The organism is Mycobacterium sp. pV006 (genome assembly GCF_041287115.1).
Taxonomy (GTDB): domain Bacteria; phylum Actinomycetota; class Actinomycetes; order Mycobacteriales; family Mycobacteriaceae; genus Mycobacterium.
Window position 1 is genome coordinate 57672 of record NZ_JBGGKT010000009.1, and the last position, 55537, is coordinate 113208.

Here is a 55537-nt window from a genome sequence, read left to right on the forward strand (position 1 = left end):
ACGGCCCACTACATGTCGTTGCGCGATTGCCGGGTGACGATTGCCGGCCCCGCCAACGGCCGGGCGAGCACGCCAGCTCGTGCCTCGACGACCTCTGGTATCGCGTTGACCGCAGCCAGCGCCGTCACCGCCACGCCTGGATTCACCCGATCTGTCGGTGACTGTTCGAAATACAGCTCCAGGCACATACTGGGTCGTCCATCGACGCGAATGACCATGCCGCCTTGGTTTTCTCGTGACGGCCGGGGCCACCGGTCCGGCCAGGGCGTGGCACTGACCGTCGCGAAGTACTGGACCGCGACCCTCGGCTGGCCATCGATGACGCCGGCCAGCTGCCAGCGGTGCGCACAGATCGTGCCTTCGGCAATGACACCGATATCGGTCTGCAGATCCGCGGGTGCGAGCAGCGTCTCCCAATCGAGATCGATGCTGTCGAGTTCCAGGCCCAGGATGTCGGCGATGTATCGCACCACGGTCTCCCAGTCATGGTTGACCTTGCCCGAGGCGATCCGGGCGGGTACGTGGCCGTCGGGCTTTCCGAAGCCCATGGATTCGTGCAGGACGTCCCAGATCGGATATGACTTGTCCAGGTCGAGCGCGTATTCATCCATGCGGTAGCGGTCGACCGTACCGGCCCCCGTGAGCAGGGCGGTCGGGATGTTGAGGCTGACGAATCCCGGTTCAGCGCCGGTGGCGTAGAAGGTGGAATTGCCCTTCGCCGCCGCGGCTTCGATGGCAGCACGCCATTCCGGCGGCGCGGCAGGTGGGTAGACCATCGGGATCATCGCGAACGTGACGACGTTGATTCCCGCCTCGAGAAACCTGGCGATGTCGGCGACCGCGTCGTTCTCGCGCCGAACCGCTGTGGCGCAATACGCGACACAGTCGGGCGCGAGCGCCAGGACTGCATCGTGATCGTCGGTCGCGAGCACACCGACGTCCGAAGCATCGCACAGGCTTCCGGCGTCCACACCGACCTTCTCCGCCGTCGACACTTTGACTCCGACGAGTTCGAGCGCCGGGTCATCGATGATCGCCCGCAGCGCCTGCTTCCCGGTCAACCCGGTTCCTACGTGAACGACCCGATACTTCCGAGATCGGTCATTGGTCATCGATCACTCCTTCTGTGGACTTCTCGCGCGACATCAACCGCATGTGGATCACGGCGCCGACGCATGTACGGGTACACGTCCCCAGCCGAAGACATTGGGCATCTTGACCCGTTCGAGTCCCGCGACGTCGACGTCGTACTCCGGGATCAGATCGAGCAGGATGTCGATGGCGATCCGACCTTCCATGCGTGCCAGCGCCGCCCCGAGGCAGCTGTGTATGCCGTAGCCGAATCCGAGGTTGTGCCCGGAGTGTCGCCGGTGGATGTCGAAGCGATCAGCATCGGGAAACGCGCGCTCGTCTCTGGTGGCTGACCCGTTGATGAGCATGACGGGCTTGTGCTTGGGTATCACCGTGCCGTGAAGCTCGACGTCGATGTTGCTCCAGCGGATGTCGTACTGCGACGGCCCCTCATAGCGCAGCAGCTCCTCGAATGCGGCAGGGATGAGGTCTCTGTTGTTTCTCAGCGTTCGCCATTGGTCCTTGTGGCGCGCGAAGATGACCGCGGCGCTGGCGACCAGTTTGGTTACGGTTTCGGCACCCGCTCCGCCGAGCATCGACGCGAAAGCCGAGATCTCCATGTCGTCGAGACGGGTGGTGGTGCCGTCGTCGCGTTCGACTTCCGCCTCGATCAGTCGCGATATCATGTCGTCTTGCGGCTGAGATCGCTTCTGCACCACCAGGTCGTAGTAGTACCTCCACATCGATACCGCAGCCTCGCGGCCGGCCGGCGTGGTGCTGATGTTGCCCGGTTCCCGTTCCAGCAGTGCGTCCAGCCAATGACGTATCTGCTGTCGCCCTTCTGGTGGTACCCCCAGCATCGTGGTGATGATCTCCACCGGAAACAGTGCGGAAAAGTCTTCGACCATGTCGAACGATGTCACATCGATGTTCTGTGCGGCTGTTTCGATCACGTCGCGGATCATCGGCTCGAGCTTGGCGATCGACCGTGGGGTGAAGACCTTGTTCACCAGTGACCGCATACGTGTGTGCTGTGGGGGGTCCATCATGATGATCACCCCTTGGGGGACCATTGCGTCGGGGTCGATGAAGTGATCGAGCGTGACGCCCTTGGTCGAGGAATAGGTCTGGTGATCGCGCATCGCGGGGGCGACATCTGCGTAGCGCGACAGGGCCCAAAAGTCGTACTGCTCGCTGTGGTAGACCGGAGCGCGGTCGCGCAATTGGCGGTAGATCTCGAACGGGTCGTTGAAGAACTCCTCTGAGAAGGGGTCGAAATGAACGGATGTCGAGGAATTTTCGGCCCGACTGTTCACACAGCGCCCTCACGCAAGAAGTTGACGGTGTATTCCTGGCTCGTCAAACCTCTGGGGTCCAGCCCGATGAGGGAGAGCAACTGTTCCCACTTGCCTTGGTCGACGAACCAGTCCCAGCGGGTGATGTGTCCGTCTTGATTCGTCCAGATGTAATCCCACTCCCGGATCTCGAACACCGTGCCGTCGGAAAGTGTCCCCGCGTAGGTGTCGCAGGACGAGAAACCCCACTGCCCGGCCACGCATTCGAACGGACTGACGAGGTGGTAGTCCGGCAGGTACTTCCACCACATGCGCCATTCCGGGGTGAGCATGTCGCCGTCCGGCGCGTACTTGGCCATGGCCGCCGCGACTTCTTCGGAGAACATCTCCCTTGCGGTCTGCGGGGCACCGTCATTGAAGTGCGGGCTCATCATGACGTAATCGGGTGCGAAGATGAACTTTTCGCCGAAGTTCACGTGCCGGCCCCGCTCGATCGGCTTTGCATAACCCTCCCACTTCTCGAAGGCGATCGTTTCGTGCAGCGCCACTCGATCCTCGGTCATCTCGCATTCCCTTTCACTGGTGCAGCTTGGCGAATCGCTTCAGGTACGGCCAGGCGATGTCGGGCGGTATGCCGCCACACAGCGGAGCGATGTTGAATACCTCACTCGCGCCGATGCGCTGTCGCGCCTCCTCGACCGACAGGATCACGTGCGATGTCGACGTCCCGCGCAACTCGTCGACCGATGTGGCGGTGGTGATGTTGGCCGACACCGTGTTGTCGGGATTCCATTCCGAGTAGGCCATCGCGTCGTGCAGCAGGTACTTGCCGATCTCGTCCCAGGCGGCGTCGACATCGTCGGCGACGAAACAGTTCGTCGCGGCGTTCCGGTCCGGGATCAGCACGAAGCCGGGCTCGAACCCGTTGTCGCGGCATGCTGTCTCATAGGCTTCCCGCATTCCTGGAACTCCGCCGTTGGCCAGCAGCCCCAACCCGTTTCGGCCGGCACGGCGGGCGGCAGCCAGACTCGCCCCGCCCCAGCTCATCATGGGTCCCTGCGCCGACCGTGGTCGCGGAGTGACCCTCATGCGCCTACCCCCGTGGTCGACTTCCTCTCCGGCCAACAGTCGGCGCAGCACGTCGAGCTTCTCATCGGCGAGCCGACCTCGTTGCGCCATGGACAGACCGAAGTGGGCATACTCCTCGGGTCGATAGCCGATGCCGAATACGTAGGTGGCCCGCCCCGCGCTGATGTGGTCGAGCACGGCCATGTCCTCGGCCAGTCGCGCCGGATCGTAGAAGGGCAGCAGGATCGTCAGGTTGAGCATCAGCCGGTTGGTCCGAGCTGCGATCGCCGCACCGAGCAGCAGCGGCGACGGTAGGTAACCGTCGTCGGCGCAGTGGTGCTCGCACAGCACGACTGCCAGACAACCGTGATCCTCGGCCCATACCGACATATCGCAGGCGGCCGCGTACAAGTCGGTGGCCGGCGCTCCCCACGAGGGCGCTCGCATGTCGAAGCGAAGAGTGAACACCGCTGCTATCCGTTCTGCCGTACGTCGGAACCGATCACTTTCTGACTTCAGCGATCCGGACCGAGGTGAAAGTCCGATGCGCGATGCGCCATCCCTGCGATGTGCGCACGACGTGATCGTCGTAATACCCGATGGGATTCGCGCCGCCGCCGGGGAACAGGATCACTGCGTCCACGTACGTGCGGACGGTCGCGGTGTCCCCGGCGATATCGACGGCCTGGTTGGTCATCCGGTGCAGCGTGTGCTCCGCGCCGACGTGAGCTGCCTCCATGAACTCGGCGATCTCCGCAGCCGATTGCCAGTGGCCGATCACGCCGTAGTCGATATCGGCGTCCTCGGCGAACACCGTTGCGAGAAGGCTGTATTGGCGGGTGTCGATCGCCGTGGCATAGCGGATGCTCAGGTCGATGATCTCATCACGGTCAGACATCAGAGGTCCCCGTTCGGATGGATCACGATCCGGGGCGGACCCTCTGACCGTCGAGCCTGGTCCAGCGCCTCGGGTACCTCGTCGAGGCCGATGATCCTGCCGACGCTGGGCAACGGGTCGAGTGTCCCCGCGACGACGGAATCGAGAACGCCGTACCAGTCCTGAGGCATCGGACCTCCGCCGAACTGCATTGTCAGCCCGTTGCGGGTCGCCTCGGTGATACTCAAGGTATCGCCGGTGTACCACCCGCCTGCGCAGTAGATCCGCGAACAGAACTCTGCCTCCGCGACGATCTTGTCGATCAGACCCGAGGCGCCCACGCATTCGAAGACCACCGCGCAACCAGCCAGGTGCCGTTCGGCGCGCACCTGGCGGAAGACGTCGAACACCGACTGCTGCGCAGGGTCGACGAGGATGTGCGCGCCGAAGCCGGATCGGGCCAGTTCGCGGCGTTCTGCGTGGAAGTCGGACACGATGATCGGATCGATCCCGCGCGCGGTCAGTGCGGCAACCGCCGACAGCCCGACGGCGCCGGCACCGATGATGATCGGGATCTCGCCCGGTTGCATGTTCGACGACCGCACATAGAACTCGCCCACCGCGAAGGCGTCGACAACGGCGATCGCGTCGTCGGACACCGCACCGTCGACGGCCTTCGCGGTCGCCTCGGGCACGACGAGCAGTTCGCCGAAACTGCCCTGGGCTTCGGGGTGCTGACCGATGATGCGCAGGCCGCCCGCGCCGCCGTCGACCAGTCGGATCGGCATCGATGTCACCCGGGTTCCGACGGGGAACGCGTCGCTGCATCCCGGTCCATGGCCGATGACCTCACCCACGAACTCGTGTCCCATGACGATGTCGCGGTCGGGGTCATACAACGACCGACCGGTCGGATCGTTGATCGCGAGATCGGGATGGTCCATGTAGTGCACGTCCGAGGCACAGATGGCGGTGCTGAGCGTCTTCAGGAGGAGATCACCCTGCCCGGGAACCGGATCGGTGGTCTCGCGAACCGTCACCTTGCCGTTCCGCAATACGACTGCCCGCATTTGCCGCCCCTCAGCGAATTGACAACTTCTCTACTATTAGAGAACTATTCTCCAATTACTGTGAAAACCGTAGGATGCGCATTCCAGGGAGTCAAGATGCGAGGAGCACGTTCCGCGCCCGCAGACCGGGTCCTCGACATCGTCGAGCTCCTCGGTGAATCGGGCAGCGCCGGATTGCGCTTCTCCGACATCGCGCGCGAACTCGGCCTGTCACAAGCCACAGCCCATTCGATCCTCAAGACATTGAACGACCGCCGTTGGGTGACAAGGGATCCGGTTTCCAAGAGATTCGCCCTCGGACTCGCCCTGGCCCACATCGCGGAACGGTTCGAGGCCACGCGTCCGTTCGCCTCGCTCGCCCGAGAAGCCATCGCTCGCCTGTCGGGCAGCACCCGCATGCCGTCTTCGGTGGTCGAACGCTGCGGAGACGATCTCGTCATCACCGCCTTCGAACAAGCCGATGGAACCGCTGAAACCGTCTCGCCCCATGAGCGCATCCCGTATGCGCCCCCCTTCGGGATTGCCTGCGCGGCGTGGGATACACCAGAGCAACAGGAGTCATGGGTGCAGCGGGGAGCGGCTGAGGACGCACGCCTCGCCGAGCGCTTACGCGCGGTGTTGAGTCGCACCCGGGACCGCGGCTACGACGTCGACTGGATGACGCCCTCGCTGGCCCAGGCAGCCCGGGCTATCCATACGTTGTCCGGCGAGTCCGTCCCCGACAACCTGCACTCGGTCATCGAACAGCTCCGCCTCGAGTTCCTCTCCGCGAACCTGCTGTCTGACGACGATGCACGCGGCGCACAGCAAGTGGCCACGATCTCCGCCCCTGTCCTGGACGCGAACAACAAGGTATTGCTCATTCTGGGTGTACATCCGATGCGCCCGATGACGACAAACGAGATCGCGGCTGTCGCGGAACCGCTGATGCAAGAGGTGGACCACGTGGCGCGCGGCGGGAACCCCCCGAGGCGCAGCACCGGCTGGAGAGCCTGAGCGGGACCCTTGCCCTGACAGGTTCCCCATGACTGTCGGACCAACTTGGCGCCTTGCCCATATAGTGCGTGTCCTGCAGGGGGCCGCGATTGTGCGAAACATAGCCTAACCACCTGATTACGACGATTGACGCAGTCATGCCGACCCTGGTAGACAAATCGATGATCAGACATATCGTTCTCTAGTGTCCGATTGCTCTGACGCGAAGGAAGGCCTAGGTCCTACTGTGCCCGTTGCTCAGCCCGCCAACCCCACCACGTCCCATCCGCTGCATTCGCCCGATTTCTACGCCGGCGACCCCTACCCCGCATACCGGGAGCTGCGGAACACCGCTCCGGTGGTGTGGAACGACGTCACGAACTTCTGGGCGTTGCTGAAATACGAAGATGTCCGATACGTCTCCAGCCATCCCCACTTGTTCTCCTCCACCAAGGGCATAACGATCCCGGACCCGGTGCTGCCGGAGCCGGTGCAGGAAGGCAATCTGATCTTCACCGATCCGCCGCGCCACCGTCAGTTGCGCAAGCTCATCAACTCGGGGTTCACCCGCCGCCAGGTGACGTTGCTGGAGCCCAAGGTCAGGGAGATCGTCAAAGGGATACTCGACGACGTCGACCCGACCCGTGAGTACGAGTTCGCCGAGGAGATCGCCGCACCTCTACCCACCCGCATGATCGCGGAGATGCTGGGCGCCCCTCCCGAGGACTGGGAACAGTTCCGGACCTGGTCGGACGCCGCAGTCGGTGCTGATGACCCCGACATCGAACTCGAGCCTGTCGTCGCGCTGGCCGAACTCTACGAGTACTTCACGAAACTCATCGCCGCACGGCGGTCGGGGGAAGTCGCAGGACAGGACGACCTCCTCAGCATTCTTGCCGCCGCGGAGGTCGACGGCGTACGGCTGACCGATGAGGATCTTCTGAACTTCTCGTTCCTTCTTCTCGTGGCAGGCAATGAGACCACCCGCAATCTGATCGCGCTGGGCACCCTGGCGTTGATCGAGCATCCGGACCAGTTCGCCCTTCTGCGATCTGACCCATCTTTGTTGACCTGCGCGGTCGAGGAGATGTTGCGCTACACCAGCCCGGTCACCCATATGGCCCGGCAAGCCACCGCGGACGTCGAGATCCGAGGTCAGCAGATCAAGGCCGGAGACACGGTCGTGATGCTCTACGGCTCGGCCAACCGTGACGAAGAGGTCTTCGGCGCCAACAGTGAAGAGTTCGACATCACCCGAAACCCGAACCCCCACATCGCCTTCGGCGCCGGTGAGCATGCGTGTCTCGGTGCGCAGCTCGCACGGCTGGAGGCCAGAGTCCTGTTCGAGGTCCTGCTGGGCACCTACCCGACGATCGAACTCACCGGTGACGTGACACGTCTGCGCGCCACGATGGTGCCAGGAGTCAAACGCATGCCGGTCCGACTGGGAACGAGATCCTGATGGACTTCGACTACACACCCGAGCAAGAGCAGCTCCGCAAGGACTATCGCGAGCGACTCGAAGCGGTCATGACGCCGGAGCGCCGCGCAGCCGTCGCGGGCCTCATGGAAGGCGGAGCCGCGATGTCGGAATGCCGCCGGGCGCTGGGACGGGCAGGTCTGCTGGGCGTGGCATGGCCGGTCGAGTTCGGTGGCCATGGCCTGACAGCGCTGGAGCAGTACATTTTCGGCGAGGAAGCGCGCCGGGTGAACGCCCCGCTGCCCATGATCACGCTCAACACGGTCGGCCCGACGTTGATCCAGTTCGGCACGCAGGAGCAGAAAGACAAGTTCCTGCCGGCGATCCTCAAAGGCAAGGTCGACTTCGCCATCGGTTACTCCGAACCGGGCGCCGGCAGCGACCTCGCCTCACTGCGGACGACTGCCGTGCGGGACGGGGACGAGTACGTGATCAACGGCGCCAAGATGTGGACCAGCGGCGCGGAATTCGCCGACTACATCTGGCTGGCCGCTCGTACCGATCCGGAGGCCAAGAAGCACAAGGGAATCACCGTCTTCATCGTGCCCACGGACTCCCCCGGCTTCTCGTGGAAACCGCTGCACACCATGCCGGGCGTATCGACCTATTACACCTTCTACGACGACGTCCGCGTCCCCGCCAGTGCGATCGTGCTGGGCGAGAACGAGGGATGGAAGTTGGTGACCAACCAGCTCAACCTGGAGCGCGCGGCACTGGGCAACCTCGGCGCTCTCGAACCGCTGCTGGAGAAGACCGTGAAGTGGGCTCGGGAGACGCCCCTGGACGACGGCATGGTCGTCGACCAGCCGTGGGTTCAGCAAGCGCTCGCACGCGTCGAGGCGCAGGTGGCCGCCTATCGCCTGCTGAATCTCCGCGTCAACGCCAACATGGGTGCCGGCGCCATCGGCATGGCCGAGGCCTCGGCGGCCAAGGTCTTCGGCACCGAGCTCACCCAACGGGTCGCGCGCGAACTGCTCGACATCATGGGCCAGGCGGGCACCCGAAAAGGATCCGCCGCGCCGCTCGAGGGTCAGCTCGAGACCGCGTATCGGCTCGCGGTCATCAACACCTTCGGTGGCGGTGCCAACGAAATCCAGCGCGACATCATCGCTATGGCAGGTCTCGGGATGCCACGCGCGCCCCGTGACATGCGAGTGTCCTGAGAAAGGGAATCCGTGACCGACACAGCCAAAGACGAACTGCGCCAGCGCCTCGACGCACTCATCGGCACACCTACCGACGGGGTCGGCAAGCCGGTGCACGCGCCCGACCCGGTGAACACCGCAATGATCCGGCACTGGGCATACGCCCTGAGCGACATGAACCCCGCGTACCTCGATCCGGAGTTCGCGCAGAACTCTCGGCACGGCGGGATCGTGTCGCCACCGGTTATGTTGCAGACGTGGACGATGCCGCCACCGAAGCTGGAGGGTATCCACGAGCGTGGCGGGGTGCCGATCGAGATGAAAGGCGAGAACCCGCTGCAGTTCCTCGCCGACGCCGGCTACACCGGCATCATCGCGACCAACTCGGATTTCGAGATCGAGCGTTATCCCCGTGTCGGAGACGAGATCACGTCCGAGACGGTCTTCGACTCTATCTCCGACGAGAAGAAGACGGCCATGGGCAACGGCTTCTTCGTCACGTGGGTCACCACGTATCGCGACCAGAACGGCGATGTCATCGGACGCCAATGGTTCCGGACGCTGCGATTCAAGACGGGTGGATGATGGCCAGCAGACTCGCCCCGTCGATCAGCCCGGACACCGAGTTCTTCTGGTCCGGACTCAAAGAGCATGAGCTTCGGATCCAGCGCTGCACCGACTGCAACAGCCTGCGCGTTCCGCCGCGGCCCATGTGCGGGAAATGCCAATCGCTGAACTGGGACCACGTCGTGAGCTCGGGCCGCGGCACGGTGTACAGCTTCGTGATGCCGCAGTACCCGCCGCTGCCGTTCCTGGAGTACCCCTACGTCGTCGCGCTGATCGAGCTCGAGGAAGGGGTACGGATCGTATCGAACCTCTGCGGCATCGAGCCCGCCGAAATCACGGTCGGCATGCCCGTCGAGGTCTTCTTCGAGAAGTTCGAAGCCCTGCCGAGCGGCGACGAGCTGGTTCTCCACCAGTTCAGACCTGCCCTCTAGCCGAAAGTTCTCTACTCCAATGGATTTCACCTTTTCCGAGACACAGGAGACGGTCGGCAAGGTCGCGCGTCAACTGTTCGAACACCGAGCCACGCCCGAACGCCTCACCGAACTCGAAGCAGGCGAGACCCGCCACGACCCCGAACTGTGGGCGGAACTCGCCGCCTCCGACCTGCTCGGGATCGCGGTACCCGAGTCCCTGGGTGGCAGCGGCGGTGGCTTCCTCGAGCTCGGGGTCCTGCTGAGCGAAGTGGGATGGAGTGTCGCCCCGGTACCGCTCTATGCCACGCTCCTTCTCGGCGCCGACACCATCGCACGCCACGGCAATGCGGAGCTGCAGCAACGGTTTCTGCCCGGAGTTGTCGACGGCAGCACCGTCTTGACGGCCGCGCTGTCCGAACCCGGAAATTCCGATCCCGCAACGCCGCGCACCACGGCACGCCGCGATGGCGGCTCCTGGCGACTGGACGGCACCAAAGAGCTCGTACCCGCCGCGCAACTCGCCTCGGCGATCGTCGTATCGGCCACAGCGGACGACGGGCCAGGCCTGTTCGTGGTCGAGACGCAGGCCGAAGGCGTCGCTGTGCATCCGGTGAGCACCACCGACGGCCAGCCTTTTGCCGACCTGGACCTCACCGGCGTCGCCGCCGAACGCCTGACCGCCCAGGACGGTGACGCCGTCTCCGCGTTGTACACCCGTGCGCTCGTCGGCCTGTGCGCCATACAGATCGGTGTCACCGAGCGTGCGCTGACCCTCGCCGCCTCCTACACCAGCGAGCGTGAGCAGTTCGGCCGTCCCATCGGGTCTTTTCAAGCAGTGCAGCAGCGGCTTGCCGATGCGTTCATCGACGTGCAGGCGATCCGCTGGACCACCTGGCATGCGGCATGGCTGGTCAGCGAGGGCCGGGATGCCGACCGGGCGGCGAGCATCGCGAAGTTCTGGGCCGCAGAAGCCGGCGCCCGCGTCGTGGCCTCCGCCCAGCAGGTGCACGGCGGAATGGGCATCGATGTCACCTACGCCTTGCATCGATATTTCCTGTGGGCCAAGCAGATCGAGCTCTCGCTCGGATCCGCGTCACAACAGTTAGCCCGGCTGGGGGCCGGATATTCGGAAGGAATCAGCGAATGACCGCCACGATCGGCCGTACCACCACATTGGCTTGGGACTCGATCACCGTCGGCGACGACGTGACCCCGATGGAGGTGCCGGTCACAACCACGTTGATCGTCGCCGGGGCGATCGCTTCGCGCGACTACATGCCGGTTCACCATGACCGCGACTTCGCCAACTCGCAGGGATCCAAGGACATCTTCCTCAACATCCTCACCACGAACGGCCTGTGCGTGAAGTTCCTCCACGACTGGGCCGGCCCGGAGGCCATCGTCAAGAAGCTCTCCATCCGGCTCGGCGTCCCCGCCTACCCCAACGATCCACTTCGGTTCGAGGGCAAGGTCACCGACAAATCCTCCGACGCCGCCGAGGGACTGGTCGAGGTGACCTTCAAGGGCACCAACAGCCTCGGTGACCACGTCTCCGGTACCGCGGTCCTCAGCCTGCTCGACGGTGCGGGCGCATGACCCTCGGCGGTAAAGCTGCCCTGGCCGGCATCGGCCAGACCGAGTACTCGAAGGAATCCGGACGCACCGAGATGCAGCTGGCGTGCGAGGCGGTCAAGGCGGCTATCGCCGACGCCGGACTACGCCCGGCCGACATCGACGGCATGGTGACCTTCACCGTCGACGAGAACGAAGAGATCGAGGTCGCCCGCAATGTCGGCATCGAGAACCTCTCGTTCTTCACCAGGGTGCCGCACGGCGGCGGCGCGGCCGCCGGAACAGTCATGCAAGCCGCGATGGCGGTGGCGACGGGCGCGGCCGAGGCGGTCGTCTGCTACCGCGCGTTCAACGAACGCTCCGGGTTCCGGTTCGGGGGCGCCGGCCGCCAGCCGGGCGTCACACCCCTGTGGATGGCGCCCTACGCACCCTTCGGGTTCATGACCCCGGCCGCGTGGGTCGCGCTGCACGCCCAGCGGTACATGACCGAATACGGTGTCACCAACGCCGACTTCGGCAAGATCTCGGTCATCGACCGTAAGCACGCCGCGAACAACCCCGACGCCTGGTTCTACGGGAAGCCCATCACCCTCGAGCAGCATCAGCAGTCGCGCTGGATCATCGAGCCCGTCCTGCGCCTGCTCGACTGCTGCCAGGAGAGCGACGGCGGGGTGGCCATGGTGGTGACTAGTGTCGAACGTGCTCGCGATCTGCCGCACCGGCCGGCGGTCATCGTCGCGGCGGCTCAGGGTGCGGCTTACGACGGCGAGGTCATGACCAGTTACTACCGCGACGAGATCACCGGGCTACCCGAGATGGGCATCGTCGGCAACAAGTTGTGGCGGGATTCCGGGCTGAAACCCGACGACATCTCCACAGCGTTTCTCTACGACCATTTCACGCCATTCGTCTTCACCCAGCTCGAGGAGCTCGGCTTCTGTGGGCGTGGTGAAGCCAAGGACTACGTGTCGGTCGAGGAACTCTCACTGGGCGGCCGGATGCCGATCAACACCAATGGCGGGCTGTTGGGCGAGGCCTATATCCACGGGATGAACGGGATCACCGAGGGTGTACGCCAGGTACGGGGCACCTCTTACAACCAGGTCGACGACGTGGAACACGTCCTGGTGACCTCGGGGACTGGTGTCCCCACCAGTGGCCTGATCCTCGCCCCAGACCGGTGAGCCCCGCCGGCTCCGCAGTGACGCATTAGTGTCTGCTGCAGACACCATCCGCCGCTGCGCCGGTTGAGCAAGAGAGGACCGCCGGAACATGACGCAGGCCGCCGCAACGGACACCCGCGAGGCGATCATCTACGCGGCGTTTGCGTGCTTCCGGACGCGCGGTCTGCGCAGAACCACCGTCGTCGACATCGCACGAGCCGCCGACGTCTCCCGAAGCACGTTCTACGAGTACTTTCGCGACAAGCCGACCATCGTCCGGGCCTGTGCTGAAACGGCGTCCCAGCGGTTCTACCGCAACATGGCCAAAGCGATCGACCGGGACGGTGGCAGCACGCTGGAGGACAAGCTGGTCAGAGCGGCGGTCTTCGTCACCCAGGCACGCCGGGTGGTCGAACCGGAGGTGTACTTCGACGAAGAGGAAGTCAACCTCATGATGACCAGGAACTCGGAGACACTGCTGCAGGAGTGCACCGAGTTCCTGGCCCCCTACGTGGCTTCGGCGCGGATCACCGGTGAGGTACGCGGTGATCTTGACGTCGAGGCGGCCGCCGAGTGGTTCTCCCGAATGTTGTTCTCGCTGTTCACCACACCGTCGCCGCGAATCGACATGCGGGACGACACGGCCGTTGCAGATTTCGTCCGCCCCTTCGTCGTGCAGGGTTTCGCCGGCGCCTCTCGCCGCAGTTGAGCTCCGCATCGTGCGGATATGCCCATTCTCATTTTCGTAATGCACGATTATCATCGAACGATGACACCTGCAGCGCACGGCGATATCGGAGCTCCCCGCAGCCGGGGTCCGAGTCGCGGCACACCGTACAGGCTTGTCGTCCTGGGCACCGATGCCGCTGAGGTGGTCTCGGTCGCCGCGGGCGTCATCTACGACTCGACGAGCACGGGATGGCAGGTCGACGTCCACCTCGAACACGACGGACACCCCCGGGCGTTGAGCATCTTGGGAACGCGCAGCCGACCGCTTCCGGAAGTTCTCGAACTCGAGACCGATTGTCCCGATGTGGTTCTCCTGGGTGCGTCGCTGATCGAGCGACATCAGCCGATCCACCGGCTCGCCACCAGTCTGACGAGGCACCGCCGCAGCGATGTGGCGGTGTGGGGCACTGCCGCGTTACCCCCGCAGCTCGACATGTCGATGTGCTTCGACTACCGGTTGAGCACCGCAGCCATGGCATTCAAACGTCAGGCGCTGGCGGCTGCAGGGCTGGCAGACGGGACGACCGACATCGAGACGTTTCGACGTGGCCGGCGCTCGATGACTGCGGTGCCGCCGTTCGAATCCTCGGCTTGATCGCCGAATTCAGCCGATCCGACGCACCGGAACGCTCGAATAGCCCGCCACGTTGGTCGTTGCCACCCTCTTCAAAGCGCCGCGATCGACCTCGAAATACGGCAGCAGATCCAGCAGTGCCCCGAGCGCGATCCGCGCCTCCATCCGGGCAAGCGCGGCCCCCAGGCAACTGTGAATGCCGTATCCCAACGCCAGATTGAAGCCCATCTTGCGTTCGCGATCGATGTCCAACCGGTCGGGGTCGTCGAAAACTCGCTCGTCGCGAGTCGCCGATCCGGTCACCAGGAGCACTGCCGCACCCTCGGGAATGGTCTGCCCGTAGTAGCTGACATCGCGTGTCGCCGTTCGGACCTGATACTGCGACGGAGCTTCGTACCGCAGCAGCTCCTCCACAGCTGCCGGGATCTTCGACCGATCCGCCTTCAGCTTCTGCCACTGATCCGGGAAGTCGGCAAACGCCACCATCGCATTACCGATCAGCTTGGTGACCGTCTCCGCTCCGGCGCCGCCGAGCATCGTCGCGAATCCCGTGATGTCCACATCGGTCAACTTCTCCACCTGGCCGTCGCGTTCGACCTCGGTTTCGATGAGGCGGCTGATCATGTCGTCGCGCGGTTCGGCGCGACGCTGACGCACCAGGTCGTAGTAGTACAACCCGGTCTTGACCGATGCGTCGTATCCAGCCTTGGTCGTTGCGATTTCACCGGGGCGTCGTTCGATCAGCAGGTCCACCCAGTGCCGAATCTGATCGCGGTCCTCCTTGGGAACTCCCAACATGGTGGTGATGATCTCGTTGGGAAACAGCGCAGAGAAGTCGGCGACCACATCGAATGCGCGGGTGTCCAGCGCATCCAACCGCTCGTAGATCTTTTCGCGCACCATGTCTTCGAGACCGGCGATCGCCCTCGGGGTGAAAACCGCGCTGACCAGCTTGCGCATCTTCTGATGCTCGGGTGGGTCCATCGAGATGATGACCTTCGGCACCGGGATCGCGTCGTCATGAGCTTTGACCATGTCCAAGGTGGCACCCTTGGCCGAGGAGAACAGCTCGTGATCTTTCGTCCCCGGCGCGACATCGGCGTAACGCGACAATGCCCAGAAGTCCCACTTCTCGCTGTAGAAGATCGGCGCTTCGTTGCGCAGTCGGCGGTAGGTGTCGTATGCGCCGTTGAAGAAGTCCTCCGAGAAGGGATCGAAATCGACTGCAGCACTCGACAGCTCGGCCGGCGACGTGTTCACAGGATGGCTCCGGATTCCTTGTACTTCTCGATCTGTTCCCACGCCATACCGGCGTCCATGAGGATCTCCTCGGTGTGCTGGCCGTGTTCAGGGGCACCGGGCGGCACCACGGCCTGCTCGTCGAACTGGACGGGGTTGGTCGGAAGGGCGTAGGGCACTCCGTTCATCGTGGCGGTCTGGGCGATGTAGCCGTTCGCCGTCACCGCCGGGTCGGAACACAGCTCACCCGGGGTCTGAACCACACCCCAGGCACCGGAGATCCCCGCCAACGCATCGCGCCACTCCTGCAGCGTGCGCTGCGCGAAGACCTGGTCGAGCAGGGCGATGAGCTCCACCCGGTTCTGATAGCGCGGCCCGGGTTCGGCGAAGCGCGGGTCATCGACCAATTCCGGTACGCCGATAGCACGCATGGTTTCGGCGTAGAACTTGTCGAGCTGCAACATCATCAGCTGCACCCAACGCCCGTCCTTGGTCCGGTAGGTGCCGACCAGGGGGTTCGGAGCGTCGGCATGTCCGAACTTGGGAATCGCGCTGCCGCCGTGGATCTGGCTGACTGCGACGTCCGGACTGAGGTTCCAGGCGGCCAAACCGAGCAGCGAGACGTCGACCACCGAGCCCTCTCCCGTCGTCGCCTTCTTGTAGAGGGCGGCCGCGATCCCGCCAGCGATCGTCATCCCACCCAGGAGATCGCCGAACGCGGGACGGGACCGGACGAGTTCCTCGGCTTCCTCGCTGAGCACGGTGGCGATTCCGCCACGCGCCCAGTAGGACACGCCGTCATACCCGGGCTTGTCGGCATCGGGTCCCTGCGGGCCGTGACCGGAACCGCGGACGTAGACGATGTTGGGGTTCACCGCCCTGATGTCCTCGACGTCGATACCCATCTTCTTGCGGCGGCTGGGTAGATAGCTGGTCAGGAACACGTCGCAGTTCTTGGCCAGTTCGCGCACGACTTCCTGACCGCCGGGTGTGCTCAGATCGACGCCGATCGACTTCTTGCCGCGATTGGGGATCTCGATCATGTAGTTGACCGACCCCCCGCCCTCGTCGACGATTCCCATCGTGATCAATCCGCGCTGCGGATCACCGCCTTCGCGGGGTTCGACCTTGATGACCTCGGCGCCCCACTCTGCGAGAACAGCCCCCGCCGACGGGACGAACGTCCATGCCGCGACCTCGAGTACTCGAACTCCTTTGAGCACCTTATCGGTGGAAATGGTGTCCTCCTACTGCCGTGAACAGGTGGTGAATCGAACCATACGCATGGCGGCAGCCTGCGATAATGGTGATTTTCATATGCGAGAATGTCATCTGCAGCCGCGTTTGTAAACCAGCCGCGCGCTCACCGCGAAGACGACAGCAGACCGGGAAGGTCCGGATCACCGTCGGTCCGGAACGCATTCCCGGAGTCCATTTGTTGCGGCACCGTCACACGCAACTCAACGTCCGGCAGCCACTGCGGTCGAGGCGCCGAAGGACGCGGTCGTACCAACGTTTCAGGGCCTCGCGGCCTACGCCCTGGTAACGAAAGTTGCCATCATCGAGAACAGCAATTCTCGAATTCGGTAGGGTCCTTTCCATGCCGTTTCCGTCCCTCACCGCCACGGTTCCCACCCTGGTGCGTTCATCTGCCGCACGGTTCGCCGATCGGCCGTATCTCATTGCGGACGGCCGGGTTCTCTCCTACACCGACCTCGATCGCCGGTCGGCACGGTTGGCGCGCAATTTCCTGGCACGCGGCCTGGGCAAGGGCGACCTTGTCGGAATCCTGTTGCCCAACAGCGTGGACTGGGCGGTCACCTGGTTCGCCCTGACCCGAATCGGAGCCGTGGCGGTTCCGCTGAACACGTTCTACAAGGCCACCGAGTTGGCCTGGACGGCACGGCACGCCGATCTGCGCGCGATCGTGGCGTGGCCGGCGTTCCGCAGTCAGGACTTCGCGCAACTTCTCGAGGACGCGTTTCCTGATCTGGTCGCGTGCGCGGAACCGGGTCGGATCACGATCCAGAGCGCACCGCATCTGCGCACGATCGCATTCTGGGGCGGCACCGACCGACCCTGGGCCACCACCATCTCCGACGACGACATTCCGCCACAGGCCATCGACGACGACTTCCTGGTAGCTGTCGAATCAGCGGTGACACCCGCCGACAACGCGATGATCATCTACACCTCCGGCAGCACCGGCGATCCGAAGGGCCCTGTGCACACTCACGGCGTGCTCGTCCGCCACACCTACAGCTTGACCTACTCCTACGACGTGACCGGCGATGACGTGATGTTCACGTCGATGCCGTTCTTCTGGGTCGGTGGCCTCATCACCGGGCTGCACGCCGTCATCCACCACGGTGCGACGTTGGTGACCCAACCGGCGTTCGATGCAGGCCAGGCCCTCGAACTCATCGAGCGCCACCGGGCGACCATCACGTTGGGCTGGCCTCAGCAGGGAAAGTCGCTCGCCGAGCATCCGGACTTCGCCACCCGAGACACCAGTTCCGTGCGCCGGACGAGCATGCCCGCGATGGTGCCCCCCGACCGTCGACCGCAGGGTCCCAATGCGCTGGGCATGACCGAATTATGCGGCAACCACATCGGTGTCGATCCCTATCCCCCGCAGCCTCCCGACCGCGCGGAAACGGGCGGAGTGACTCTCGACGGCTTGGAGCATGTCATCGTCGACCCCGAAACCGGGACGCCGGTTCCCAACGGCACCTCGGGCGAGATCTGGGTACGAGGCCACTCGTTGATGCAGCGCCTCTACAAGAAAGAGCGCGAAGAGGTCTTCACGCCTGACGGCTACTACCGCACCGGCGACTGCGGTGTCAGGTACGACGACGGATGGATCACCTTCACCGGCCGCCTCGGAGATCTCATCAAGACCGGCGGCGGGACCAACGTCACGCCCTCGGAAGTGGAACTGGCGCTGTGCGCTTGTGAAGGCGTGCTCGAAGCCTATGTGGTCGGGGCCGACGACCCTGACCACGGAGTCGTGGTCGCCGCGGCCGTGGTGCCGAAAGGAGGTGCCCAATTGAACGAGGGGCAAGTCCGCGCCGAGCTGCGCGATCGCATCGCGGCATACAAAGTGCCCAAACATATTTGGATCACCGACAAACAACAACTGCCCTTCACGGCGACTGGCAAGGTCAAGAAACAGGACCTGGCCCGTCAACTGAGCAACCGCATGTCGAGTTCGGGTGGCTGAACATCGCGGCGAGGAGGCGCAGCCGTGAATCGATCACAACCACGCTACGTGCCGCCGGCCGACAACCGTAGAAGGAACAGAGAAGAATGACCGACCGCCATTCCAACATCGCAGGCGTCCGCATGCTCGTCATCGGGGCTTCGTCCGGCATCGGTCGAGCCTTGGCCGCCGTGGCACACTCACGCGGCGCCAAGGTCGCACTCGCAGCGCGTCGAATCGAGATTCTGTCCTCGGTCGCAGCTGATCTCGGCGGGACCGCACACGAACTCGATGTCGCCGATCCGAAAGCCGTCGAAAAGGTCATCGGTGAGGTCGCCGCCGAGTTCGGTGAGATCGACGCCGTGGTCTTCACCAGTGCGGCAGTCCCTTTCGCTCATATCGAGGACACCGACGTCACAACCTGGCTGCATGCCTACGCGGTCAACGCCGTCGGCGCGTCCCACGTGTTGCGCGCGGCGCTCGCCCACCTCGCCCAGGACGCGGTCGTGCTGGTCGCATCCAGCCACGACGTCGGGCGACCCCGAGCCGGTGTCGCGGCCTACCACGCGAGCAAGGCAGCCCTCGACGAGATTTTGCGGTCGTGGCGGGCCGAGCATCCGGAGCTGGCAGTCATCCGGGTGAGCATCGGGCCCACCGAGGACACCGAGATCCTGCGCGGCGCCGACCGTGACCTGCTCGCCGACCTGTACCGATCGTGGGCACAACAGGGCCAGATTCCGGCCCGGATGTCAGCGGTCGACGATGTCGCCAACGCGATGCTCTCCCTCGTGGCGATGTCCCGCGCCAATCCGTCGGTGGTCAGCGAGATCGTGCACCTGGCACCGCGTATGAGCAAGTCGTCGTGAACTGACGTCGAGAGGAAGGCACAACAGATGGACCTCGAGTTTCGCGGCGCCACGGCAGTGGTCACCGGCGGCAGTAAGGGCATGGGATTGGCCATCGCCGAATGTCTCGGGGCCGAGGGTGCCTCGGTCGCGATCATGGCAAGGGGACCGGAGGCACTCGATGCTGCAGCCGAGACCGTTCGACGCGCCGGCGCGCCGGAGGTCCTGCCCATTGCCGTCGACATGGCCGACGCCGCCTCGATCGCGGCCGGTTGTCAGAAGGTGCAGGAGCGTTGGGGTCGGCTGAACGTGCTCGTGCACACGGTGGGACCCGACGCCGGAGCGTTCGAAGACCTCGACGACGATGCCTGGCATGCCGCCTTCGACCTCGGCACGATGTCGGCGGTCCGGTCGGTCCGGGCAGCGTTGCCGATGCTGCGCAGCGCCGAATGGGCCCGCATCGTCACTCTTTCCGCGCACTCCATTCAGCGGCAGAGCCCCCGCCTGGTGGCCTACACGGCCGTCAAAGCGGCGCTGTCGAGCTTCACCAAGAACCTCTCGAAGAGCTTGGGGCCCGAGGGCATCCTGGTGAACTGCGTGTGTCCCGGCACCATCGTGACCGCCAGCTTCACCGAGATCCTGCGTGACGTGCTCGCTGCCGACGGCCTGGATTCGTCGGACCCCGACGACGTGATGACCTGGGTCGAACGCACCTACGGGCACCCCTGCGACCTGGGACGTGCCGGACTACCCGAGGAAATCGCCTCGGCTGTGGCGTATCTGGCATCACGGCGCAATGGCTACGTCACCGGAGCGACGCTCAACGTCGACGGCGGCTCGGACTTCATCTGAGCCCAGCGGTCATTTCTTCGTCGCCATCTGGTCGGCCGCGGTGTCGGCCCACTGCGCCTGGTGCCGACCCATCGTCATCGCCCCGTTCCACCCGCCGTCGGTCCACAACACGGTGCCACCGACATAACTGAACCTCGGGCTACCGAGACACACCAGCGGCCACGCCTGCTCCTCGGCTCTCGAGTAGCGGCCGACGGGCCCGATCGCGTCGTCGACCGTCTGCTTGCCCATCAGGTCTTGGAACGCCGGCATCATCGCGGTCTCGGTCGGTCCCGGATTGATGCAGTTGACACGGATTCCTCTGCGCGCGAGTTCGGGATACCACCAGCCCACCCAGGCGTCGATGATGTACTTCGAATACGCATAACCGCTCCACGACCACTTCTTCTCGTTGGCCGTCAACCACTCCACCGCGGCATCGAAGCCCTCGGTCTCGAGCAGACCGGTGATCACCTTGATGTGGTCCTGCCAGCCGATGGCAGCCGACGAGGAGATCACGCTGATCGCAGAACCCTCGGACATCTTGGGAACGAGTTGCTCCGCGAGGTGCCGTGCACCGACGAAGTTCACCAGGATGGTGTCCCACTCGCTGAACGGCGGGCCGGGCAGCCCCGCGCAGCTGAACAAACCGTCGATCGGGCCCTCGATGGACGCGGCCACCTTCTCGATGTTCGCCCGGTCGCGCAGATCGATCGTCAGTGCGCGGGCAACGTCGACCGTCGTCGGCTTGATGTCCAGCGCGGTGACCTCTGCACCCAGATCGGTAAGAATGCGAGCGGTCGCCTCTCCCATACCCGAGGCGGCTCCCGTCACGACGACGGACTTCCCCTCATAGCCGAGTGCGTCGTCCATGACCCAGACCCTCCGTAAGCTTGCGGAAACCGATGTGTCGATTATCGAGAATTGACATTATCACTCGATCTGGTGGGTACAAGGCCGGCCGACCCACCTCCGTCACCGATCTGCCCAGTGCGGGGTGAACGCCGAGATGGTCGACAGGTCGTGCAGACCAGGATCAGCCGAGATGACCGCTGGAATGGCGTTGACGGCATGCATCGCCGTAGCCAGACAACCCTGTTCGGCATGGTCTTCTTCGTGCCCACCGATCACCATGTGGACACGCAGGTTCGGTCGCCCCTCGAACGTCACCTCGTAGCCGATCTCCGTCGGCCATTCCGGAGCGAGGTCATCCGCCATTCGGGTGAGATGTTCGACCGACAACGTGGTGTCGCCGCAGTCGACCACCACGCCGAAGCGCATGGCGCCGACCGTACCCGCCGGGATCTCACCCGCCGCGACAGTCAGGGGGCGTGATGTCGTCGCCACCTCCCGGAATCCCTCGAAGCCCCGGATCTCCAACCCCAGCGCGTGCGTGAGGACGGTGGCACTGCCGATCCACGCACTCGCCGCGTACTCCGGGTTGGTCAACAGCGGGGTGGTGTCCTCGGGCGCATGACCGAAGCCCATCGCGTTGAAGATCAGGTCGTGGCTGGCGTATGTCGAGTAGTTGAGCACTTCTCGCACATTGATCCGACTGGCCTTCTCGGTCAGCCGCGCGAGGACCGGGGCCAGCGATTCCCCGAAGAATCCCGGGTAGAGGCCCAGCCCCAGAAACGTCGAACCCCCTGCACGACAGGCTGATTCGATGGCATCAGCCAGGCCGGCGTCCAGCGAGCGGGGATGGATGAATCGGCTGCCCGTGGCCACCACGTTCTTGCCCGTCCTGAGGAGGTCGCACACGTCCTGGAAGCATCCTGGCGTGTCCATCTCGACCTTGCCCATGTACAGCACGACGTCGGCGTCGGTGTCGAGCACGTCGTCCCGGTTCGCACTGGTGCGCACGCCGGTCTCGGCCAGACCGCACAGCGTGCCGGCATCGATGTCGGCTTTGGCCGGGTCGTAGACGCGGACGGCGGCGAGTTCCAGATCCGCCCTGCCGATCACGTGTCTCAGGGACATCATGCCGGTGACGCCGGTGGCCCATTGGATGACGCGGGTCATGGTCTTCTCTTTCAATCCCACACGACGTCGAGACGCGGGGGCGAACGGAACATCGTGCCGGCAATGTAGGGGGGTGGGGCGTCCGGGTCCAGACGCAGATTCGGGAGCTCATCGAGCAGCGCGTTGAAGATCTTCATGCTCTCCAACCGTGCCAAATGCATACCCAGGCACACGTGTGCTCCGTGCGCGAACCCGATGTGCGACTTGCGTTCGCGGAAGATGTCGAACTCCTCGGGGTCCTGCCAGCGAGTCTCGTCATGGTTGGCACTTCCGAGGCTCAGCATCATCGTGGACCCCTTCGGCACGCGCAGACCGGCGATCTCGGTGTCGCACGTGACCTCGCGCATGAAGTTCAGCAGAGGCGTCTCCCACCGGATGCCCTCCTCGATCGCCTGCGGCAACAAGCTGCGATCGTCGCGGACGGCCTCCAGTTGGTCGGTGTGGGTCAGCAGCGCGAACGCCAGGCTGGCTGTGGAGCGCGATGTCGTCTCGGCACCCGCGGGAAGGAGATTGCGCATGAAGCCGTAAATCTGCTCGTCGGACATCTTCACGCCGTTGACTTCGGCCGCGGCGAGGATCGAGACCATATCGTCTTTCGGTGCGACCCGGCGGTCGGCGAGAATGCCGACGAAATAGTCCTTCATCTCGGCGGACGCGCGCATCGCGCGGTCCATGTCCGCGCGGAAGCCGAGCAGGTCGATGGCCAGCCGGTGGAAGTGCAGCACATCGGACTGGGGCAACCCGAGTAGAGCGGCGATCACCCGCACCGGGATCGGCATGAAGACCGCATCCACGAGGTCTGCCCGCTTGGCGTCCCGAAACCTGGCGACGGTCTCGTCGACCAGCGGCCCGACAAGCTCACTGTCCCAACGCTTCATCGACGAGCGTGCGAATGCGAACTCGTGCAACTTCCGGTACACCGCGTGCTCGGGTTCCTGCATCTCCAAGATGGTCGGACCCTGCAGCGGGCGGACCACGTCCTCGTAGCAGCGGGTACTGAAGGTGACGTTGTCGGTGAAGATCGCCTTCACGGCGTCGAACGAATAGGCGGTGAACGTCTGGGGACCGTCGTCGGAGCGGGCGGCCAGGCCCATCTCCGGCCAACCGGGGTGTACGGCGGCTTGCGCGCGCAGCTCCTTCAGCAGTGGGTAGGGCGATGCGTCACCGTCGGCGCCCATCCCTTCGTTGAACCTCGCCTGAGCGTCCCGGATGTCCCGTTCGAGTTCCTCAACGGTTGTCGGCTCGACCACCTCACGGCTCCTCACTCACGACTGCGGATATCAACATACAGCGTGTCGGTTGCAAGTACCATCATGTAGGTTTGCGCCAACCAACCGCCGCGTAATCGCGAAACTGGAACCGGGAGCGTTTGATTGACTGTTCGCGTCGCACAATGGGCCACCGGCGCCGTCGGTCGCGCCGCCCTGCAGGAGATGATCGAGAACGATGATTTCCAGCTGGTGGGCGTCTTGGTCTACGACCCCGCCAAGACCGGACAGGACGCCGGCGCACTCTGCGGCCTCCCGGCCACCACCGGCGTGCGGGCCACCGCCTCGAAGGACGACATCCTGGCTCTACGCCCCGACGTGGTGGTGCACGCCGCCAGCAAGGCGCATTCAATGGAGACCAACGCCGACGACATCTGCCGGCTCCTTGCCGCGGGGATCAACGTCGTGTCAACCACCTCGTACAACCATCTGCCCACTTACGGCCCCGACACCGAAGGCGCTTTCGTCGAGGCATGCCGGGTGGGCCGGTCCCGATTCCACGCCGCCGGAGAAAACCCCGGATTCATGTTCGAGCGCCTCGTGGCCACCGTGACGGGACTGAGTAAGACCATCGACCGCATCGACCTCTACGAGGCCACCGATGTCTCCGCGGTGGACAGCAGGCCGATGCTGGTGGATCTGATGGGCATGGGCCGCCCGCCCGAAGACGTCTCTGTCGATTCACCGATCATCGGCAAACTCGACATGGCCTACCGTCAGGCTCTCAACGCCACAGCCGACGTTCTCGGTGTGACCCTCTCGCACATCGAGATCTCCGTCGACGCCACCACGCTGCCGTACGATCTCGAGGTCAAGGCCGGGACTATCGAGGCAGGAACTGTTGCTGGGCAACGCTTCTCGTGGGTCGGTCATTGGTCGGGGCGTCCACTGCTGGCCATCCACGAAGAGTGGGTGCTCACTCGTGATCTACCGCAGTGGGGCCTCGAGCCGCTTCGGGAGGGCCAACGGGCGCCGCTCATCCGGGCTGTCATCTCCGGAAACCCGAGCTTTGAGCTGCAACTCGACGTCGGCCCGGAAGACGGACGCCCGACCGGGGCGCATGCGCATCCGGGACATCTCATGATCGCCATGAGCGCACTACGGTCCATCCCCTATGTGCTCGCCCATCCGCCGGGCATCGTCACCGCTCCCGTGTTCGGCGCAATCCAGCTACGGTGACGCCGCGCCGACTGCGCGCGCGATGTTCTCGCTCGGTGCGGCATGGAAGACATGCCCCGAGCCGTCGGGCAGCACGCGCCGCGCGACCAGGTAGTCAGACCCCAACCAGCCCTGCCGGATATACCGACCGAAGCGCAGAAACGTCCCTGGAGCACCGCTGGCCGACGGGATGAGTTTGACCTGCTCGATGCCGTGTTTGACGCCTTCCCCCGTCAGCGGCCTGGCCATCGACAGTCCTCGCACGATCACCGTCGCCGCGTCGTGGGCCAGACCCGGCATGGAGTGCCCGGGGCGGCGACCGTACCGGGCCTCGAAGCGGTCCAGGAACGCCTGACCCACAGTGTTGCGCTCGTCGTAGCTGTCCAGACCGATCCAGCCCGACAGCTGACGCATCCATTCGGCGTTGATGTGCGCCATCTCGAACGCAGTGGTCGTGTACCTCGGCGGATCCCAGTCGGCGGCCAGCAGGGCGTCGGAGAAGCCCCAGAGGCCGTGCCCGAAACCGACGTGCACCAGCGCATCGGGTTCGGACTCGCGCAGCGCCTTGACGGCGACGTCCTTGTCCGCCTCCACCTGAGGGATCGCGATCCTCGCAACGACTGTCAAACCCGCTGCGGTATAGGCCTTCTCCGCTGAAGCGAGGTATTCCTTGCCGATCAAGGACGATTCGTAGGCGATCGCGATGCGTGAGCGACCGTCGCCGATCATGACAGCAGCGAGCATCACCGGCTCCTCGGCCATCGAACCGTTGTTCAACGCAAAGCACCACTCGCCGAGTGCACCTTCGGAACCGGACAAGGTGACGATGGGAGCCTGGGCGGTGGCGTCGACGTGTGTGCGCAGGGGAACGACGTTGTCGGAAACCCAGGGTCCGAAGATCGCCAGGCAACCCTCGTCGATCAGCTCGTCGAAGGCCCGCTGCACCGCCTTGTAGGTACCGTTGGGCAGTCCGATCGCGTGCCGCTGGACCAGTTCGACCGGCCGGTCGATCAGGCCCGACTCGAGCGCCTCGTCCATCACCAGCGCGAGTGCGGCGACAGTGTCGTTGTCGGTGGTGCCGCTGGTCGGATAGTCGTTGAGCAGTCCCACTTTCAGTGGGGCGACCGATCCGTACGCGCGAAGTTCCTCGTCAGCCATAACCGCAACATACAAGATGAATGTTGATATCGTGCACGCATGGCGAAGCGAGGCGGCACCGACGACGAGCGCAGAGCCCGGGGCGACCAGACCCGTCGCGACCTCATCGCCGCAGGGCGTTCGCTGTTCGTCGAGCACGGCTTCTTCCGCACGAGCATCGGCGATCTGGTGACCAGGTCCGGGGTCGGAACCCGGGGCGCGTTCTACCACCACTTCAAGGACAAGGCCGAACTCTTCCGGGCGGTCTTCGAGGAAGTCGAACGTGACCTGACGCTGCGTTCGATCGCCGCTCCCCCGCAAGGCGCCGACGCCTGGGCACGGCTCACCCGCGGTCTGCACGAGTTCCTCGACGCCGCACTCGAACGCGAGGTTCAACAGGTGATGCTGCTCGACGGTCCGGTGGTGCTCGGCTGGGAGACACTCCGTGCGATCCAACAGGACAACAGCATGGCCATGATCGACGAGGTGATCCGGGAAGCCATCGCCGACGGCGCGATCGACGACCAACCCGTCGCGGAACTGACCCACATGATGGTGGCCGCAGTGGAGGAGGCCGCGCTCCTGGTCGCACACGCGACCGACAGCGCCTCCGCCCGTGAACGGGCCGCTGCAGTCCTGGATCGGATGCTGCTGAGCTTCGTGGCCCGATCACCAAATGAACTGACAAACTAGCCCTTCTGCCCGGACCCCAGCACCGCCGGACCTTCTGGAAATGACCGTTTTCATTTTCGTATACACCGCTTCTTTGAATCTGATAAGTTCCCTCTCGACCTCTGCGCAAGGAGACACATGCAGCCCGAAGAGATGATTCCGATCCGCGCTGACGACGTCGGTTCGTCTCCACGCACGCTGGGGGTCGAGCCCGGTGTCTGAGATCAACGGCCTCCGCGTTGCCGTCGTCGGAGCCTCCGCCGGATTGGGCCGATGCATCGGCGTCGGCCTTGCCCAGCGGGGGGCCCGGGTGGCACTGCTGGCCCGCCGCCACGACCGACTGGTCAACGCCGCCGCGGAAGCCGGCAACGGCGCGATCGCGGTCACTTGCGATGTCACCGACGGACAGGTGTGCCGCGCTGCGTTCGCCGACGTGGTCGACGGACTCGGCGGTCTCGACGCGCTGGTTTACACCACGGGTATGGGCGTGCTGGCGCCGCTGCCCGACGTCACCGCCGAGCAATGGGCTCAGCTTTTCGCCACCAATGTCACCGGCGCCTCGCTGGTCACCGCGGCGGCGGCGCCGCACCTGGCTCAGGCCCGCGGATCGGCCATCTATCTGTCGTCGTTGAGCGCCTCCTACACCACTCCGTGGCCGCTGCTGGGCGCCTATGCGGTCAGCAAGGCCGCCCTCGACAAACTCGTGGAGTCGTGGCGTATCGAGCATCCCGAGATCGGCTTCACCCGACTGGCGGTCGGCGACAGCTTCGGCGGGACCGGGGATTCCCAGACCGAGTTCAACAAGAACTGGGATCCCGAGGCGCTCGACAAAGCCATCCGCTTCTGGATGGACAACGGCTACATGCAGGGCGGTCTCGTCGACGCCGAACACCTCACCGAGGTCGTCGAATCGGTCCTGCGCTGCGGCAAGAGCAGCTTCATCCCGTACCTCACTTTGGCCCCGCGCGCCTCCGACTCGGTGAAAGAACTCCGCAAATGGTGAATCACGAATCCCGCATGCTCATCGACGGCAAGCTCGTCGAATCCGAGACCGGCCGCCAGTTCGACGTCCTGAACCCGGCCACCGAAGAAGTACTGGGCCGATGCGCCGACGGCAATGCGGCCGACATGGAGCGCGCGGTGGCGGCGGCCCGGCAGGCCTTCGACCGCGGTGACTGGGCTCGCGACGGTGCAGCGCGGGCCACCGCGCTGCGCCAGTTGCAGGCCGCGCTGGAGTCGGAACGAGAGGAGCTCCGCAGCGAACTCGTCGCCGAGGTGGGCTGTCCGGTGTTGAGCACCTACGGCCCTCAACTCGACGTTCCCCTCAACGAATCACTGACCTGGTCGGCCGACATGATCTCCGAATTCCCCTGGCGGCGTTCGCTTCCCGACAAGGATGCATTCGGCATGGGAACGCCCGCCGCCAGGGAGGTATGGAAGGAGCCGGCCGGTGTCGTCGGCGTGATCGCGCCGTGGAACTTCCCCCTCGAGATCATCTTGAACAAGATCGGTCCGATTCTGGCGATGGGCAACACCTGTGTGCTCAAGCCGGCGCCCGACACCCCGTTCAATGCCACCCGGCTGGGCCGGCTGATCGCCGAGCACACCGACATCCCGCCCGGGGTGGTCAACATCGTCACCTCATCGGACCACCTCGTCGGCGAGGTGCTGTCCTCCTCTCCCCTGGTCGACATGGTGGCCTTCACCGGATCCACGGCGACCGGCCGGCGGGTCATGAAGGCCGCCGCCGACACCGTGAAGCCGGTGTTCCTGGAACTCGGCGGCAAGTCGGTGTACCTCGTGCTCGAAGACGACGGCGACATCAAGCCGGCCGTCGCCGGCAGCGCCTTCATCTCCATGCACGCCGGGCAGGGCTGCGCGATGCCGACCCGCCTGCTGGTGCCCAATTCCCGCTACGACGAAGCGGTGGAGATCGTCAAGGTTGCGATGGAGAAGAACAAGTACGGTGACCCCACCGATCCCTCGGTGTTGCAGGGCCCCCAGGTGTCCAAGCGCCAGCAGGAGCGGGTGATGGGGTACATCGAGTCGGGCAAGCGCGAGGGAGCGCGCCTGGTCACCGGCGGAAGCATCCCCAAGCACCTGCCCAAGGGCTACTTCGTGGAACCGACCGTCTTCGCCGACGTCGACAACCGGATGACCATCGCCCAGGAGGAGATCTTCGGACCGGTGCTGTCGGTCATCGGCTTTGACGATGACGACGACGCCGTGCGGATCGCCAACGACTCGATCTACGGACTGTCCGGGGTGGTCTTCGCTGACGACCTCGAACGCGCCAAGAACGTCGCATCCCGCATCCGGACCGGAACACTGGGCATCAACGGCGGCCTGTGGTACGGCGCCGACGCGCCGTTCGGGGGCTACAAGCAGTCCGGTATCGGCCGCCAATGCGGCATCGAGGGACTGGAAATCTTCACCCAGACCAAGACGGTCGGATGGCCGGCGTCCTAGCCAATCAGAGGGAGTTCCAATGAAATCCAGGGCTGCGGTCCTCCGGGGCGTCGGGATCGACTGGGAGGTCACCGACATCGAACTCGACCCGCCCAGGGCGGGCGAAGTCCTGGTCAAGATGGCCTACTCGGGAATCTGCCACTCCGACGAGCACTTCTACACCGGCGACAGCGTGCCCAGCAAGGACATGGAGGACCTGATGCGGGCCGCCGGACTTCCGGTACCCGAGTGGTTCCCGATGCTCGGTGGCCACGAGGGCTCCGGTGTCGTCGAGGAAGTCGGTCCAGGGGTCACGAGCATGAAACCCGGTGACCACGTGGCCATCTCGTTCTTACCCGCTTGCGGAAACTGCCGGTGGTGCGCGACCGGCATGACGTATCTGTGCGATGTCGGCGCGGACATCCACAGCAAGGCCATGACCACCGACGGCACGCGCCGCCGCCACGTGCAGGGTCCCGACGGTGTCGAAGACCTGATGGCCATGATGCAGGTCGGCACATTCTCCGAGTACGTCGTCGCGTCGGAACGCTCACTGGTCAAGATCCACGACTGGATCCCCCTCGACGTCGCGGCACTGGTCTCCTGCGGTGTCACCACGGGATTCGGGTCCGGTTCGGTGGCCGCCGGCACACGACCCGGCGACACCGTCGTCGTCGTCGGTGTCGGGGGGATCGGGATGAATGCGGTCCAGGGCGCAAAGGTCGCCGGGGCCAAGCACATCGTGGCGGTCGATCCCAACGAGTTCAAACGCGACAGCGCACCGGAGTTCGGTGCCACCCACACCGTCGCCGACGCCGGTGCCGCCATCGAGTTGGTCAAGGAGATCACCTGGGGGGTGATGGCCGACCGGGTGGTGCTGACCCCGGGTGTGGTACCCGTCGACCTGGTCCTGACCGCGATGATGTTGCTGCGCAAGGGCGGAACATGCGTGTTGACCGGCATGGCCAAGGTCAGCGACCTGATGGTGCCGTTGAGCCTGCCGGACATGGTCAGCTCCTGCAAGACGCTCAAAGGTGTGCTCTACGGCGAGATGAATCCGCGTGAGGCGATGCCGAAACTGTTGAGCATGTACGAGGCGGGGCAGATCAAGCTCGACGAGTTGATCACCCGCAAGTACAAACTCGACGACATCAACGAGGCGATGAAGGACCTGCGTGCCGGCAACAACATCCGCGGTGTGATCGAACTCTGAACAACGCGGCGGCGCTCAGGTATGAGCGGCGCTGCGCGTGGGTATCGCCGAGGTCGTAGCTGCGACGACCTAGGAGGAGCCGTGCAGAACTGCTCGGGAAGCGGACGCCGCGTCGAGGACGAACCCAACGCGAGTGCGGCCACGTGTCCGATCTGCGGACGGGAGATCCAGGTGGATCCGGAGGAGACCTCCGAGGGTCTGGTCTTCGTCGTCGCACCGCATGAGCGTGCCGTTGCCGGTTGACTCAGGACGCTCGTAGCGAGAACAGCGTCCCCACCACCGCGCCCTCACCGAGCAGCGAGCCCATCCGTTCGGACTGCTGCTGCGAGGTCTTCCAGGCCTCGCTGTCGGCGTAGCGGTCTGCCATCTGTGCGTCGACGCGGTCGGCGCGGTCCTCCCAGTCCTGCGGTGCGGCGCCGAGTTCCGAGGCGACTTGCTGCGCGTGCACTTCGAGGGCGGCCTCGTCGAACAGCGTGCGCAATCCATCGGCGGTCGGAAACCGGTTGCCCTCGGGTTGTTCGTCGGGCGCGATCTCGCGGGTCGCGACGAATACCAGCAGACCGATGCCGCCACCGGGCCGGACCACCCGCCGCAGTTCGGTGAGCAATCCCAGCTGGTCGGGCATCGTGCACAGCACGCCCAGCGACCACGCTGCGTCGAAGGCGGCGTCACCGAAGGGCAAGGCTGATCCGGAACCCTGCACCACCGGGTAGCCGAACAGCCGGCGCGCGGCGCGGCAGGCGCCGGCTTCGGGTTCGACCAGCACCGGGTGCACCGCCCTGGTGTGTACGGCGTAGGCCGCGGGTCCCCCGACGCCGGCACCCGAGTCCAGCAGACGGCATCCGGGTGCGAGCGCGAGGCGGTCCATCAGCCAGTCGAGTGCCTGCGGGCTGCCGCTGCCCCGACATGCCGCCGGCAGGTAGTAGTCGGCGCCCAGACGGGTGCACGTCTGCGCGGTCCACTCGGCCACGGTGTCGAACTCGGCGGACATCGCATCGTCGGTCATGACACTCCCCGGATCCGTGCGGCCACTTCGGCTTTGATCTCGGCTCCGCGTCGAGTGCCCGACGCGGTCGCCGAACCGGACAGGTTCACCCCGGCGATCCCGTCGATGTCCAGCAGTGCGCGGGCCTCGGCCACCGCGGCCTCGATCCCCGCTTCCACCGGGTCGGGGGCCCCGAGGACGCGCTCGGCGACCTCGGCATCGAGTTCCAGGCCCGGCAGGCCCTGCAGCACGGCCGCGGACACCGAGTCGGTGAACACGGCCACGGCGGCCAACACCGGGATCGTCAACCCGTGGGCGCGCGCGGCGGCCATGAACGACGCCACCGCCGACGGTGCGGTGACGTGGTTGAGGACCGCGACCCGAGCCCCGGCCCGTTGCTTCTGCACCAGCCGCAGCGGACGACGGTCGGCCGGCGGCGCCGTCGGCGTCTCCGGCACCGCGGCCGTCAGCCCGAGTTCGGCAGCCATCGCCACCAGTCGGGGGCCGTCCAGGTCGAAGCTCTGGGTCACGTCGGGACGCACGTCGTAGCCGCGCCCGTCGCCGGTCACACACAGCACCGTGTCGACCCCCAGGTAGGCCAGCCCGCGCAGTTCCTGCTCCAGCACCACGCGGTTACGGTCGCGGCAGGACAGTGAGATCCACGGCTGGGCGCCGCCGTCGATGATCAGCCTGCTCAACAGGGTCGGCGGGAAGTCCGGCCGGTTCTGGTGCTCGCCGACCAGCACCGCGTCGCACGACGGCGCCAGGTGCGCAGCGACCGAGCGGGCGTCCTCGGCGTCGAACGGCGCGCAACTGAAATCTGCCAGCACCAGCGGCGGGCGGGGCATCGGTCCGGGGTGGTCACACTCCTGCGGCCACAGCACGATATCAGGGAAAGCACATGGGCCGGGCCGCATCTCGCATTGCCCGTCCAGGCGCACCCCGCCGCACGGACCGTAGTGCATGCGTTTCGGACAGTCGACGTTCACGTCACGACTCGGCGTCACTGCGTTCCTCTTGGAGTCTGTCCTTGGTCCGCACCAGCCGCAGCAGGGTCACCAGGCCCAGTCCCCCGACGACGTTGCCGACCACGGTGTAGCCGAACCAGCCCAGCCAGTCCAGGTAGCCGAAGGGGGTGCCACCGCCGAGCAGCGCCCCGAAGATCAGCAGCGAGTCGAGGATCGAGTGGAACATCTGCAAACCGGCCAGCAGGAAGGCTCCGGCGATCGCGGCGGCGATCTTGCCGGGGACCGAGTCGGTGCCGTGTTGCAGCCGGGTCATCAAGGTGATGACCATTCCGCCGAGGATGGCCAGCGACATCGTCTCGGCGCTCAGCGGTGCGGTCACGAAATGCGTCGCCGATTCCAGGGTCTGGGGACGCAGCTTCGGGAACGCGGTGATGATCAGCCACATGATCAGCCAGCCGCCGACCAGGTTCGCCACCAGCGTGCCGCCCCACAGCTTGAACAGCTGGTTGACGCTGGCGCGCTTGGCCGCCACCGTGGTGACCGGCACCAGGAATCCCTCGGTGAACAGCTCACTGCGCCCCAGCAGCAACGCCAGGAAGCCGACCGAGAACGCCAGACCCGCCAGCAGGTGCTCGCCGGTGGCGTGCAGCACCGCCAGGTAGGCCAGGACGCCGATCGCCACCTCGGTGCCGCCGAAGAAGCCGGTGACCATGATCTCGCGCCATCCGCGGTGCAAACGCTGGGCGCCTTCCCCGACGATGCGTTCGAACGCTTCCTCGAGTTCGTCCTCGATGGGGCTGTTCGATTCGCCCAGTGCCCGCTGGCTGGTCTCACTCATGGCGGGTGACATACCCACTACGCCGGGTTACGCGCACCCCACGGTGGTCACGGCAATGCGACGCAGTTCTTGCCGCGGCGTTTGGCGTGGTACATCAGTTTGTCGGCCTGCCGCAGCAGCGTGGCCGCGTCGGTCGCGCCCCGGGACGTGACGACCCCGGAACTCACCGACAGCCGCTCGTAGACCTCACCACCGCTGAGCTGCAGGGGGCGGCACAGTTCGGTTCGGATGCGTTCGGCGAGGATCTGGAGTTCGGCGACGTCGAACAATCCCGGACACAGCACCGCGAACTCGTCGCCGCCCAGGCGGGCAGCGGTGTCGCCCGGCCGGATCGCGATCGCGATGCGCGCGGCGACTTCGGTGAGCACCTCGTCACCCTCGGCGTGCCCCCAGGTGTCGTTGACCTCCTTGAACCCGTCGAGGTCCAGCGAGATCAGGCCGAGGCCGATGGATCGGCCGCTGTCGACCTCGGCGATGGCATGCATGATCCGGTCGGTGAGCAGGGCCCGGTTGGCCAGCCCGGTCAGGGGGTCGTGGGAGGCCATGTGCAGGAGTTCGGCCTCGACCCGTTTGCGGGTGGTGATGTCCTCGACGAGGCCGATTCCGTAGGGCTCGGATCCGGCGGGCGCGACCACCGACGCCGAGACCGCGCCCCACACCTCCTCGTCGCCCGCGCGCCGGAAGCACAGTTCCCGCTCGAAGCGCTGCCCGATGCCCAACGTCAGAAGTGGATGCAAACCTGTTTTCGCACAACTGATCTCGTTGTTCTCGAGCTCGAGCACCGTCATCGTCAACACCTCGTCGGTGGGCCGGCCGAGGAACTCGGCGAGCGCATGGTTGCAGCGGGTGATCCGGCCCGGGGGCTGCGGGGCGATGGTGAACATGAACATACCCATCGGCGCGGTGTCGAACGCGAGCCGGAACTGCTCCTCGCTGGCGGCCAACGCCCGTTCGGCGGCCTTCTGCTCGGTGATGTCGGTGGCGACCCCGATGTAGCCCTCGAACCGACCATCGCGGTCGGTCATCTGCGAGACCGCGACGCTGACGGCGACGTGGGACCCGTCGCGTCGCACATAGGTCCACTCGCGTACCTCGGCCCGGTCGGGCCCGACGTTGTGGACGAAGACTTCGCTGGGACCGACGCCCAGTTCTTCGGCGCGCGCGCATACCTCCGGGTAGTAGTGAAACTCGATCGGCCGTCGCCCCAGGACCTCGGCCTCTGTCCAGCCCAGCAGGCGTTCCGCACCGTGGTTGAACACCGCAACCCGACCCCGACGGTCAGTGCCGATGATCGCTTGTTCCGAGGCCGCCTTCAGCACGCCGGCGAACAGGTCGCGCGCCTGCTCGACTTCGGTGATCAGGCGTGCCCGCGAGTCGCGGTACAGCGAGAGTGTCAGCATGATCACGGTCAGCGACCCGACCATGATCTGCGCCAACAGCGCCCGGGTCTGGACATCGGGGACGATGAGGACCCCGCGGTTCATCACGGTGGCGTAGACCACCCAGATGCCCGCCGCGGCCAGGAACAGGGTGCTGACCGTGGTGCTGAACCGCAGAGCCAGCCACATCACCGGCACCATCGCCAGGAACGCCATCGGCAGCCCGCTGTCGATCAGCCAGAAGATCCAGACGAACACCACCACGGCGACGGTGCTCGCCAACAGCAGTTCGACCGTCGATGCCGCGGTGAGGTGTGGACGCGTCCACGTGACGTCGCGCAGGCACAGCCAGATCGCCACGCCGAGCAGGACGGTCGCGCCGTTACGGGTGATGAACAGCGCGAAGGTGCCCCACACCTGCGCATCGGCGACCACGACGAAGTACGCGGTAGCCAGTACCGCCGCACTTCCGGTGCCCGCGACCACCGCGATCACCAGGCGCCCCAGGTCCGCGGGGTCGCGCAGCACCACCTCATCACGCCCGGCCGCCAACAGCTCCGCACAGACGACACTGAGGACCAGGTTGACCACCACGAACCAGCCGCTCAGCGCCACCGAACCGTCGGTGGCCAGCGTCGTCACGAACGACGTCACCCCCAGCAGCACGACATGGACGGCGCGTTGGCCCGGGCCGCGGTCCCGGACCGAGAGCAGCCAGACGACCCCAACGGCCGCAGCCGGCCAGACCAGGGACACCTCACCGTCGCCGACCAGCCGGGTCGCGCGGCCGACGATGACCGCGAGCGCGTAGACCAAGGGGAAGACCACTATCGGCGCCGCCGAGCGCAGAGCGCGATACACAGCACCCCCACGTCTCGAGACCTTGCGTTCAGTCCAGGATGCCGACACCGACTGACATGTGGCGGTGAACCACCAAAGTCGTGAGCAGAGGGACCAGTGAGACTGCGCGGAGCGTAATTGCACGACGAGGAACAACGGCAATCCGTCCGACGTTGACGCTCCCGTGGCTGTCGAGGACCTGTTCGAACCGATGACCGTGCGCTCGCTGACGATGCCCAACCGCTTCGCGATGGCGCCGATGACGCGCCAGGCCTCCCCTGGCGGGGTGCCGGGACGCGATGTCGCCGAGTACTACCGGAGGCGCGCCGCGGGTGAGGTCGGTCTGATCATCACCGAAGGCGTTCGCCTGCCCGACCCGGCAGCCGGCTACCCGTTCAGCATCCCCACCCTGGCCGGTGACGACGTCCTCGCTGGGTGGTCACGTGTGGTGGACGCGGTGCACGGCGAAGGGGGCACCATCGCCGCCCAGCTGTGGCACCAGGGCGTCGAGCGCGACGACGCCGACGGTGTCGTCGTGGTCAGTCCGTCCGGAGTGGACGGTCACGGCAACCCCAAGGGCCGTGCCTTGCGAACCGACGAGCTTCCGGCGCTCGCCGAGCAGTTCGCGCAAGCCGCTGCGACGGCGCACGAGGTGGGGTTCGACGCGGTCGAGCTCCACGGCGCGCACGGCTACCTGTTGGATCAATTCTTCTGGCAGAAAACGAATTTGCGGACCGACTCCTACGGCGGGTCGCTGTCGGAACGGACCCGCTTCCCCGCCGAGGTCGTGGCCGCCGTGCGAACAGCTGTAGGGCCCGACTTTCCCGTGATCTTCCGCTTCTCCCAGTGGAAGGGCACCGATTACGGCGCGTCGATCGCCGCGGACCCGATCGAGTTGCAGGAGCTGCTGGCGCCGCTGATCGACGCGGGCGTCGACATGTTCCACCCGTCGACGCGTCGGCACTACGTCGCGGCGTTCCCGGAGACCGACCCTGATCTGAGCCTCGCCGGCTGGACCAAGAAAGTGACGGGCGTGCCCGTCATCGCGGTCGGTTCGGTCGGTCTGCAAACCCAGTTCCGCAGCGAACAACCGGGACAGCTCATCGCACCGGCCGACGTCGACCGCCTGGTCGAACAGTTCGACGCTGCCGAATTCGACGTCGTGGCACTCGGGCGTGCGCTGTTGGCGGACCCGTCCTGGGTGCACCGGTTGCGTACCGGGAATCTCGACGCGTTCGTCGGTTACGACCCCGCCAAGGCGCTGGCCGCGCTTGCGTAGTGGTCGGGGTTCTGCAGAAGTCAGATGATTCGTGGTGGTCCCGGCTGGGTTCGAACCAGCGACCTTCCGCGTGTGAGGCGGACGCTCTCCCACTGAGCTACGAGACCGTTTCCGACAGATCGGACGAGGCAGAAGACTAGCACGCAGGCAGGCCCGTCAAGAATCCGCCGACCGCCGGTTTCCGCGTTCGGCCCGCCTACCTGCGCTTTCTCCGATAATCTGCGCACAGGCCGGGGGGTGGCTACCGAGCGTGATTGGCGCGCCCGACACGCATGATCACGTTCGGTCAACGACCACAACGTTTTTCGACCTGGGGGTAGAAGACATGAGAACAACGCTCGCGGTGGCTGCGGCCGGGCTGGGCGGTGCGGCGATGTGGCTGGCGCCGACCGCCGGCGCCGAGTACGTCGGGTTCACCTCACCCAGCGGCAACATCGGATGCATCCTCGGCGACGATTCGGTGCGGTGCGACATCGCCGAGCGTGACTGGGCTCCCCCGCCACGCCCGGCGGATTGTCCGGACGTCGTGGACTTCGGTCAGGGCATCACGCTGGGCGCGACGGGTCCGGCCCAGTTCGTCTGCGCCGGCGACACCGCCCTGGGCGGCGGTCCGGTGCTGCCCTTCGGCCAGTTCCAGGCGGGCGGCGGGATGAGTTGCAACAGTGAGCCCTCCGGCATGCGGTGCTCGAACTCCGACGGCCACGGCTTCACGATCTCCCGGCAGGCGTACACCCTGTTCTAGGTGATTTGTGTACGCCAGTGCACGTGGACTAATGTTCTGCTTCGCGACGGGCGACGATCTCGCCCGTGGCGCGCGGATGTAGCGCAGTTGGTAGCGCATCACCTTGCCAAGGTGAGGGTCGCGGGTTCGAATCCCGTCATCCGCTCGAAGGTGCAGTGGCATCAACCCCAGCGGTGGAGTGGCCGAGTGGTGAGGCAACGGCCTGCAAAGCCGTGCACACGGGTTCGATTCCCGTCTCCACCTCCAAGTACGTCCCGGCGCGATTAGCTCAGCGGGAGAGCGCTTCCCTGACACGGAAGAGGTCACTGGTTCAATCCCAGTATCGCGCACCACAATTCGCGTACCCTCCAAACAGCGTGAAGCCCCTGCGGCTTTCGCCGGCAGGGGCTTCACGCTTGCGCTCAGGCGCGCGGCGGCGGGTTGACCGTGCCCGGGCGGGTCACGACGTGATCGTCAGCGCGACGCTTCTTCAGTCCGGCCAAGCCGACCAGACCGAGCAGGCCCAGCAGACCCCAGAGACCGGTGTTGTCGCCACCGTCATCGTCGGCTTCCTGCGCAAGCACCGTCGTCGTCGCAGGGGTCGGCGCGATCGTCTCCGAGGCATTGGCAACACCCGCGCCGCCGAAAAGCAACGCCAGGGTGGTGGCACCCGCTGCAACCGCACTGCGTGACATGTTCATTGCTGCTCCTTTACAGTTCACTGTTCGGAGCTAGTGACCCAGAGCTTCATGCTCCCCCTAGCTCGCGACGGGGGTTACCCCCGCAAATTCCGCTAAACCGTCCGACTTGGGCCGTGGCGCGCGGTCCGACCTGAAATTGCTGCTAGATCCTGTTGCGTGACCTGTATCACTGCACCATCCGGTAGCGCAGCTAACAGAAAACCACGCCGATTCCGCGACACCACGGCCGTCGCGGACACGCGTGGACCACCAGGCGTTGTCGAACATATGATCGAAGTGTGGGCATGCAGGAGATCGGTTACGGCGGCCAGCCGCTGCCCACCGTGTTCCGGCGCGTCGACCCGCCCCGGCCCGTCCTCGTCGACCTCGTCGCCCTGTTCTCGCGGCAACCGCACTGCGCGGGGCGTTACCACCCCCAGGGGCTGCAGCTGGAATCCGTAGTCGAGGGGTCGCTGAGTTGCTGGGGGCGCGCCGAGCACGGCGGTTGGTGGGGGCTGGTCACCTACCCCGTCAGGCACGGCAGCGGGCGCCACACGGTCACCCACTGGGTGCCGGCCTGGGTGCTCAAAAGCACGCCTTGAACCGCGATCTGTGACCTGAGCCGCGGACGCTTGACGGCCGTCGAGACGGCGGTCCATGCTTGCGTCGTGATCAGGTTGACCGAGCAGCAGATCATCGAAGATCTCGCCCGCCGCCTCTCCGATACGCACTCCGAGATCGAGCCCACCGAGGTCGCCCGCGTCGTCAAGGAACAGCACGCCCGCTTCGACGACCGCCCCATCCGTGACTTCGTGCCGCTGTTCGTCGAGCGCAACGCCAAGGTCGAGCTGCAGAAGCTGGGCTCGTGAGCGACACCTGATTCGTTACCGCTTTTGTAGCGAAGACCTAAGTCCCTATCAGGTCTCTCTCAGGTTCGGGTCATAACTTCGTAGTCACACAGCGATGTGATGAAGGACCCGATACCGCTCGACCCGCCACCAATCCCCCCTGGGTGGCGGGTCGAGATCGTTTCCGGGACCCGAATCCATCTACCTCGGACCCGGTAGCCGATAGTGTTTCCCACACGCACCGCGCCGACGATGAGGTTGAACATGATTCGCCAGTTGTTCGTGGCCAGCGCCCTCGGCGCTGCCGCCGTCTTCTCCGCCCCGATGGTCGCGGCCGAACCCGGGCCGATGTATCCCGACAACCCCGGTCGCTACCCCACCGACGTTCCCGGCATGCATTACGACGTCAACCTCACCGCACCCTGTACCAACATGGAGCGGTTCACCTTCGGACGGGGTCGCGGGGGTCAGGCCTTGCAGTGCCGCTGGATCCCGAATCAGTGGCCCCCGGTGTACACCGGGTTCTGGCAGGCCACCTACGAACTGCACGGTGTGCAGGAGATCGGCAGCCCGTGCCCGGACCCGCAGTCGGCCGCGCAAGCACCGGACGGACGGCCGCTGGTGTGCATGGGCGCCAAAGGATGGCAGGCCGGCATCTTCAACCGCGAAGGCTTCACACCGCTCTGACGTTCACGAACTGCGCAGTGTCCGACTCGGCTCGGTGCCGAACACCTCCTTGTAGGCGCTGCTGAAGCGCCCGGGATGACTGAACCCACACCGCCCGGCGATCGATGTCACCGTGTCACGCGCCGGATCAGCGGTCTTGAGTTCTTGGTGAGCCCGTTCCAATCGGACGCGGCGCAGATACTCCAACGGGGTCGTATCCAGGTGCTCGCGGAAGGCGTACTGAATGGCGCGGGGGGTGACGTCGCCGGCGTCCGCGATGTCGCGGATGCTGATGTCATACTGGGCGTTCTCGTGGATGAAATCCAGCGCCCGCCTCAGCATCCGCGGATACTGTGTGCTCGATCGATCCTCGGCCCTCATGGCACACGGGTTTCCAGAATTTGCGGGAATCGAAACACCGCAGTGACTAATTCCACTGACCGGCAGCATCGGTGCATGCCCGAAGGTTTCGAAGTCAATCATCCGACCGTTTCCGCAAAGGCCGAGAAATTCGCCAGACCGCGCATTTCGGCATCTGCCCTACGAAATGCGCAGCACCCACCGTCAATGTCGGGTTGACGTTATAACCTGTGTCAACTTAAAGTTGACGCATGGTTGCGCGTGCCAAGATCGCCTACCCCGTCCGCCTCGACGACCTCATCGACGTCATCACACAGGTCCACGAGGCGCCGCTGGACCAACTCACGGATGCGGTGCTCGCCGCGCAGGCACTCGACGAGGTTGCTGACCATCTCATCGGCCACTTCGTCGACCAGGCCCGGCGGTCGGGCGCGTCCTGGACCGAAATCGGCAAGTGCATGGGCGTCACCAAACAGGCCGCACAGAAGCGCTTCGTCCCCCGAGGGCCTACTGACACCTCGGCGATGGACCCCGCAGCCGGGTTCGACCGATTCACCGACCGCGCCCGCAACGCCGTCATCGAGGCGCAGAACCGGGCCCACGCGGCCGGCAACGCAGAGATCTCGCCGGCGCACCTGATCCTCGGACTGTTCGCCGACCCGACCGGATTGGCTGCACGCCTGGTCGCCGGCCAGGGAATCGACCTCGTGGCGATAGCGGAGGCCGTCACCTTGCCGGACCCGGCCGCCGAGGTCCCGGCGCTGATCCCGTTCGACGCCGGCGCCAAGAAGGTCTTGGAGTTGACGTTCCGCCACGCAGTTCGGCTGGGGCACAACTACATCGGCACCGAGCACCTCCTGCTGGCCTTGTACGACAACGAGGAGGAGCACGACGTGCTGCACACGCTGGGCATCGACATCGAACGATTCGAGCGCGAGCTGGTGGCCGCACTGCAAGCTTTCACGCAGGACTGACGGCGACTCCGCCCACCGCGGTGGACGCTGTGTGCGATCATGTCCACCACGTCGAGGAGGGATTTCCGAATGCGTCGTTGGCTCGTGGTGCTCGTCGCCGCCATCGCGGCACTCGCGGGAGTGGTGGCACCGCCGGCGTCCGCGGTCGGCATCCCGATCGGACGGCTCGGTGAGTCGTTGCGCGTCGAGTACAAAGGCCTCGTCGCCGACGTGACCGTCAACCACATCGCACCGTCACCGGTGCCGCCAGGCTTCGGCTATCCGCCCCGCGCGCCCCGCTACCAGGTGTATCGCGCCGACGTGACCATCACCCCGGTACGGCTGCCGACCCCGTATGCGATGGGCATCACCTTCGCCTTCCGTGGGGTCACCCCCACCGGCGACGCCTACGAGCCACGCAACAGCGACGCGCCCGATGCGCTGCAGTTCGGTATGCAGAGCGCGCAGGTCGGTCGTACGTTCACCGGTGGGGTGTGGTGGGACTGCTACCGCGATCTGGTCTCCAATGTCGTTCTGCTGGACAGGGTCAGCGGCATACGCCTGGCTCAGTGGAACGTCGTGTAGGCCGTTGGCCGTCTCGGTCTGTCCTGCCGATCCGTCCGCCACGGCCGACCTGGCCGCTCTGGCCGCCCGGACCTTCCCCCTGGCGTGTCCCCCGTCTTGCGGCCCGGACGACATCGCGGCGTTCATCGCCGAAAACCTCTCCCCCGAACGGTTCTCGGACTATCTGCGCGACCCCGACAGGACGGTGCTGACCGCCACCGACGGTGATCGGCTGGTCGGCTACGCGATGACCGTGTCCGGGGTGTCCGACGACGCCGACGTGGCCGCGGTGATCACGGCGCGTCCCGCCGTCGAACTGTCCAAGATGTACGTCGCCCCCGAAGCCCACGGCAGCGGGGCGGCCACCGCCCTGATGGCCGCGGTGCTGCAGCATGCCGCCGCGTCCGGCGCTGCCTGCGTATGGCTGGGGGTGAACCAGAAAAACCAACGGGCCCAACGCTTCTACCGCAAGCACGACTTCGACGTGGTGGGCACCAGAACCTTTCGGCTGGGCGACCACATCGAACACGACTACGTGATGCTGCGCCCGCTCTGACCGGCGGCCGTCAGCGCCAGCAGCCGCGACGTCGCCCGCAGGTACTTCTTGCGGAATCCGCCAGCGAGCATCTCCTCGCTGAAGATCGTGTCGAGTTTGGCGCCCGAAGCCACCACCGGGATGCCGGCGTCGTAGAGGCGATCGGTCAGCGACACCAGCCGCAGCGCCACGTTCTGGTCGTCGATCGGATGCACCCCGGTGAGGAAGACCTCCGACACGCCTTCGATCAGCGTCAGGTAGCGCGACGGGTGCATGGTCGCGAGATGCGCGCACAGCTGGTCGAAGTCGTCGAGCGTGGCGCCGGGCACCCTCGCGGCGCGTTCGGCCACCTCGCCGTCGCTCAGCGGCTCCGGCGCCGGCGGCAGCCCACGGTGCCGGTAGTCGGGTCCCTCGATGCGCACCGTGGTGAACATCGCCGAGAGGGTGTTGATCTCGCGGAGGAAATCCTGCGCGGCGAAACGCCCCTCCCCCAGTTGTTCGGGCAGCGTGTTCGAGGTCGCCGCGATCGACACGCCACGCTCGACCAGCGCCGAGAGCAGCCGTGACACCAGGGTGGTGTTGCCGGGGTCGTCGAGCTCGAACTCGTCGATGCACACCAGCACGTAGTCGGCCAGCAGGTCGATGCACTCAGTGAAGCCGAACACTCCGGCCAGCTGTGTGAGCTCGCCGAACGTCGCGAACGCCTTCTTGCCCGTGACCGCGTAGTACGACGAGGCGAGCAGGTGCGTCTTGCCGACACCGAATCCGCCGTCGAGGTACACGCCGACTCCGGGCAGCACCTCCCGCTTGCCGAAGAGCTTCTTCTTTCCTGCGCGCCGCTGCTCGGCCTGCTCGCAGAACCGCCGGCACGCGGTGACCGCGTCGGCCTGCGACGGCTCCGCCGGGTCGGGCCGGTAGGAATCGAAGCTGACCTCGGCGAACGTGGGGGGCGGCACCAGCTGGGCGATCAGCCGCTCCGGCGTGACGCTGGGCTGACGATCAACCAGATGACCGACCTCACTGGACCCGTGCATGGGCAGAACCCTAACGGCGTGCTGCGATTCGGCGTATGCCCGGCCACACGGACGGGACACAGCTCACACCGCCGGGCGCCCGCACACCTGCGTGCCGGCCGACTCAGGTCCTGCCGGTCAGTAATGTGGGCGCCATGCGTCGACTGCTCCGCGCTCGCCGCGGCGCCGCGGTGGCCGTCGCGGTGTCGCTGGTCGTGGCCGGGTGTTCGCCCGGCCTGGCCGCCAATCCCCGCTACGCCACCGACTCGGGCGCCCGGCCCCAAGGTGCGGCGGAGACCACCGACCAAGCGGCCGGCCCGCCCGCGGTGGAGGTGCCCAAGAACGATCTGTCGTGGCGGGACTGCACGTCACGGGTGTTCAGCTCGGGGGCGGTGGACCCGATCCCCGGTGTGCGGCTGGAATGCGCCACCTACGACGCCGACCTGGACCCCATCAAAGGCGCGACCGGGTCGGTCAGCATCGGCGTGGTCCGCGCGATGTCCGCGCAGACCCCCGCCGACGCCGGACCCCTGGTGATGACCACCGGTTCGGATGTCGCGACCTCGATCCAACTTCCCGCGTGGCTGGCGCGCGCCGGGGCCGACGTGCTCAAGAGCCGTCCGGTCGTCGCGGTGGACCGTCGCGGGATCGGCCTGTCGGGCGCGCTGGACTGCCGCGACGTCTACGACCGGCAGGAGATGTTCGAACAGGCGCAGTTCCAGAGCGGCGACGACCCGGTGGCCACGCTGGGGTCGATCACCATGACGGCGACCACCAACTGCACCGACGCCATCGCCCCGGGCGACTCCGCCTACGACAATGCACACGCCGCCGAGGACCTCGAGCGCCTGCGCACCATGTGGGACGTACCCGCGCTGGCGCTGCTGGGCATCGGCAACGGTGCGCAGGTCGCCCTGGCCTACGCCGGATCCCACCCGAACAAGGTCGCTCGGCTGGTGCTCGACTCGCCGCTGCCGTTGGGTATCGCCGATGAAGCCGCCACCGAGCAGCAGGTCAAGGGCCAGCAGGCCGCCCTCGATGCCTGGGCCGCCCAGTGCGCGGCGACCAACTGCCCGCTCGGCGCCGACCCCAAGGGGGCGGTGAGCGCCCTGCTCGACGCGGCGCGCTCCGGCAACGGTCCCGGAGGCGCCTCGCTGGCCGCGGTGGCCGACGCGATCACCACCGCGCTGGCCTTCCCGCGCGGCGGCCGGGTGGACGCCACCAACGAGCTGGCGTCGGCGGTCGCCGATGCCCGGTCGGGCAACACCAACCGGCTCAACAACCTGATCAACCAGGCCGAGACCCTGCGCAACACCGACGGACAATTCGTCAACGGCTGCAGCGACGCGCTGAACCGTCCCACCCCCGACCGGGTGCGCGAGCTCGTCGTCGCGTGGGGCAAGCAATACCCGCAGTTCGGCGTCGTCGGCGCTCTCGACATGGTCAAGTGTCTGCACTGGCCCAGCGGCGCGGCGCCCAAGGAGCCGGCCGGCCTGGAGATCCCGACGCTGCTCCTGGGTGTCCGCAACGACCCGATCGTCGGCAACGAGGGCGTCGCGGCCGTCGCAGCGACCGCGATCAACGCCGGCTCGTCGAACCGACGTGTCATCTGGCAGGGCATCGGGCACGGCGCGGTGATCTACTCACCGTGCGCGCTGCCACCGGTGGTGTCCTACCTCGACAGCGGGCAACTGCCCGAGACCGACACATACTGCCCGGCATGACCGGTGGGGCAAAAAGCTCGGTGTACGGTGCGCACGTGCGTGATCTTGTTCTGAACGCTTTCCGGCCGCGGACCGAACCGCCGAGCACCTCGTCGGTACTGCGCTCGATCCTGTGGCCCCTGGCGATCCTGTCGATCATCCACCGCAGCTACGTCCTGGCCACCAACGGCTACATCACCGACGACTTCGCACCCGTCTACCGGGCCGTGGTGAACTTCAAGCTCGGCTGGGACATCTACAACGAGAACTTCAACCACGTCGACCCGCATTACCTGTATCCCCCCGGCGGCACACTGCTGATGGCGCCGTTCGGCTACCTGCCCGTGGATGCGTCGCGGTTCTGGTTCATCTTCTTCAACACCCTGGCCATCGTGCTCGCCGCGTACTTCCTGCTGCGGTTGTTCAAGTTCACCCTGGCCTCGGTGGCTGCGCCGGCGCTGCTGTTGGCGATGTTCTGCACCGAAAGCGTCACCAACACGCTGGTATTCGGCAACATCAACGGGGTCCTGCTGCTGCTGGAGGTGCTGTTCTTCCGGTGGCTGCTCAGCGCCGATCAGCCTGGCAACCGGCACCACGAATGGTGGGCCGGCGTCGCCATCGGTCTGACGCTGGTGGTCAAACCGTTGCTGGCGCCGTTGCTGTTGCTGCCCCTGCTCAACCGGCAGTGGCGCGCGTTGGTCACGGCGTTCGCGGTGCCGCTGGTGTTCAACGCGGTGGCCTGGCCCTTGGTCAGCGACCCGATGAACTTCGTGACGCGCACGGTGCCCTACATCCTGTCGACTCGGGACTACTTCAACAGCTCCATCCTGGGCAACGGCGTCTACTACGGGCTGCCGATGTGGCTGATCGTGTTGCTACGACTGACTTTCGTGGTGATCGGCGGCGCCACGCTGTACCTGCTGTACCGCTACTACCGCACCCGGGACACGTTCTTCTGGATGCTGACCTCCTCCGGTGTGCTGCTGACGACGTCGTGGCTGGTGCTGTCGCTGGGGCAGGGCTACTACTCGATCGCCCTGTTCCCGTTCCTGATGACGGTGGTGCTGCCGAACTCGGTGCTGCGCAACTGGGTGGCCTGGCTGGCGATCTACGGGTTCCTCACCATGGACCGGTGGCTGATGTACCACTGGCCGACCACCGGGCGGGCACTGGAGTACCTGAAGATCACCTACGGGTGGTCGCTGCTGGTGGTCGTGGTGTTCTCGGTCCTGCTGTTCCGCTACCTCGACGCCAAGAACGACGGTCGTCTCGAGGACGGCATCGATCCGCTTTGGCTGTCAGGAGAATCAACGGAGCGCTCATCGACGGCGAGTAGCCTGAAAACATGACAACGACAGGTCCCAAGCTGGTTCTCAGCGACGATCAGTGGCGTGAACGACTCACTCCCGAGGAGTTCGCGGTGTTGCGTCGGGCCGGTACCGAACGTCCCTTCACCGGGGAGTACACCGACACCAAAACCGAAGGCATCTACCAGTGCCGGGCGTGCGGCGCCGAATTGTTCCGCAGCACCGAGAAGTTCGAATCGCATTGCGGCTGGCCGTCGTTTTTCGATCCCGCCAACTCCGACGCCGTGGTGCTGCGCTCCGACGACTCGCTGGGCATGCGCCGCACCGAGGTGGTGTGCGCCAACTGCCACAGCCATCTGGGTCACGTGTTCGAAGGTGAGGGCTACCCGACGCCGACCGACCAGCGCTACTGCATCAACTCGATCTCGCTGCGTTTGATACCTGCCGGCTCCTGATCCCCCGCGGCACGCGACTTCTGCTCCTGCAGCAGATTCTGGATCTGCGGCGCCGGTAACGGCGCGCTGAAGTGGAACCCCTGGGCCACCTTGCACCCGAACTCCCGCAACCGGGCCGCCGTCTCGGCGTTCTCGACGCCCTCGGCCACCGGGGTGACGCCCAACGAGTGCGCCAGACCGATCACGGCCTGCGCGATCGCGGCCGACGCGGGATGTGTGAGGATCGGCGCGATGAACTCCCGGTCGAGCTTGACCTCGTCGACCGGGAACTCCCGCAGATACCACAGCGCCGAGTAGCCGCTGCCGAAGTCGTCGATGGCGACGCGAATCCCTTGCGCCCGTAGAGCTTCGAACACCGTACGGGTCCGGCCCAGGTTGTCCAGCAGCAGATCCTCGGTGATCTCGATCGTCAGGCACTCCGGGGGCAACGCCCGCTCCTCGAGTGCCTGGGTCAGCTGCTCGCACAAGCCGGTGTCGGCGATCGCCGGAGCGAACACGTTGATGGCCACCGGTACACCGACACCCATCCGGTACCACCGGGCCGCGTCGTCGAGCGCGGCCGACAGCACCACCGACGTCAGGGACCGCATCAAACCGTGACGGCGCACCAGCGGCAGGAACTGCGCGGGCCCGAGCAGTCCCCGTCGCGGGTGCGGCCAGCGGATCAACGCCTCCAGACCGACGATCTCGTAGGTGGCCAGGTCGAACTTGGGCTGGTACACCACGCTCAGGCCGCCCTGGTCGATCGCGGCCCGCAGTTCGGACAGCAGCTGCGCCGAACCCACGACGTCACCGCCGCCGTGCGGTGTCACCGGCTGACCGGACTCCATGCCGACGTTGTATGCCACCAGCCGCCCGTTCCGCGCGTGCTTGGCTGCCTCGAGCGCGACCTCGGCCCGCTTGTGCAGTACGTCGGCGGACAGGTCGTGCTCGGTGTCGTTGGTGGTGGCCAGACCGACCCCGGCCCGTAACCGCAGTTCCTGTCCGTCGATGACGAACGGCCGGTCGAAAGCGTCGACCACGTCCTCGGCGGTGTCGCGGGAGGCGTCGAGATCCCCCATCAGGATGGCGGCGAACTCGTCACCGCCGATGCGGGCGACGGTGTCGCTGGGGCGCAGGGCCCCCACGATGCGTTCGGCGACCCGGATCAGCAGCATGTCCCCGGCCCGATGGCCGAATGTCTCGTTGATCACCCGGAAGTCGTCGAGGTCGACCACCAGCAGCGTGACGTCCAACGCGTGACGCTGGTGCAACTGCACGGCGTGCGCGAGCCGGTCCAGGAACAGGGTGCGGTTCGCCAACCCGGTCGACGGGTCCTGCAGGGCCCTGTGCGCGACTTCGGCGAGCAGACGCCGATTCTCGGCAAGGACGAGGAACTGCCGAATCAGCACGGCCACCACGGTCACCGCCGCGGCGACGATCACGGGTCCGATGCCGTCGATCAGCAGCGGCGTGCACAACACCACCGACAGCACTACCGGCAAGTAGGGCAGCCACATCGAGAAGCGCGACGGCACCGGGTAGGTGTCGGCGGAATCGACCTCCGGGGCCAGGGTCTGCAGAGCGGCCCGACCGATGCACAGGAAGCCCCACGCCCAGCCGATCGCGATGACGTGGTAGTGGTTCTCGGTGTCGACCGCAGTCAGGTACACATAGGCGGTGTCGGACGCCGCGATCAAGGTCAATCCGGCGGTCAGCCAGCCCAGCCGCCGCCGCTGCCCTGCCGGTGCGCGGGTGAGCATCAGCACGGCGACGGTGATCAGCGCGATGTCGACGACCGGATAGGCCACGGCCATGGCCAGATCCGCGGATCGTTCGGCGCGCAGGGAATGCACGGTCTGCAACACCGTCACCCAGACCAGACCGAACAGCGCAGCACCGACGATCACGCCGTCGAGTAGCAGACGCACCTGGACCCGCGGCGGCGACGCCGACAGCAGGAACACCAGGCAGGCACCGGCACCGATCAGAAAACCGACGTAGCCGGCATCGGCCCAGGACATCGCCGGATGCGAGGCTGTGGTCACGTGGATATACGTCCAGACGATGCTGCCCAGGCCCCACGAGACGGTGGCCAGCGTCATCGCCAGCCAGGCGGCACGGTCGCGTCCGCGCGCACGCCGCGCGGCGACCGCAGCGCAGACAGCGGCGAAGGTCGAGAACACGACGAGGCCCAGGTCGTCGACCAGACGGATGACCTCGTGGCCGCCCCAGTCGGTGAGCAGCCAGACGGCGTACGCCGCGCCCACGACGACGGCACCCGCCGTCACCCCGCGCAGGTTCGGCATTGCCAGAGCTTAGCAACGACACCTACCGCATGGTGACAGACCGACACCAAACCGACCTATTTGCCGATTGCTCCCGCTCAAAAGGCCAAGGCACGGGATTTTCAGTACAATTTACGAAGAATTTACGCTCGCAGCTATTTGCACCCGAGTCGTCGCAGCAGCCACGACCGTCCTGGCAGCAAACCTACGGCAGCGCGGTGACCAACTGCTCGACCGAGACCCGGGGACCGGTGAAGAACGGTGTCTCCTCCCGGACATGACGGCGCGCGTCGGTGGCCCGCAGGTCCCGCATCAGGTCGACGATGCGGTGCAACTCGGGAGCCTCGAACGCGAGCAGCCATTCGTAGTCGCCGAGGGCGAACGACGGCACGGTGTTGGCGCGGACGTCCTTGTAGCCGCGCGCGGCCATACCGTGTTCGGCCAGCATCCGCCGGCGCTCCTCGTCGGGCAGCAGATACCAGTCCAGGGAACGCACGAACGGATACACGCAGATGTACGCGCCGGGTTCCTCGCCGGCGAGGAACGCCGGGATGTGGCTCTTGTTGAATTCGGCGGGCCGGTGCAGTGCCACGTTGCTCCAGAACGGGGTGGCGGCCCTACCCATCGTGGTGGTGCGACGGAAGTCCGAGTAGGTGGCCTGCAGGGCCTCGACGTTCTCGGCGTGCGTCCAGATCATGAAGTCCGCGTCGGCGCGCATCCCCGCGATGTCGTAGAGGCCGCGCACGACCACGCCCTTGTCCTCCTGCTGTTTGAAGAACGTCGCCGTCTCGTCGACGATGGCTGCGCGCGCGTCGTCGCCACGGTCGAGTTCACCGGGAGTCACCGAGAACACCGAGAACATGAGGTACCGGATGGTGGCGTTGAGGGCGTCGAAATCGAGCTTGGACATGCCTCCATCGTGCCACGCAGCGAGTTCCCTCAGAGCACCCCGTCAGGTAGCCAGATGCAGGCCGGCCACCGCGCGGGTGGCCGCCGCAACGCAGGCCGGCACCCCGATCCCGTCCAGGTACGCCCCGGCCACCGCCAGTGTCGGCGGAAGTCCGGCGCGAATCTCCGCGACCAGGCCGGCGTGACCGGGACCGTACTGCGGCATCGCATCGATCCAGCGCGCCACCCGGGTGTCCTCGGGTTCGACGTCGATCCCGAACAGGGTCTGCAGATCCTGGGCCGACCAGTCCAGCAGTTCGTCGTCACCGACGCTGCGGGCCAGATCGTCACCGAAGCGGCCGAACGACAACCGCACCATCTCGGCGTTGCCGCGCCGACCCCACTTGCGCGACGACAAGGTGACGGCTTTCGTGTGCAGCCGTGTCCGCCCGGCCACCAGCACCCCGGACTGCTGCGGCAGCGGCGTACCGCCGGGCAGGGCCAGCGCCACCACAGCCGCCGATGCCACCGGGATCCGGCGCGCTGCCGCGGCACTGTCCGGGGCGACGCCCTCGACCAGTCGCGCCAGCCGGGGCGCGGGGACGGCCAGCACGACCGCGTCGGCCGACCAGCGGCCGCCTTCGTCGTCGACGAGTTCCCACCCCGAGTCCCGGCGATGCACCTCGCACACCGTCACCTGCGCCCACGTCGCATCCGCGCGGCGCACCAGTTCGTCGAGCAGCACCTGGTAACCGCCCTCGACGGCACCGAACACCGAACCCGGCAGCGGTGGCGGAAGCGCCGCACCGACGGCCTCGGTGAGACTGCGCGCGCCGCGATCCAGGGCCGCGGCGACGGTCGGCGCCGCGGCACGCAGGCCGATCGTCGCCGCTGAGCCGGCGTACACACCGGCCAGCAGCGGATCCACCGAACGGGTCACCACCTGCTCGCCGAACCGGTCGCCGACCAGCTCCGCCACCGTGGGATCGGCGCCTGCGCTCCACGACAGGGGTCGGCTCGGCTCGTCGCGCATCCAGCGGATGGTCGCGTCGTCGACCAGCCCGGTCAGGGCGTCGGCGCGCGACGGGATGCCGTTGACGGTGTCCTTGGGCAGAGCGTGGAGTCGGTCGCCGCAGTAGATCAGGGGACGCACACCCGTGGTGGCGATCTGTTTCTCGGCCAGACCCAGCTCCCCCAGCAGCGCCGGCACTTCCGGTCGGCGCGCCACGAAAGCCTCAGCGCCCACGTCCAGCGGCTGACCGGCGATGCGCTCGGTGCGCAGCACGCCGCCCAGCCGGTCCGCGGGATCCAACAGCGTGATCGACGCCCGAGGGCCGGCCATCACGCGCAGCCGATAGGCGGCCACCAAGCCGGAGATTCCCCCGCCGACGACGCAGAACGACCGGCTCACAACTCGTGCACCAGCGCCACGGTGTCGGTGATGATGCCCGGGTCGGTGGAGGGCAGCACCCCGTGACCGAGGTTGAACACGTGGCCGGACACGCCGGCATCCATCGCACGGCGGCCGTCCTCGACCACGGCGCGCACCGCGCGCTGCACCACGGGCCACCCCGCCAGCAGCACCACCGGGTCGAGGTTGCCCTGCAGCGCGACACCGGGCTGCACCCGGCCCGCCGCCGCGGTCAGCGACGTCCGCCAGTCCACCCCGACCACAGCGGGGGTGTCGTGCCCGGTGACCGCCTCCGACATGGCACCGAGCAACTCGGCGGTGCCGACCCCGAAGTGGGTCATCGGTACGCCATGATGCGCCAGGGTCGCGAACACCCGGGCGCTGTGCGGCAGGACGTAGGTGCGGTAGTCCACCAGCGACAGGGTCCCGGCCCACGAGTCGAACACCTGGATCGCGTCGACCCCGGCATCGAGCTGGACCTCCAGGAACGCGATGGTGATGTCGGTCAGCGCGGACATCAACGCGTGCCACAGCTCCGGCGCACCGAACATCATCGCCTTGGTGTGCTCGTGGTTGCGGCTGGGCCCGCCCTCGACCAGGTAGGACGCCAGGGTGAACGGTGCGCCCGCGAACCCGATGAGCGGCACGTTGCCGAGGTCGTGGGTCAGCCGCATCACCGCCGTGGACACCGGTTCGACCTGCTCTCGGTGCAGTTCACCGATCGCCGCGACGTCGTCGGCGGTGCGGATCGGGTGGTCGATCACCGGGCCGACGTCGGGCACGATGTCCAACCCGATACCGGCGGCGCGCAGGGGCACGACGATGTCGGAGAACAGGATCGCCGCGTCCACGTCGTGCCGGCGGACCGGCTGCAGGGTGATTTCGGTGATCAGGTCGGCATCGAAGCAGGCCTGCATCATGGTGTTCTTGGCCCGCAGCTCGCGGTACTCCGGCAGTGACCGTCCGGCCTGCCGCATCATCCACACCGGCACACGGTGGGGTTTGCGGCCGGCGACGGCAGCCAGGTACGGCGATTCGGGCAGCTCGCGGCGCGTGTTCATCGCCGTCCATGCTGCCATGCGCGTCTCGGCGCGCCTGCGGCCACAGCCGACGCGATCGACTAGCGTCAGAGGTTGTGACCACCGCCGAACCGGCTCAATTCCGTGAAGCCGTGGCGGCCATGAGTGCCACCACCGTCCGGCCGGAGATCGAGCTGGGCCCGATCCGTCCGCCGCAGCGCCTTGCGCCGTACAGCTATGCGTTGGGTGCCGAGGTCAAGCATGCCGAGACCACGGTCGTGCCGGAGCGCTCCGAGGGGGACGCCTTCGGCCGGCTGATCCTGCTGCACGATCCCGAGGGCGCCGACGCGTGGGACGGCACGATGCGCCTGGTCGCCTACATCCAGGCCGATCTGGATTCCAGCGAGGCCGTCGACCCGCTGCTGCCCGAGGTGGCTTGGAGTTGGCTGGTCGACGCGCTCCAGGAACGCGCTGAGCACGTGACCGCCCTCGGCGGCACCGTCACGGCCACCACGTCGGTCCGCTACGGCGACATCTCCGGACCGCCGCGGGCCCATCAACTCGAACTGCGCGCCTCTTGGACGGCGACGACGCTGGATCTGGGTCCCCACGTCCAGGCGTTCTGCGAGGTGCTCGAGCATGCCGCCGGCCTGCCGCCGGCGGGTGTGACCGACCTGAGTTCGCGGACCCGCGCCTGACCGATGTCCGACATCGAACCGGCGGATTCCGCCGTCGACGCTTCCGATGACGCGGCGGGACCGGACGCCGAACCGCTGCTCGCGCCCCGCGATGGAGTACCGGGGGTGTCCGCCAGCCGCATGGAGATCGCGCGGGCGGCCGACCTGCTGGCCTCGGGAACCGGTCCGTTCGCTGTCGACGCCGAACGCGCATCCGGTTTCCGCTATTCCAATCGCGCTTACCTGATCCAGATCCGCCGCCGCAACGCCGGCACCGTGCTGATTGATCCCGTCAGCCACGGCGGTGACTCGCTCGAGGTCCTGGCGCCGGTGGCCGCGGTACTGGCCACCGACGAATGGGTGCTGCACGCCGCCGACCAGGATCTGCCGTGTCTGGCCGAGGTCGGGATGGCGCCGGGCGCGTTGTACGACACCGAACTCGCCGGGCGGCTCGCCAATTTCGACCGGGTCAACCTCGCGGCGATGGTGGAGCGGATGCTCGGTCTGCACCTGACCAAGGGCCACGGCGCCGCGGACTGGTCGAAGCGTCCGCTTCCCGACGACTGGCTCAATTACGCCGCGCTCGACGTCGAGGTGCTCGCCGAGCTGCGCGACGCGATCGCCTCCGTGCTCGAGGAGCAGGGCAAAACGGAATGGGCGCGACAGGAATTCGAGCATCTGCGCACCATCGAGGCCACCCCCACCCGGCGGGACCGCTGGCGCCGCACCTCCGGCATCCACAAGGTGCGGGACCCACGCGCGCTCGCCGCGGTGCGGGAACTGTGGCTCACCCGCGACCAGATCGCTCGCCGCCGCGACATCGCCCCGGGGCGCATCCTGCCCGACAGCGCACTGGTCAGCGCCGCCACCGCCGATCCGGACACCGTCGAAAAGCTCACCGCTCTACCGATTTTCGGCGGCTCGCGGCAGCGGCGCAGTGCGCAGGTGTGGCTCGACGCACTGGCCCGCGCCCGCACGGCGGAGCGCCCGTCGTCGCAGGAGCCGTCCAACGGACCGCCGCCCGCGTCGCGATGGGCGCGGCGCAAGCCGGAGGCCGCCGCACGGCTGGAGGCGGTCAAGGCCGCATTGACCGAGCTGGCACAGCAGGTTTCGGTGCCCGTGGAGAACCTGCTGTCCCCCGATTGCGTGCGACGTTTGTGTTGGGACTGGTCGCCGGTCGGTGACATCGAAGGTGCGGTCGACGAGTTCCTGCAATCATGTTCGGCGCGGCCGTGGCAGCGCGAGCTGACCGTGCCGGTGATCGCGCAGGCGTTGGCTACCGCGCAGCCGTGACGCGGTCGATGTGGTCGAGGAAGTGGGTCAGCACCGCTTCGGGCGCCTCGATCTGGGGCCAGTGACCGATGTCGTCGGCGAGCATCACCACGTCGGGATCCGGGATCACCTCTGCGTAGCGCCGCGCCATGTGCGCCCCGGAGTTCGGGTCGGCCGGGCCGTCGATCAGCCGCATCGGCACCGCGGTCTGCCGCATCGCCCGGACCCACCGGTTGCGGTGGACGTAGCGATCCTCGAGGAACCGACCGACTTTGTGCAGCACCCCTTTTCCGTCGTTGAACTCCAAAATCTGGTGGAACACCTCGAGCATGTGGCGTGTCGGTTTGGTGTGGGGTCCGAACATCTCGTTGATGGTGGGTTCCAGGACGCGACGTGACACCGCGCTGCCCTGCAACGGGCTGAGCAGGTCCCCGATCACTGTGCCGGACATCAGCTTCTGCATCATGCGCGGCGTGTAGGCCTCGTGGAACAGTCCGCCGTTCAGCCAGGTGATCGACTCGATGTCCCACGCGCCGTAGTGCTGTTCACCGAACTCCTTGCGGGCCAGGAGTTCCTGGCCGACCGAGTCACCGAGGTCGTGGGCCAGGACATGCGCGGCGCGCACCCCCAGATGTGCGAGCAACGCCTCGTGCATGTCGGCGTGGTCGCTGACCGAATATCGGTATGCCACGGGTTTCGCCGAGAACCCCAGACCCAGCAGATCGGGCGCGATGACGCTGAAGCGGGCCGTGAGTTCCGCCCAGATCGGCTCCCAGTCGAAGGTGTTGAACGGATAGCCGTGGATCAGCAGCAGGTGCGGTCCGGTGCCGAGCGGACGTCCGGCCACCCGGTAGAAGATGTCGAAACCCAGATAGTCGAAGTAGTCTCCGGCTTCACGCCAGCGGGCCAGTTCGGGGTCCATCACCTGAGTCTGCGCTCAGCGCAGCTGTTCTGCCAGAAACGGCGTGGAGTCCGGCAGCGAGGCCAGCACCGTGCCGCTGTGGTCCTGGTCCGGATACACCTTCAGCGTCACCTGCTGACCGTGGGCGACCAGCTGGTCGTTGAACCGCATCGTCAGACTGGGCGGCACGTCGCGATCTTGCAGGCCCACCCCGAGGAAGATCGGGCGGTCGTAGCCGTCGGCCGGGATACCCATGAACTCGTCGATGGCGTCCGCGGCACCGGGGAGGGACGCGATCGGTGCGCTGAACAGACCCGGTACCGTGGTACCGGTCAGTTGGGCGGAAAGGTCGGCCAGGCACAGGGTTTCGGCCTGGTCTGCGGCGGTGCGGCCGGCCGGGGACAACACCGAGTCGATGTCGAGGTCCGGGCGGGCGTCGCGCAGCGCCGCGACGATGTAGGAGGCGTAGGCGGTCGCGACCGGACCCAGCTCGGGCGGCACCGCCATGTCCGGTCCGGCTTGCTTGACCAGGGTCTCCACGGTGGCCGGGGTGCCGGTGGCCACGACGCCCCGGTAATCCAACCCGGACCCGGCGCTGAACTCGGTGGCCCACCGCGCCGTGGCGACGGCGGCACCGCCGCCCTGGGACTGCCCCACCACCGCCCATTTCGGCGACAGTGGCAGGTCCATGCGGTGGGCGGCCACCACGGCGTCGGTGACGCTGCGGGCGGTGGTGATGCTGTTGAGATAGCTCATCAGACCTGGGGTGCCGAGGCCGGTGTAGTCGGCGGCGACCACCGCGTAGCCCTGGTCGAGCCAGTGGGTCAGGTATTCGCCGTCGCGCCCGCTGCGCGGGTGTGCCGACGGGGTGCACTCGTCACCGAGTCCGACGGTCCCGTGCGCCCACGCGATGACCGGCCAACCGCCCTGCGGGGCGGGCGTTTTCGGGACGAACACCGCGGCTGTCGCGACCG

Annotated in this window: 57 protein-coding genes and 4 tRNA genes (1 of these 61 running past the window's edge); 35 read left to right on the top strand and 26 right to left on the bottom strand. The window is 66.4% G+C overall.

The features are described from left to right. Positions 1-8: 8 nt before the first annotated feature. From ACAG25_RS15170 to ACAG25_RS15195, 6 genes are all read right to left on the bottom strand, one after another. Positions 9-932 (bottom strand): dihydrodipicolinate reductase, encoded by a 924-nt coding sequence (locus tag ACAG25_RS15170; protein ID WP_370489294.1) that lies wholly within the window; start codon positions 930-932, stop codon positions 9-11. A gap of 228 nt (positions 933-1160) precedes the next feature. Further along, positions 1161-2387 carry a cytochrome P450 gene (locus ACAG25_RS15175; RefSeq protein WP_370489295.1) on the bottom strand — a complete coding sequence of 409 codons (1227 nt, stop codon included), beginning with the start codon at positions 2385-2387 and terminating at the stop codon, positions 1161-1163. Continuing rightward, positions 2384-2929 carry a hypothetical protein gene (locus ACAG25_RS15180; RefSeq protein WP_370489296.1) on the bottom strand — a complete coding sequence of 182 codons (546 nt, stop codon included), beginning with the start codon at positions 2927-2929 and terminating at the stop codon, positions 2384-2386. The genes ACAG25_RS15175 and ACAG25_RS15180 overlap by 4 nt, the downstream gene beginning before the upstream one ends. A gap of 13 nt (positions 2930-2942) precedes the next feature. Then, positions 2943-3902: an LLM class flavin-dependent oxidoreductase gene (locus ACAG25_RS15185; RefSeq protein WP_370489297.1), complete on the bottom strand. Its 960-nt coding sequence runs from the start codon at positions 3900-3902 to the stop codon at positions 2943-2945. 34 nt (positions 3903-3936) lie between these two features. Then, positions 3937-4332: a nuclear transport factor 2 family protein gene (locus ACAG25_RS15190; RefSeq protein WP_370489298.1), complete on the bottom strand. Its 396-nt coding sequence runs from the start codon at positions 4330-4332 to the stop codon at positions 3937-3939. Then, on the bottom strand, positions 4332-5381 hold the full coding sequence (locus ACAG25_RS15195) for a zinc-binding dehydrogenase (protein WP_370489299.1): 1050 nt from the start codon (positions 5379-5381) through the stop codon (positions 4332-4334). The genes ACAG25_RS15190 and ACAG25_RS15195 overlap by 1 nt, the downstream gene beginning before the upstream one ends. Positions 5382-5477: 96 nt before the next feature. Between ACAG25_RS15195 and ACAG25_RS15200 the strand changes: the two genes are divergently transcribed. The 10 genes from ACAG25_RS15200 (at position 5478) to ACAG25_RS15245 (ending at position 14020) form a co-directional block, all read left to right on the top strand. Next, positions 5478-6377 carry an IclR family transcriptional regulator gene (locus ACAG25_RS15200; RefSeq protein ID WP_370489300.1) on the top strand — a complete coding sequence of 300 codons (900 nt, stop codon included), beginning with the start codon at positions 5478-5480 and terminating at the stop codon, positions 6375-6377. Positions 6378-6645: 268 nt separating this feature from the next. Continuing rightward, entirely contained in the window at positions 6646-7818 is a 1173-nt protein-coding gene (locus ACAG25_RS15205; protein ID WP_370489472.1) for a cytochrome P450, read from the top strand. After that, on the top strand, positions 7818-8999 hold the full coding sequence (locus ACAG25_RS15210) for an acyl-CoA dehydrogenase family protein (protein WP_370489301.1): 1182 nt from the start codon (positions 7818-7820) through the stop codon (positions 8997-8999). The genes ACAG25_RS15205 and ACAG25_RS15210 overlap by 1 nt, the downstream gene beginning before the upstream one ends. Positions 9000-9011: 12 nt before the next feature. Then, on the top strand, positions 9012-9566 hold the full coding sequence (locus ACAG25_RS15215; RefSeq protein ID WP_370489302.1) for a MaoC family dehydratase N-terminal domain-containing protein: 555 nt from the start codon (positions 9012-9014) through the stop codon (positions 9564-9566). Continuing rightward, on the top strand, positions 9566-9979 hold the full coding sequence (locus ACAG25_RS15220) for a Zn-ribbon domain-containing OB-fold protein (RefSeq protein WP_370489303.1): 414 nt from the start codon (positions 9566-9568) through the stop codon (positions 9977-9979). Before ACAG25_RS15215 ends, ACAG25_RS15220 begins: the two co-directional genes overlap by 1 nt. Positions 9980-9998: 19 nt before the next feature. Then, on the top strand, positions 9999-11108 hold the full coding sequence (locus ACAG25_RS15225; RefSeq protein ID WP_370489304.1) for an acyl-CoA dehydrogenase family protein: 1110 nt from the start codon (positions 9999-10001) through the stop codon (positions 11106-11108). Then, entirely contained in the window at positions 11105-11557 is a 453-nt protein-coding gene (locus ACAG25_RS15230; RefSeq protein ID WP_370489305.1) for a MaoC family dehydratase, read from the top strand. Before ACAG25_RS15225 ends, ACAG25_RS15230 begins: the two co-directional genes overlap by 4 nt. Next, on the top strand, positions 11554-12717 hold the full coding sequence (locus tag ACAG25_RS15235) for a lipid-transfer protein (RefSeq protein WP_370489306.1): 1164 nt from the start codon (positions 11554-11556) through the stop codon (positions 12715-12717). Before ACAG25_RS15230 ends, ACAG25_RS15235 begins: the two co-directional genes overlap by 4 nt. Before the next feature lie 88 nt (positions 12718-12805). Beyond that, positions 12806-13405: a TetR/AcrR family transcriptional regulator gene (locus ACAG25_RS15240; RefSeq protein WP_370489307.1), complete on the top strand. Its 600-nt coding sequence runs from the start codon at positions 12806-12808 to the stop codon at positions 13403-13405. Positions 13406-13465: 60 nt separating this feature from the next. Beyond that, positions 13466-14020, top strand: coding sequence for a hypothetical protein (locus ACAG25_RS15245; RefSeq protein ID WP_370489308.1), 555 nt, complete (start codon positions 13466-13468; stop codon positions 14018-14020). Positions 14021-14029: 9 nt separating this feature from the next. Here the strand turns inward: ACAG25_RS15245 and ACAG25_RS15250 are convergent, their stop codons facing one another. Continuing rightward, positions 14030-15259: a cytochrome P450 gene (locus ACAG25_RS15250; RefSeq protein WP_370489309.1), complete on the bottom strand. Its 1230-nt coding sequence runs from the start codon at positions 15257-15259 to the stop codon at positions 14030-14032. Then, positions 15256-16461 (bottom strand): CaiB/BaiF CoA transferase family protein, encoded by a 1206-nt coding sequence (locus tag ACAG25_RS15255; RefSeq protein WP_370489310.1) that lies wholly within the window; start codon positions 16459-16461, stop codon positions 15256-15258. Before ACAG25_RS15255 ends, ACAG25_RS15250 begins: the two co-directional genes overlap by 4 nt. A 377-nt stretch (positions 16462-16838) precedes the next feature. On the opposite strand from ACAG25_RS15255, the gene ACAG25_RS15260 reads away from it, so the two are divergent. The 3 genes from ACAG25_RS15260 (at position 16839) to ACAG25_RS15270 (ending at position 20137) form a co-directional block, all read left to right on the top strand. Next, a complete protein-coding gene (locus ACAG25_RS15260) occupies positions 16839-18461 on the top strand; it encodes a class I adenylate-forming enzyme family protein (protein WP_370489311.1) in 1623 nt (540 codons plus the stop codon). An 86-nt stretch (positions 18462-18547) separates the two neighbouring features. After that, positions 18548-19306 carry an SDR family oxidoreductase gene (locus ACAG25_RS15265; protein ID WP_370489312.1) on the top strand — a complete coding sequence of 253 codons (759 nt, stop codon included), beginning with the start codon at positions 18548-18550 and terminating at the stop codon, positions 19304-19306. A 27-nt stretch (positions 19307-19333) separates the two neighbouring features. After that, complete coding sequence (locus ACAG25_RS15270; RefSeq protein WP_370489313.1) at positions 19334-20137, top strand: SDR family NAD(P)-dependent oxidoreductase; 804 nt, start codon at positions 19334-19336, stop codon at positions 20135-20137. A gap of 9 nt (positions 20138-20146) precedes the next feature. Here the strand turns inward: ACAG25_RS15270 and ACAG25_RS15275 are convergent, their stop codons facing one another. From ACAG25_RS15275 to ACAG25_RS15285, 3 genes are all read right to left on the bottom strand, one after another. Continuing rightward, positions 20147-20989 carry an SDR family oxidoreductase gene (locus ACAG25_RS15275; RefSeq protein WP_370489314.1) on the bottom strand — a complete coding sequence of 281 codons (843 nt, stop codon included), beginning with the start codon at positions 20987-20989 and terminating at the stop codon, positions 20147-20149. 102 nt (positions 20990-21091) lie between these two features. Continuing rightward, on the bottom strand, positions 21092-22138 hold the full coding sequence (locus ACAG25_RS15280; protein WP_370489315.1) for a dihydrodipicolinate reductase: 1047 nt from the start codon (positions 22136-22138) through the stop codon (positions 21092-21094). A gap of 11 nt (positions 22139-22149) precedes the next feature. Further along, entirely contained in the window at positions 22150-23316 is a 1167-nt protein-coding gene (locus ACAG25_RS15285; RefSeq protein WP_370489473.1) for a cytochrome P450, read from the bottom strand. Between the two features lie 195 nt (positions 23317-23511). On the opposite strand from ACAG25_RS15285, the gene ACAG25_RS15290 reads away from it, so the two are divergent. Continuing rightward, positions 23512-24585 (top strand): dihydrodipicolinate synthase, encoded by a 1074-nt coding sequence (locus ACAG25_RS15290; protein ID WP_370489316.1) that lies wholly within the window; start codon positions 23512-23514, stop codon positions 24583-24585. Here ACAG25_RS15290 and ACAG25_RS15295 read toward each other — a convergent pair. Next, complete coding sequence (locus tag ACAG25_RS15295) at positions 24577-25722, bottom strand: ABC transporter substrate-binding protein (RefSeq protein WP_370489317.1); 1146 nt, start codon at positions 25720-25722, stop codon at positions 24577-24579. The two genes, ACAG25_RS15290 and ACAG25_RS15295, sit on opposite strands and share 9 nt — an antisense overlap. A gap of 39 nt (positions 25723-25761) precedes the next feature. Between ACAG25_RS15295 and ACAG25_RS15300 the strand changes: the two genes are divergently transcribed. From ACAG25_RS15300 to ACAG25_RS15320, 5 genes are all read left to right on the top strand, one after another. Then, positions 25762-26394: a TetR/AcrR family transcriptional regulator gene (locus ACAG25_RS15300; RefSeq protein ID WP_370489318.1), complete on the top strand. Its 633-nt coding sequence runs from the start codon at positions 25762-25764 to the stop codon at positions 26392-26394. A 193-nt stretch (positions 26395-26587) separates the two neighbouring features. Beyond that, the gene (locus ACAG25_RS15305) at positions 26588-27376 is read left to right on the top strand and encodes an SDR family oxidoreductase (protein WP_370489319.1); all 789 of its coding nucleotides are present in this window, start codon (positions 26588-26590) and stop codon (positions 27374-27376) included. Next, positions 27370-28842: an aldehyde dehydrogenase family protein gene (locus tag ACAG25_RS15310; protein ID WP_370489320.1), complete on the top strand. Its 1473-nt coding sequence runs from the start codon at positions 27370-27372 to the stop codon at positions 28840-28842. The genes ACAG25_RS15305 and ACAG25_RS15310 overlap by 7 nt, the downstream gene beginning before the upstream one ends. 19 nt (positions 28843-28861) lie before the next feature. Further along, positions 28862-30034 carry an NDMA-dependent alcohol dehydrogenase gene (locus ACAG25_RS15315; protein ID WP_370489321.1) on the top strand — a complete coding sequence of 391 codons (1173 nt, stop codon included), beginning with the start codon at positions 28862-28864 and terminating at the stop codon, positions 30032-30034. An 81-nt stretch (positions 30035-30115) separates the two neighbouring features. Then, positions 30116-30277, top strand: a complete 162-nt coding sequence (locus ACAG25_RS15320; protein WP_370489322.1) for a hypothetical protein — start codon at positions 30116-30118, stop codon at positions 30275-30277. 1 nt (position 30278) lies between these two features. On the opposite strand, the gene ACAG25_RS15325 is transcribed toward ACAG25_RS15320, so the two are convergent. The 4 genes from ACAG25_RS15325 to ACAG25_RS15340 are packed head-to-tail and all read right to left on the bottom strand — an operon-like array spanning position 30279 to position 35065. Then, positions 30279-31040, bottom strand: coding sequence for a class I SAM-dependent methyltransferase (locus ACAG25_RS15325; protein ID WP_370489323.1), 762 nt, complete (start codon positions 31038-31040; stop codon positions 30279-30281). Then, entirely contained in the window at positions 31037-31984 is a 948-nt protein-coding gene (locus ACAG25_RS15330) for a methylenetetrahydrofolate reductase (RefSeq protein WP_370489474.1), read from the bottom strand. Before ACAG25_RS15330 ends, ACAG25_RS15325 begins: the two co-directional genes overlap by 4 nt. Positions 31985-32009: 25 nt before the next feature. Further along, positions 32010-32825 (bottom strand): formate/nitrite transporter family protein, encoded by an 816-nt coding sequence (locus ACAG25_RS15335; RefSeq protein WP_370489324.1) that lies wholly within the window; start codon positions 32823-32825, stop codon positions 32010-32012. Between the two features lie 47 nt (positions 32826-32872). Further along, positions 32873-35065 carry a diguanylate cyclase domain-containing protein gene (locus ACAG25_RS15340; RefSeq protein ID WP_370489325.1) on the bottom strand — a complete coding sequence of 731 codons (2193 nt, stop codon included), beginning with the start codon at positions 35063-35065 and terminating at the stop codon, positions 32873-32875. A 163-nt stretch (positions 35066-35228) separates the two neighbouring features. Here ACAG25_RS15340 and ACAG25_RS15345 point away from each other — a divergent pair, with 163 nt between their 5' ends. After that, positions 35229-36323 carry an NADH:flavin oxidoreductase gene (locus ACAG25_RS15345; RefSeq protein WP_370489326.1) on the top strand — a complete coding sequence of 365 codons (1095 nt, stop codon included), beginning with the start codon at positions 35229-35231 and terminating at the stop codon, positions 36321-36323. A 32-nt stretch (positions 36324-36355) separates the two neighbouring features. On the opposite strand, the gene ACAG25_RS15350 is transcribed toward ACAG25_RS15345, so the two are convergent. Then, a tRNA-Val gene (locus ACAG25_RS15350) sits at positions 36356-36430 on the bottom strand. Between the two features lie 218 nt (positions 36431-36648). Between ACAG25_RS15350 and ACAG25_RS15355 the strand changes: the two genes are divergently transcribed. From ACAG25_RS15355 to ACAG25_RS15370, 4 genes are all read left to right on the top strand, one after another. Beyond that, the gene (locus ACAG25_RS15355) at positions 36649-37065 is read left to right on the top strand and encodes a DUF6636 domain-containing protein (protein ID WP_370489327.1); all 417 of its coding nucleotides are present in this window, start codon (positions 36649-36651) and stop codon (positions 37063-37065) included. Between the two features lie 72 nt (positions 37066-37137). Further along, positions 37138-37210, top strand: a tRNA-Gly gene (locus ACAG25_RS15360). Positions 37211-37237: 27 nt separating this feature from the next. Next, positions 37238-37311: transfer RNA gene (locus ACAG25_RS15365), tRNA-Cys, on the top strand. 11 nt (positions 37312-37322) lie between these two features. Beyond that, a tRNA-Val gene (locus ACAG25_RS15370) sits at positions 37323-37397 on the top strand. A gap of 69 nt (positions 37398-37466) precedes the next feature. Here ACAG25_RS15370 and ACAG25_RS15375 read toward each other — a convergent pair. Next, positions 37467-37745: a WGxxGxxG family protein gene (locus ACAG25_RS15375; protein ID WP_370489328.1), complete on the bottom strand. Its 279-nt coding sequence runs from the start codon at positions 37743-37745 to the stop codon at positions 37467-37469. A 284-nt stretch (positions 37746-38029) separates the two neighbouring features. On the opposite strand from ACAG25_RS15375, the gene ACAG25_RS15380 reads away from it, so the two are divergent. The 3 genes from ACAG25_RS15380 to ACAG25_RS15390 all read left to right on the top strand — a co-directional run bounded on the left by ACAG25_RS15380 (position 38030) and on the right by ACAG25_RS15390 (position 39259). Beyond that, a complete protein-coding gene (locus ACAG25_RS15380) occupies positions 38030-38326 on the top strand; it encodes a hypothetical protein (protein WP_370489475.1) in 297 nt (98 codons plus the stop codon). Between the two features lie 66 nt (positions 38327-38392). After that, the gene (locus ACAG25_RS15385; protein WP_370489329.1) at positions 38393-38593 is read left to right on the top strand and encodes a three-helix bundle dimerization domain-containing protein; all 201 of its coding nucleotides are present in this window, start codon (positions 38393-38395) and stop codon (positions 38591-38593) included. Positions 38594-38836: 243 nt separating this feature from the next. Then, a complete protein-coding gene (locus ACAG25_RS15390; RefSeq protein WP_370489330.1) occupies positions 38837-39259 on the top strand; it encodes a hypothetical protein in 423 nt (140 codons plus the stop codon). Between the two features lie 3 nt (positions 39260-39262). Here the strand turns inward: ACAG25_RS15390 and ACAG25_RS15395 are convergent, their stop codons facing one another. Then, positions 39263-39580 (bottom strand): helix-turn-helix transcriptional regulator, encoded by a 318-nt coding sequence (locus tag ACAG25_RS15395; RefSeq protein ID WP_370489331.1) that lies wholly within the window; start codon positions 39578-39580, stop codon positions 39263-39265. Between the two features lie 269 nt (positions 39581-39849). Between ACAG25_RS15395 and ACAG25_RS15400 the strand changes: the two genes are divergently transcribed. The 3 genes from ACAG25_RS15400 to ACAG25_RS15410 all read left to right on the top strand — a co-directional run bounded on the left by ACAG25_RS15400 (position 39850) and on the right by ACAG25_RS15410 (position 41671). Next, positions 39850-40572, top strand: coding sequence for a Clp protease N-terminal domain-containing protein (locus ACAG25_RS15400; protein ID WP_370489332.1), 723 nt, complete (start codon positions 39850-39852; stop codon positions 40570-40572). A 69-nt stretch (positions 40573-40641) separates the two neighbouring features. Then, positions 40642-41136 (top strand): hypothetical protein, encoded by a 495-nt coding sequence (locus ACAG25_RS15405; RefSeq protein ID WP_370489333.1) that lies wholly within the window; start codon positions 40642-40644, stop codon positions 41134-41136. 4 nt (positions 41137-41140) lie between these two features. Beyond that, positions 41141-41671, top strand: a complete 531-nt coding sequence (locus ACAG25_RS15410; RefSeq protein ID WP_370489334.1) for a GNAT family N-acetyltransferase — start codon at positions 41141-41143, stop codon at positions 41669-41671. Here the strand turns inward: ACAG25_RS15410 and zapE are convergent. After that, positions 41647-42684 (bottom strand): cell division protein ZapE, encoded by a 1038-nt coding sequence (gene zapE / locus ACAG25_RS15415; protein ID WP_370489335.1) that lies wholly within the window; start codon positions 42682-42684, stop codon positions 41647-41649. The genes ACAG25_RS15410 and zapE overlap by 25 nt on opposite strands. A 134-nt stretch (positions 42685-42818) precedes the next feature. Here zapE and ACAG25_RS15420 point away from each other — a divergent pair, with 134 nt between their 5' ends. Genes ACAG25_RS15420 through msrB form a run of 3 tightly spaced genes read left to right on the top strand, consistent with a single transcriptional unit; the run spans position 42819 to position 46128 of the window. Next, positions 42819-44387: an alpha/beta fold hydrolase gene (locus ACAG25_RS15420; protein ID WP_370489336.1), complete on the top strand. Its 1569-nt coding sequence runs from the start codon at positions 42819-42821 to the stop codon at positions 44385-44387. Positions 44388-44422: 35 nt separating this feature from the next. After that, positions 44423-45715, top strand: coding sequence for an arabinofuranan 3-O-arabinosyltransferase (aftC, locus tag ACAG25_RS15425; protein ID WP_370489337.1), 1293 nt, complete (start codon positions 44423-44425; stop codon positions 45713-45715). Then, entirely contained in the window at positions 45712-46128 is a 417-nt protein-coding gene (gene msrB, locus ACAG25_RS15430) for a peptide-methionine (R)-S-oxide reductase MsrB (RefSeq protein ID WP_370489338.1), read from the top strand. The genes aftC and msrB overlap by 4 nt, the downstream gene beginning before the upstream one ends. Here the strand turns inward: msrB and ACAG25_RS15435 are convergent. The 4 genes from ACAG25_RS15435 to hemE form a co-directional block, all read right to left on the bottom strand. After that, a complete protein-coding gene (locus tag ACAG25_RS15435; protein WP_370489339.1) occupies positions 46080-48416 on the bottom strand; it encodes a putative bifunctional diguanylate cyclase/phosphodiesterase in 2337 nt (778 codons plus the stop codon). The two genes, msrB and ACAG25_RS15435, sit on opposite strands and share 49 nt — an antisense overlap. Before the next feature lie 184 nt (positions 48417-48600). Then, positions 48601-49305 carry a hydrogen peroxide-dependent heme synthase gene (gene hemQ, locus ACAG25_RS15440; protein WP_370489340.1) on the bottom strand — a complete coding sequence of 235 codons (705 nt, stop codon included), beginning with the start codon at positions 49303-49305 and terminating at the stop codon, positions 48601-48603. Between the two features lie 42 nt (positions 49306-49347). Beyond that, a complete protein-coding gene (locus ACAG25_RS15445; RefSeq protein ID WP_370489341.1) occupies positions 49348-50694 on the bottom strand; it encodes a protoporphyrinogen oxidase in 1347 nt (448 codons plus the stop codon). After that, entirely contained in the window at positions 50691-51755 is a 1065-nt protein-coding gene (gene hemE, locus ACAG25_RS15450) for a uroporphyrinogen decarboxylase (protein ID WP_370489476.1), read from the bottom strand. The genes ACAG25_RS15445 and hemE overlap by 4 nt, the downstream gene beginning before the upstream one ends. Before the next feature lie 74 nt (positions 51756-51829). Between hemE and ACAG25_RS15455 the strand changes: the two genes are divergently transcribed. Further along, positions 51830-52411: a DUF3000 domain-containing protein gene (locus ACAG25_RS15455; RefSeq protein WP_370489342.1), complete on the top strand. Its 582-nt coding sequence runs from the start codon at positions 51830-51832 to the stop codon at positions 52409-52411. 3 nt (positions 52412-52414) lie between these two features. Next, positions 52415-53683 (top strand): HRDC domain-containing protein, encoded by a 1269-nt coding sequence (locus ACAG25_RS15460; protein WP_370489343.1) that lies wholly within the window; start codon positions 52415-52417, stop codon positions 53681-53683. On the opposite strand, the gene ACAG25_RS15465 is transcribed toward ACAG25_RS15460, so the two are convergent. Next, positions 53667-54584 carry an alpha/beta fold hydrolase gene (locus ACAG25_RS15465; protein WP_370489344.1) on the bottom strand — a complete coding sequence of 306 codons (918 nt, stop codon included), beginning with the start codon at positions 54582-54584 and terminating at the stop codon, positions 53667-53669. The two genes, ACAG25_RS15460 and ACAG25_RS15465, sit on opposite strands and share 17 nt — an antisense overlap. A 15-nt stretch (positions 54585-54599) precedes the next feature. Beyond that, positions 54600-55537 carry the 3' portion of an alpha/beta hydrolase family protein gene (locus ACAG25_RS15470; RefSeq protein ID WP_370489345.1) on the bottom strand. The gene runs 250 nt beyond the window's last position, so 938 of the gene's 1188 nt are visible here — the last part of the coding sequence; the start codon falls outside the window, past its right edge; the stop codon is at positions 54600-54602.

What these genes read in the sequence shown, in the direction of transcription:
- ACAG25_RS15180 (WP_370489296.1), bottom strand. Translation starts at nt 2,929, where the DNA reads ATGACCGAGGATCGAGTGGCGCTGCACGAAACGATCGCCTTCGAGAAG.
- ACAG25_RS15190 (WP_370489298.1), bottom strand. Translation starts at nt 4,332, where the DNA reads ATGTCTGACCGTGATGAGATCATCGACCTGAGCATCCGCTATGCCACG.
- ACAG25_RS15195 (WP_370489299.1), bottom strand. Translation starts at nt 5,381, where the DNA reads ATGCGGGCAGTCGTATTGCGGAACGGCAAGGTGACGGTTCGCGAGACC.
- ACAG25_RS15200 (WP_370489300.1), top strand. Translation starts at nt 5,478, where the DNA reads ATGCGAGGAGCACGTTCCGCGCCCGCAGACCGGGTCCTCGACATCGTC.
- ACAG25_RS15210 (WP_370489301.1), top strand. Translation starts at nt 7,818, where the DNA reads ATGGACTTCGACTACACACCCGAGCAAGAGCAGCTCCGCAAGGACTAT.
- ACAG25_RS15220 (WP_370489303.1), top strand. Translation starts at nt 9,566, where the DNA reads ATGGCCAGCAGACTCGCCCCGTCGATCAGCCCGGACACCGAGTTCTTC.
- ACAG25_RS15225 (WP_370489304.1), top strand. Translation starts at nt 9,999, where the DNA reads ATGGATTTCACCTTTTCCGAGACACAGGAGACGGTCGGCAAGGTCGCG.
- ACAG25_RS15230 (WP_370489305.1), top strand. Translation starts at nt 11,105, where the DNA reads ATGACCGCCACGATCGGCCGTACCACCACATTGGCTTGGGACTCGATC.
- ACAG25_RS15235 (WP_370489306.1), top strand. Translation starts at nt 11,554, where the DNA reads ATGACCCTCGGCGGTAAAGCTGCCCTGGCCGGCATCGGCCAGACCGAG.
- ACAG25_RS15240 (WP_370489307.1), top strand. Translation starts at nt 12,806, where the DNA reads ATGACGCAGGCCGCCGCAACGGACACCCGCGAGGCGATCATCTACGCG.
- ACAG25_RS15245 (WP_370489308.1), top strand. Translation starts at nt 13,466, where the DNA reads ATGACACCTGCAGCGCACGGCGATATCGGAGCTCCCCGCAGCCGGGGT.
- ACAG25_RS15260 (WP_370489311.1), top strand. Translation starts at nt 16,839, where the DNA reads ATGCCGTTTCCGTCCCTCACCGCCACGGTTCCCACCCTGGTGCGTTCA.
- ACAG25_RS15265 (WP_370489312.1), top strand. Translation starts at nt 18,548, where the DNA reads ATGACCGACCGCCATTCCAACATCGCAGGCGTCCGCATGCTCGTCATC.
- ACAG25_RS15270 (WP_370489313.1), top strand. Translation starts at nt 19,334, where the DNA reads ATGGACCTCGAGTTTCGCGGCGCCACGGCAGTGGTCACCGGCGGCAGT.
- ACAG25_RS15275 (WP_370489314.1), bottom strand. Translation starts at nt 20,989, where the DNA reads ATGGACGACGCACTCGGCTATGAGGGGAAGTCCGTCGTCGTGACGGGA.
- ACAG25_RS15280 (WP_370489315.1), bottom strand. Translation starts at nt 22,138, where the DNA reads ATGACCCGCGTCATCCAATGGGCCACCGGCGTCACCGGCATGATGTCC.
- ACAG25_RS15285 (WP_370489473.1), bottom strand. Translation starts at nt 23,316, where the DNA reads ATGGGCGCCGACGGTGACGCATCGCCCTACCCACTGCTGAAGGAGCTG.
- ACAG25_RS15295 (WP_370489317.1), bottom strand. Translation starts at nt 25,722, where the DNA reads ATGGCTGACGAGGAACTTCGCGCGTACGGATCGGTCGCCCCACTGAAA.
- ACAG25_RS15300 (WP_370489318.1), top strand. Translation starts at nt 25,762, where the DNA reads ATGGCGAAGCGAGGCGGCACCGACGACGAGCGCAGAGCCCGGGGCGAC.
- ACAG25_RS15310 (WP_370489320.1), top strand. Translation starts at nt 27,370, where the DNA reads ATGGTGAATCACGAATCCCGCATGCTCATCGACGGCAAGCTCGTCGAA.
- ACAG25_RS15315 (WP_370489321.1), top strand. Translation starts at nt 28,862, where the DNA reads ATGAAATCCAGGGCTGCGGTCCTCCGGGGCGTCGGGATCGACTGGGAG.
- ACAG25_RS15325 (WP_370489323.1), bottom strand. Translation starts at nt 31,040, where the DNA reads ATGACCGACGATGCGATGTCCGCCGAGTTCGACACCGTGGCCGAGTGG.
- ACAG25_RS15330 (WP_370489474.1), bottom strand. Translation starts at nt 31,984, where the DNA reads ATGCACTACGGTCCGTGCGGCGGGGTGCGCCTGGACGGGCAATGCGAG.
- ACAG25_RS15335 (WP_370489324.1), bottom strand. Translation starts at nt 32,825, where the DNA reads ATGAGTGAGACCAGCCAGCGGGCACTGGGCGAATCGAACAGCCCCATC.
- ACAG25_RS15355 (WP_370489327.1), top strand. Translation starts at nt 36,649, where the DNA reads ATGAGAACAACGCTCGCGGTGGCTGCGGCCGGGCTGGGCGGTGCGGCG.
- ACAG25_RS15375 (WP_370489328.1), bottom strand. Translation starts at nt 37,745, where the DNA reads ATGAACATGTCACGCAGTGCGGTTGCAGCGGGTGCCACCACCCTGGCG.
- ACAG25_RS15380 (WP_370489475.1), top strand. Translation starts at nt 38,030, where the DNA reads ATGCAGGAGATCGGTTACGGCGGCCAGCCGCTGCCCACCGTGTTCCGG.
- ACAG25_RS15390 (WP_370489330.1), top strand. Translation starts at nt 38,837, where the DNA reads ATGATTCGCCAGTTGTTCGTGGCCAGCGCCCTCGGCGCTGCCGCCGTC.
- ACAG25_RS15395 (WP_370489331.1), bottom strand. Translation starts at nt 39,580, where the DNA reads ATGCTGAGGCGGGCGCTGGATTTCATCCACGAGAACGCCCAGTATGAC.
- ACAG25_RS15400 (WP_370489332.1), top strand. Translation starts at nt 39,850, where the DNA reads ATGGTTGCGCGTGCCAAGATCGCCTACCCCGTCCGCCTCGACGACCTC.
- ACAG25_RS15405 (WP_370489333.1), top strand. Translation starts at nt 40,642, where the DNA reads ATGCGTCGTTGGCTCGTGGTGCTCGTCGCCGCCATCGCGGCACTCGCG.
- zapE (WP_370489335.1), bottom strand. Translation starts at nt 42,684, where the DNA reads ATGCACGGGTCCAGTGAGGTCGGTCATCTGGTTGATCGTCAGCCCAGC.
- ACAG25_RS15420 (WP_370489336.1), top strand. Translation starts at nt 42,819, where the DNA reads ATGCGTCGACTGCTCCGCGCTCGCCGCGGCGCCGCGGTGGCCGTCGCG.
- msrB (WP_370489338.1), top strand. Translation starts at nt 45,712, where the DNA reads ATGACAACGACAGGTCCCAAGCTGGTTCTCAGCGACGATCAGTGGCGT.
- ACAG25_RS15435 (WP_370489339.1), bottom strand. Translation starts at nt 48,416, where the DNA reads ATGCCGAACCTGCGCGGGGTGACGGCGGGTGCCGTCGTCGTGGGCGCG.
- hemQ (WP_370489340.1), bottom strand. Translation starts at nt 49,305, where the DNA reads ATGTCCAAGCTCGATTTCGACGCCCTCAACGCCACCATCCGGTACCTC.
- hemE (WP_370489476.1), bottom strand. Translation starts at nt 51,755, where the DNA reads ATGAACACGCGCCGCGAGCTGCCCGAATCGCCGTACCTGGCTGCCGTC.
- ACAG25_RS15460 (WP_370489343.1), top strand. Translation starts at nt 52,415, where the DNA reads ATGTCCGACATCGAACCGGCGGATTCCGCCGTCGACGCTTCCGATGAC.
- ACAG25_RS15465 (WP_370489344.1), bottom strand. Translation starts at nt 54,584, where the DNA reads ATGGACCCCGAACTGGCCCGCTGGCGTGAAGCCGGAGACTACTTCGAC.